Below are 57671 nucleotides of genomic sequence, written 5' to 3' on the forward strand. Positions count from 1 at the left end.
ATTTTTCAGTTTTGCCAGTTGTTAATTCAGCCCAGCGACTCATTGGAATGGTTACAAGTGATGACATCATTGAAATCATTCAAGAAGAAACCACTATGGATATGTATAAACTAGCTGGGATTTCATCAAAGGAAATTGATGATTCATATATTAAAAGAACGGTTATCCAAATTGTTAAATCCAGGATTTTTTGATTAATTATTTTGATGTTTGGTTCAACCTTATCACAATATATTATTGAATATTTCACCGATCTTATGCAAGGTGATTCCGCTTTTAAAGCCTTAGGCTTGAGTGTTTATGTAAGTACAATTGTTTCTATGATTCCCGTTATTTCAGGGTCGGCAGGAAATGCAGGTTCACAGTCAGCCACAACAATTGTTCGTGCTTTATGGTTAGATGAAATTGGCAACAAATCTGCATTTAAAAAGGTACTTACCAAAGAATTACTTGTTGGTGCTAGTGTTGGTTCAATTTTAATGCTCTTTAATTTTGCGCGTTTAATTTTATATTTTACAATCAAAGGTGAGTTGCTAGATGGCACCAAACCCGAAGGTGCAAGTTTGTCTAGTCGTGATTTTGTTTTAATTTTATCAGCGGCTTCATCTCTGAGTTTACTTACTGTAATAGTTTTTTCTAAAATTTTAGGGGCAACAATTCCACTTCTTGCCCAAAAATTCAAACGAGACCCAGCAGTAATGTCGGCTCCAGTACTTGCCACTTTAACAGATTCGGTCTCAACATTTATTTTCTTTGGTATTACCCTTATTGTTTTTTTACTAGTTTAAAATCATAAAAGAAAGGTTACAATTTATGAATTCTACTATTCAAGCTATTGGATGGCTCGCATCTTTTACAACTGCCATTTTGGGTATCCCAATGGTTGTAAACACCTACAAAAATAGAGAAATTAAATCTGCATCAATTATAAGTTGATGAATTTATTTTATAGGTGTATTTTTATATTTAATTGTTGGTTGACAATCAAAAACAGACCAAATTGTAATTACTGAATTATTTAACGGAATTATTACATTCTTATTTGTTATTTTGTTTAGTTTTTATTTAAAATCACGTAAAATTTCCAAGGAATTTAAGTTCGCAAACATAGTATTTTCACTAGCTATGATTACAACTATCATTGCTATTGTCATTTTACACTTTGCAGGCGTAACAATTACAATACCTGATGCAGGAGCTGAAGTTCTTTCTATTTTAGCTGCTTCATTTATAAATTTTGCATTTCTCCCACAAACCATTATAGTGATCAAACAAAAAAAATTGATTCACATGCCTTTTTTCTTTGTTCACGATTTAACACTTTTAAACATTTTATGACTTGTATTTTTAGGAGCAAACATTGACTTGCCTGGATTTAAGGCACTTCTTGCTCTTCAAGTTCTTGGACTTTTAATTAGTCTTGTTCAAGGTGTTTTCTACTATATACAAGTGTTTGACAAAAAATTAAATCCAAGTCGAAAGATCGTTTGAATTTAATTTTTTAAAAATAAAAACAAAAATTATTTTAAATTTTTTGTACGATATAAATAATCTTTAATAGCCAACACAACACCATCTTGGTCACAAGCACTGGTGTTGAGTTTGGCTATTTTTTTTACTTCTGGATGTGCATTGGCCATAGCATATGAGTAAGGAGTTAATTTTAACATTGAAATATCATTTGCTGAATCACCGATTGCCATTGCATTTTCAACTTCAAAGTCAAACATTTTGCAAACAAACTCAAGACCACTACCTTTTGAAACATTTTCAGGAGTGATTTCAATATTGATGCCACTAACAGCTACAGCTGAAATCTTAGGATTTTTTTGAATTATTTGGAAAGCTTGCTCTCTTTGTTCGTTTGTTCCAAAAAGTTCCATTTTAATAACATCATTTTGTGGCTGATCTACAAAAACAACATCATTTGTATCTAAAAGTGCAAAATTGTAAGAATCAGCAAATTCACTTTTTGGATTAAAACTAAAAAAAGTTGATGTGTTTCAAAAATTGCATTGCATATTTAACTCAGATGCAATTTTGAGAACAAATTCTTGCAACTCCTTTGTAAAAACACCTTTAGTGATATAGTGTTTATCTGCTTTAATATCACTTAGCAAGGCCCCGTTAGATGTTAAAACATAATTTACATTTAAATCAGCAGCAAGTTTTTTGATTCTAGATGCAAAACTATTGCCAGTATTTAGAATAACAATTGCGTTTAAGTTAGAAATTTGACTAATAAATTTAAGGGTTTCAGAACTTAATGTGAAATTTTTTCCATACAAAGTTCCATCAATATCTGTAAAAATTAATTTTTGCTTCATTTGGAGAAAAAATTATAACATTTTAAAGCTTCATTATGCATAAATTTTTTGCTAATTATTTTTATATTATTATAGTTAGACTTTTTTGCAAAACTCAATGTTTTTTTGAAAATAAAAATTAAAATGAAAAAAAAAAAAAAAAGAACTATAATTATTTTGAAATGAAAAAAATTACTAAATGAAATTTTAGTTTCAAAAAATTTGAAAAAACGGAACAGCGCCTAAGTTTTTTCTTAGTTGCTTTTTTTATAATTGCGTTTACATTAGCTATTTTATTCGACTCATCAAGATCGTTTTTTAATTTAGATTCTAAGCAACTTTATAATGTTTCTATTATATTCAATCCTATTGCTGATAATTTAAGGGAAGTTATTTCTACTAAAGTTGCTCGCTCTGTTATTCTATTATTTTTTAGTTTTGTATTTTTATACAAAGCTTATACTAGTTTCGCTAATTATAAACATAGTCTTTTTCTTCAAATTTTTGTTTATATATTTTTAGCATTATCACTTGCAAATATTGTCTTGTATTTTGTATATCTAAGCGCATCATGGCAAGCAATCTTTATATTTTCTTTGCAAATATTTGTGCTTCTTGCTCTAAATTTTGTTCATTGATGATTAATTAACAAGAAAAATCAGCAAATAAATTATGATTTTCGTAAGTTCTTTTGACTTAAAATTGTTAGTTACTTATCACAAACAATTTTATTTTTAGTTTTTGCTATTATATTTGGTGTTTTAGCACTTAAATATAAAACAGTAACTGTTGGAAATCCAATAACTGATTGATTGTACAAATTTGTTGCTCAAATAGGAACAACAACTAATTCAGCAATTTTAGTTGCCATTTTATCTACAATACTAATTTTAATAAGTGTAAGTTTTTCTACTCAAATTTACTTTTACAAAAACACATATTTAAAATTAAGCAAAACTACAACATCACTTTCATTTATAATTTTGCCAATTTTAACAACTTTTGTTTATCATATTTTTGTTGCTATTTTTACAAATCAAAATTTTGCACTATATTTAATATTTAATAGTAATTTCAACAACAATTATTTAAAAGTTGTAGGTGAACTAATTTTCTTTGTAATTTTTGCTAGTGCTTATTCGTTCTTATTTTTCTACAATAAACTTCGAAAATTTACAACTCATTATTCATTTACTATATTTATGTTGACCAACACTTTATTTGCAATTGTTTCATTTTTGTTCTTATTTAACTCAATAAGTGCAAAAGAAAATGTTTGAATTTGATTAATTAGTGCTAGTTTTGTTATTTATACTTATTTACTTTTTGCAATAAAAAACAATGAAATGACACAGTTTAGCAAGGCTATTGTTGGATTAGTTTTAGCATTGTATCTTGTTTTACAGATTTTCGGTCTTTGAAATTTTTATTTATACTCAAACAGTGTTGTTTCCATCAAAAGTAGTAGTAATAGAACTCTAAACTCAATTACTTTTATAGATTATAGTTGACAATTTTTTGCAATTTTTAGTGTGTTTACAACACTTTTAACAATCACAAATTTAGTTTATTTATTAGCCAAAAATATTTTTATTTGACAAGCTAAAACTAAACTTATAAAGGAGAGAAATGTTTAAGTTTACTTCAAAATTTAATTCAAAAAAAAGAAATCAAGTTAGCGTGCCTATTGATTTTACCAAAGAATATTCAGATTACTATGGCATTGTAAGCAAAGAGAAATTTATTAGTTTTGATGCAATTTCTAATTTAGCACTACTAGTATCATCTGAAGCTAGTGATTCAAAAGTTGTAGGAATTTATAAAGAAAAAGTTTTACAAGCTTACAAAAATCATCGAGAGTTGATTTTTAAAAACTTTATAATATCTTGATCTAAAACATCTCGTTTTGGAGTTACAAAATTAGTGCCAATAGTTATAGAGCAAGAATCTTCTAATATTATGGCTTCTAATTTTTTTGAAGATCAAGAAGATTCTGTGCTTAATAAATTTTTAAGCAATTTAAATAGTTTGATTTGAAAATATGTTACAGAAAAACAAGCTTTTGTTGAAGTAGCAGAAGGTATTATTGTTTTCGTGTCACCACAAACAAAAAAATTAAAAGTTGTCTTTAGTGAAATTAGTACTGGAGAAAAACAGTAAGTTATGAATTTAAATGAGAAAAAAGAAAAACTTATTAACTTAGCAAAGATTAATGAATTAGTCACTCTTAATCGTAACATTTCATTAATTGAGATTAACCAGCTACTAAAAACTATTCGTGAAAGATATGACTTTTTTCTCATTGGACAACTTTTTTTAAACCAATCAAATCAAGATAATCTATCATCAATAGTTTCACAAGCAATTAAAAAAATTACAAAAAAAAGCAATAAAACTTTATGAGTTTATCCAAGCAGTGAAGAAAAATACACTCAAAACTTTTTTGAACAAATTGAAAAAACTCTTTCAAGCAAGTTTAAAAAAGGTGACCAAATTATCACAATTGGAACACGAGCACTAAATTTTGCTAAGAAAAATGGTTATGAAGTAGTTGCAGAATTTGCACAAGAGAAAAATTTATTTTCAGTTGCACAAAAAATTGCTCATTTTATTGATTTTGGAATAAAAGATAAGCAATTTCAAGAAGTTAAATTTGCAATTTATTCAAACAAAATCCACAATTTTTTAGCAACAATTTATCCTTTAAATCAATTTAACTTTAATGTTGATATTCCAGCGAGTCATTTTGAAATAGTTAAAAACAAAGTTGCGAATTTTAAATTTTTTCCTAACTATGATGAATTTTGGCAAGCTCAATTAATTTCATATTTTGCAGCATCTGCGCATATTTTGCTTCTAGAATCACAATTTATTGTTTATAAAAACAAATTAATTCATGAAAATTCGTTGCTCAAAGAAATTGAAGAAAAAATGCAAAAACTGAAAACTACAATTTTAAAAATTGAGCGTGAGTTAGAAATTGAAGAGTTAAATCTCATCAAACCAAAAGCGAAAAGGATTTTTTAATTATGAAAGCACAACTTTGAAATTTAAATATCCTAACAAATGAACAAAAGCACGTTTATTTAAAAGGTTACAATGTCTTTTTAAATGTTGATCAAGAAAAGCAATTTAGTGAATTAAAAAAATTTAATGCTGTTAATCAAAAATTTTGCCTTCTTAAATTGGTTAAAGGAACTAAATCTTATTACATTTTTGCTCATAATAGTTTGATTTATAGTTTGGAAAAAGATGTGATGATTAGTTTAAGTGTCCCTTTAGAGTTTTACAAAAGCGATAAAAAAGCTTTTGCTGTTCACAAAGATGAATTTGTGGGTCAAAAACAAAGTTTATTGACTCAATTGCAAAATAAAGCAATTTTAGATTTAAATAAAAATTATGAATTATTTTCGAAATTTTATACAAGCAAATTAGTAAGTGATGAAATTAAATTAAAAGAGTTGTTTTCACTTGTAAAAACGGAGGTGCTATATGACTAAAAAATTTTTACTAGGCTTGTCAGTGCTACCAGTCACACTTGCACCCATAGCTTTTGTAGCTCAGGATCCAACACCACCTTCTAATCAAAATAGTTCAGGTTCAACCAATTCTCAACAAGGACAATCTGGGACTTCCAATACAGACGCAAATTCAAATCAACAAGCTAAAAAACCAGATCCAAAGCCAATTAATGAGAATGATTTAAAAAGCAACAAAGAGTGATGAGAACAAAATCGTGCTAAGTTGATTGATGGTTTCATTAATCAAGTCAAGAAAGACATTGACAACAAACTTGCATCTATTTTTTCAAAAACTCGCGATAATTTAGAACAACGTCTTTCGCAAAGTTTTTTTTGATTACAACTTAAACACTATTTTGATTCTAATCAAAAACAAATCGAACAAGATCCAATGGCTTTTGGGCTTAACATCTTAACTCCATATATTTATAGTAACAACATCAACCTAAAACAAGGAGATGTTAAATTTGGTAAAGATGACTTTAATGGAATTGAATGAGGACAAGCAGATCACAGTGATTATAGTAAAATTCCAAATGTTAAAGTTGATAATGTCAAAGATACTAAAAACACATTAAAAGGGGAAGAATTTCAAGAAAGAATCAAGAATTATTTTGCCCAATTGAGTTCAGGATATCAAACTTATTTGTTTAAAGAAGACGAATTTCCTAAGTACAAAGAAAACTTTACATTAAAATTAAACACTACAGGAAAAGAAGCAAATACAATTTTAGAGTCTCAACCAAAAGGTAAACCAGGAATTTCAAGTTGATTTGATTGAATCAAAAATTACTTTGAAAAACAATCGCTACTTTTAGACCTTTCTCTAAATCAATTGCCAAATCCAAGTAGCTCACAGAGTCCACAAATTCAAATTGATAGTGCTTTAAAAGATGTTGATTTAAACGTTCCACCACAAACTAGTCAAAAACCTGAATTTGAAATTCGAATTGCACCGGATTTAAGTCCAATTTTGCATTGAGATTTAATTAAACAATCACCACAAAGTGTTGTTAATATGTTTAATTCGGCAAATGATACACAAAAACAAAAGATGTTTTTCTTTTTAAATCCAATTCACTCTCGCTTTAAATATAAAGTTGAAAGTTTGCAAGTTGATAACAATAAGTTAAAAGCAAGTGTAAAAATCACTGACAATGTTGAAAAATCTAAACCAAATTCAACTCCTGAAAAATATGAGAAAAAATATTCAATTGGTGTTTATGATGATTTTTTACCAACAGATTCACTAGCAACTAAAGCCATTCTAACTAGAAATTTGTGAATTTCTAATCAAGGTGTTTCAAAAGTTGTTGATGATTTTTTTAGTAGTGTTAATGTTCAAGGTGATTTTAAATTTGATGACATTAAAAATTATTCAGTAGTGTCACAAAATTTAATTTATAATTTCTTTTATTTAATTACAAAAGTGTTTTATAATCAAACATTTTTAGATGCTCAAAAGTCACTAGTTCGTAATTATATTTCAGGTCCTGATTCACGCTTATTTGCCGCTAGTCAATCACAATTTATTGATTTTTTACAAAAATCAGTTATTGATAGCAACAAAGCTCTTGAATATTATTCATTAATTTATTACACTCAATTATTAAGTGTGCATCAAGCACTAGCGGCAACAGTTGCTAAAACCAACAACACTAATGGAAACAAAGACCAAAACAAACAGGTTCAAGATGCTTTGAAAAAACTAGCAATTTCAAAATCAGAAGTTGATAGAATGTTTGGACAGGCTAGAGAACAAAATTTATTATTACGCCAAACTATTCACAAAATTAATCCAAATTTAATTAGTCATTTTTCAGAAGTTGTGAATTATGGTCAAAAACTCAATCAAGCCAGTCAGTTATTAGGACAAATTGCATTTTTTAATAAAAATACACAACAAAATAGTGGTAATCAAAATTCTAAAACCAAAGGTGACTTGCAAGTTCAAAGTTTTACAGCTATGCTAAACAAATACAATAGCGAGCAAAGTCAAAACTACAATAAAAATATAGTAATTTACGCTGTTGTTGCTGCAATAATTGCAGCATTAGCAGCTACTGTAGTAGCTTCGCGTAGTTTTATTTTAAAAAGGAGTAAAAAATAATGATTAAAGTTGCATCGATTCTTGACTATGTCTTACTTGCCAAAGGTGAATACCAATGACAAGAACAACAATTTTTTAGTATTAAAGGTAAAGAGGAAATTAAAGCTGTAGTTATTCAAGCTAGTCAAAATCAAGCTTATTTACTTTTTAACAACCAAAAAGGTAAAGTTGAAGTTGGTGATGAGCTTGTTGAAATTAAAAATTTCGACCTTGTTAGAACAGCTAATGATTTTTTTGGCAAAATTGTTGATTTTGCAGGAACAATTATTGAGCCAGCAAACCAACATCCATTTAATTTTGGTCCAAACCAATCATCAGCTTTTGCAACAGCGGCTTCAATTTTAGATCGTGAAAATCTTGACCGCCAACTTTACACTGGAATTTTAGCAATCGATCTTTTCACACCAATTGGTTTTGGTCAACGTGAATTAATTGTTGGAGATCGTCAAACTGGAAAAACTCATATTGGATTAAATGCTATTATTAACCAACGTGGAACTAACACAAAATGCATCTATGTTTCAGTGGGTCAAAAGAGACAAAATTTAAATTTTGTCTATAAAACATTAACAGAACACAAGGCTATGGATAATACAATTATTTTCCACGCACCTTCAACTAGTCCATTTGAACAATATTTAATTCCTTACTTTGCAATGGCACATGCAGAAAATCTCAGTTATGAAAATGATGTGTTAATTGTCTTTGATGATCTTTCCAAACATGCCAGTGTCTATCGTGAAGTTGCACTTCTTACCAATCAACCAATTGGTAAGGAAGCTTTCCCAAGTGATATCTTCTATGCTCACTCTAAGTTATTAGAGCGTTCAGGTTGCTTTGTTGGTCGCAAATCTATTACAGCTTTACCAATTTTACAAACTGTTGATGATGATATTACAGCCTTAATTTCATCAAATGTAATTTCAATTACAGATGGGCAAGTTATCACATCTAGTGCTTTATTTGCTGAAGGTAAAATTCCAGCTATCAACATTGGACTATCTGTTTCACGTACAGGTTCATCTGTGCAAGCCAAAAATATTCGTAGTATTTCTAAAGAAATTAACTCACTATATTACAACTACTTAAAACAAATTAAGCTTTCAAAACTTGACTATGATCTTAACAAAGAAACTTCAGATTTATTATTCAAAGGAAGCCAAATTGAGAAATTTTTAATTCAAAAAGGACACAGTTTTTATTCACAAAAAATTGTTCTTTTTGGAATTAAAATTATTTCTTGAGGATTACTCAAAAACGTTGTTGAACCTTCAAAAGTTGTTGATTTTATTTACTCATTTGTTGAAAATGACCAATTGGCTGCAACAATTTTTAAAAAATATGTTGACAACCAACATGTTGATGACAAACTTGCACGAAGCTATTTTGCCACAGCTGTAAATGAATTTTTAAAAGCTAATGGTGCCAAAGAACAATTAGAAATTGAAACACCTATGCCATTTATTGATAATTTTACAAAATCAATAGTTAGTGCTAAAGGAGATAAATAATGACACTGAATGGAATTGTTACCCAAATTTGAACTAATGTTGTTGAAGTTCGTTTTAATGATTATAGCAATAAAATCCAACTTGAACAACGTCTTGAAATGCACAACAAACAAACTATTTTGGTTGTTAAAAAGATTTTAGACCATGGTCTTGTTCGAGCAATTGTAATTTATAAAGATAAAGCAATTTCTGTTGGTGAAGAAGTTGAAAATACTTTAGAATTTTTACAGGTTCCAGTAGGTTTTAGTGCTAAAAATCAAGTGTTCAACATTTTAGGTAAAAGTTTGAACACAAGTGGACTAAGAATGGAAACTGTAAACATAAATTCCACAATTAGTCTAAGTAAGACTAAATTTGATCATACACCAAAATTGCTTGAAACTGGAATTAAAGCTCTTGACTTTTTTGTACCAATTTTTGAAGGGTTTAAAATTGGAATTTTTGGTGGAGCCGGAGTTGGTAAAACAGTGCTAATGAAGGAAATTATCTTCAACGTTTCCAAACAAAAAGAAAAAGTTTCTTCTATTTTTGTTGGTTCAGGTGAACGTAGTCGTGAAGGTCTTGAACTTTATCAAGAACTTAAAGAATCTAATTTGATGGAAAAATCAACAATGTTTGTTGCACAAATGAACGAAACTCCTGGAGCTCGTTCAATGATTGTACCAATGGGTGTGACTTGTGCTGAATATGCTCGTGACCATAACAAAGAAGATGTTTTATTATTCATTGATAACATTTACCGTTTTATTCAAGCAACTAACGAAGTTGCTTCTGCACTTGAAAAAAATATTTCAATCGGTGGTTACCACGCAACTTTAGATAGTGATGTCTCATTTATCCAAGACAGATTATTCCAAAATCAAAATGGTTCTATCACTTCTTTCCAAACTGTTTTCTTACCAATGGATGACCTTTCTGATCCAGCTGCTATTTCATTATTTAGTCACTTAGATAGTTCATTTGTGCTTTCTCGTGACAAAATGGCTCGTAACATTTTCCCAGCTTTTGACCCACTTTTATCAACATCTAATGCTGTAAGTGCAACTATTATTGGTGAAGAGCACTTTAATGCTATCATTGCAGCTAAAAGTATTATGAAGAAATACAAAGACCTAGAAGATGTTATTTTAATTTTAGGGTTTAATGAGCTTGATCATGAAAGTAAAACCATTGTTCGAAAAGCTCTTCAACTCGAAAACTTCTTTACTCAAAACTTCTTTATGGCTGAAGCTTATACTAAAGAATCAGGGGTTTATGTTCCACTTGCAAAGACTATTGATTCTGTTAAAAGAATTATTGCTGGTGAATTTTTAGACATTTCTCCTGAAAAATTTGCTTTCATTGGAAGTGTTGATGATCTTGTAGAAACTAGTGAAAACAACTAATTAAAGTGAAATTAAAAAAGACTTTTGAAAGCAAAAGTCTTTTTTTTGTTCTTTTTTAAAAAAATAATTTATTAAAGTAAAATCAATAAAACTATTGAGTAAAGAAAAGTTAGCATATGTTATAATTTAATATTATCAAGTATTACAAATTTGTCAAACATTTTAGTTGTAGATTATAGCAAAATATAACTGTTTCATACTTGATAGTAAGATTTAATCAAATGAGGAGATAAAATGATTTTTGATAAACTTGAAAATTTACACAAATATAAAAGCATTAACAAGCATCTACCAGAGTTAATTAATTTTTTGGAAACAACAAACCTTAGTGAATTGCCACTTGGTAAGGTTGAAATTAATGGCAATAATTTATTTGCCTTAAATATAGATGCTTTGTCATTTGATGATGAAAATGCTATGTATGAATATCATAAACAATATGCTGACTTACATATTCAATTAGAACCAAAAGAACACTATTTCTTTGATTTTAAAGAAAATTTAAAAAATGTGATTAGTGAATTTGATAGTGAAAAAGATGTTGCTTTTTATAAAAAAGATAGCATTAGAAACATAGTTCGTCCAAGAGTTGGTGAGTTTGTGTTTTTCTTTCCAGGTGAGGCTCACTTACCTAAATTTACTCATGAACAAAAAAATATTCGTAAGTTAATTTTTAAACTAAAAGTGGAAAATTAATAGAGAAAGTTTTTAATAAAAAATTCTTAAAATTAAATAAAAAAGTTCAAAAAGTGTTTAAATACTTTCTGAACTTTTTTATTTTTTTGCTTAATATGCTATGAAAACATAGAGTTTTTAAGCATTTTGTTTTGCTTTTATATAAAGATTATCAAGACGCACTTTAGAAGATTTGTTATCTTTAAATTGGAAAAATCAATTAGGGTCTAGTGCTTGATTTTTAATAAATAAATCATCGATAGAACTTGTATAATCTCGATTTTTATATCCTTTAAAATCAGGATCTTCATTTGAAGTTTTAGATCCATCTGTGTTGACAAGATAAATTGGTCTAGATTGTGTAACTTGAACTCCTGTCTCTTTAAGAGTAGTTAATGCTCAAGTTATTTTACCATTTGTTTCGGTTTTGTATCTGTCGATTCTTTTAGGAGCAATTCTCAATCTATTGTCGCTTAATATATATTTAGAGTTTAAAAAGCTTTTAGCCCAAACTTTTTTCCCGTCTTTAATTTCATAACGAACTGGATAGGCTTCAATATGAACATGTGGGTTTCAACCACCATTATTTGTGCTTTCTCCAATTGTTGCAAAATTAAAGTTTTTATCTTCAAGTTTAGGATGTAATGGATCGATATCACTAACTACAGTTGCATTTCTTTTACCAACATTAGTTTGTTCTAGTTTGCCTAACAGTTTTAAATTGTTATTGTCTAAATGGATGAAAAAGAAAACAATTGCATCAATATTTCTTAAATATTTATCTTTAATTTTTTGATCAATATTTAAATCTTTAACATCTGTTTGAAGAGCAATGATTGTTCCAATACCTTCAGCCAAACCTTGTGATGGCAAGTAGTAAGCACCTAAAATTTTAGATTTAGCAAATGTTTTCAAACTAGTTCCAGCTGGTACTAAAACATCTTCACCATAGTGAACTGCAGAACTTAAATTGTTTGATGTATAAAAAGTTCTAAATTCTTTATAACCTCCTGAAGTGACAGGTGAATTAGCACTTATATTAATATTATTTTGAATTTCACCAATGTTTCTTCTTTGTAATTCAGGCACATAAAGTGCAGCATTTCAAGGCGAGTCAATCTGACTAGTTGAGAGTTTGTCACTTGGACTAAAGAGTTCCACAAATTTTGGCACTCCAATACGAGTGGAGAAGTCAAATTCAGCAAATTTATTGCTTTTGGATTTGACATGCACAGATGCATTTGCTGATTTTTGAGCTTGATTTCCTTTTAAGCTAGTGATTGTAGTTTGGATATCATTGTTATCATCAAAGTTTGTTTGAAAATCAAAAATTTGAGCATGTGCTCAATCATAGTTGTAAAAGCTTAGCCCACCTTTTAAACTAGCAACGAAATTATTTGCAATAATTTGTTCAATTTCTTGCTGGTTTGGTGCTGCAAAACCTTGAATTTTGTACTCTTTTTTGGTTGAATAAGCTGTATCGGCCTTGTCGCCAGTTACAGTAACTATTGTTAAAATTAATGTGTTTAAATCATTGCTTATTCTAACATCGCTCAAGTAATATTTACTACTTGAGTTTGCGGGAACCATAGCACTGAGTAAATCGATTTGAGAAATCAAATGGTCTAAATATTTGGTTCGTTCAATACTTTGTTCACCACTGCCTTCAGTTTCTTTTGAAACTAGGTTTTCATAGGCTTGATAAATTGATGTTTTGTCTTTATTTTTATAGTTAATACTTGTTAAAAACTTTGTGGCATCAATATTGGCTTGTCTTTGTAAATTTGGTGCAAAACCTTTAATTTGTTTGACAATTGTAATTAATGTTTCACGACTATAAGGATTGGAAGATTTATCAGGATTATAATATCTAATCTCAATAGGAACGTCTAAAATTCTTGAATCATCATTATTTTCATGAATTTGGGAGTAAATAATTTGATAATAAAAATTATTGATATCCAAACCTAAAATTTTGGCTTTTTCAAGCATTTTGGTTTTATCAATACTTAATTTGATGAACCGATTGGCCAATTTATTTTGTTTAAAGTTTTTGATTGTAACTTTTGGTTGGTCGAGTTCAATTTTGGAGTGTTCACTGGTCAAGTGAATTTCCTTGTTATTTTCACCAATTTGATACAATTCATTAATGTGTTCTTTTGCAAAATCATCATTAATATTAATGATTTTTGAATCAGCATTTTGAATTTGAAAAGGTACTTTTGCAAATGAAATTTCAATTAGTTTATCAAATTGATTTGACATAAATTGATTCATTGCAAATTGTGATTGATAAATCGAATAATAAGGATTACTTTGATTAAGACTTAATTTGTTTGAAGTGCTGTTAAAAACAGAACTTGTATTTTGAGCGACACTACAAGCAACTATAAGCGGAGTTGTTGCAAGTAGTATTGAACTAACTGTTCAAAATTTAAAATGTTTTTTGAGCATAGCTCTTCTTTCTATAAATTAAAAGTTAAATTAGATGAGTTAGCAGCGCCTAGCAATGTCAAACTAATTATTGTCGGAACACTAATTAAAATACCAACATCTATTAGTAATTCTTTGTAAAAATTTTGAATAATTAGTTTATTTTTTTGCAAGACAAAAGCTAAAAATGTTGCAATCACTTTTGTTCATAGATTAAAAGTGACAAAACCAAGATTTGAAGTAAAAATAAAGAAAAATAGCATTAAAACAAATAAAACTATTAAATGGTCAAATTCATTTAAATTAGCACTAAAAGGAATTCTTGGAACTATTAATAAAATAAGTGTAAGCAAAGAATTGAAAAATAACTCTTTTCATAAATATGGTTGTGTTTTTAAATTTTTAGTAGGTAAAATTAAAACAATAAAATTATTTTCTTGTTTTTGAATTTTAGCAACAAGTCAGCAATAAAAATAAAAACAAGCAAAACCTAAAATAGAACCTAAAATTTGTGCTGTAAAAATGTAGAAATAACCTTGATACAAAATAGAACCATTAAAAGCTTTAGTTAAACCTTTAATAATTGATTCGAAAATCACAATTTGTGGAATTAAAAAAGGTTTAATATCCGAATTTGAAATAAAACCTGAAAGAGCAAGCCCGATTAAAAAAGCACTAAAAAAAGATAATGTAAATAGCAATGCATTTGTAAAAATGTTTTGTTTTTTAAAAGTTTGTAAAATTTGTTTACTTGCAAAATAAAAAAATACTAATAGTAAACAATCTATAAGTTCAATAAAAAATACATTTGTGTTTCAAAATGTAGATAACATTTCAAATTTGGTCATAATTAATTACCAATATTTTCTAAAATTTGCTTAAAAATTAGTTTATCGCAACTCTTAAAATTTTATCAAAATTTTGTTTAGAAATGTTATAGATTGGCCAAAAATAGTTATTAATGCTAAAAAGTCATTATTTTTTTCAATTATGTTTGTTTTAAATTAAAATTATCATTATAAATTATTATATCGAGGTATTTATGACTACAACTAGACGTTTTTCTGTTCCAATTAAGTGTGCAAGCTGTAATGTAACATTTGAAAAACTTTTTTCAAAATATGAAGATTTACAATGATTTGCAAATGTTAGTGAGAAAATTTTAAAAATTGTTGCAGATGAAGAAAAATATTCAGATGAATTTATCGAAGAACTACTTAAATCTGTGGGTTATGTAGCTGAAAGAATAGACTAATGAACAAAACTGATGCTTATCAAAAATTTAAGATAATAACTGAAAGCATAATTTTTCTTTTTGTATTTATAGTTTTTATTTTAGAACAAACTCTCTTTTCCAACACTCATGGAAGTGGTAATAATCATGAAAGTGGCAATAATAATGTTAATAGTACATTTTTAGTGCTTATTTCATTGCTATTTGCTTTTGCAATTTTAGTGATTTTTTTAGAGCGAAAATACTTTTTTAGCTATAAAAATTTACTAAAAGGGATTTTTACAATGGACTTGCTAATTGCAATTGCTGGCCATTTTTCATTTTTGTATTCTGCAATTGCATTTATCATTAAAGCTAGTCAAGGTAAAGAAGTTCATATGGAATTTTTTGAGATTTCAATTGTATTATTTTTATTTTTCAACGTTGGTAGATACATTGAAACCAAACTTCAAAAAAATTCCAATTCTGGACTTAAAGAATTGCTAAAATTAAAAAATAAAAATTCATTCATTATGGTCAATGGCACAAAAACTGAAATTCCAACTTTTAAAATAAAGCCTGGAGATCTTGTTTTTGTTGCCAAAGGTGAATCAGTTCCAGTTGATGGAACTCTTCAATCAAACTTGGCAGTTTTAGACTACTCATCAATCAACGGAGAACCACTGCCAATTAGTTTTGACCAAGGTCAAGAAATTCTTTCTGGAAGCATCAACACAGGCGAAGCTATAATTATTTTAGCTACTAAAAATTCTGCTAATTCATTTTTAATGCAAACAATTAATAGGTTAGAAACCATTTTTGAACAACCTTCTAAAATTGAAAAAATTTCTTCAAAAATTGTTTCAGTTTTTACTCCTAGTGTTTTATTGTTATCTTTAACAATGTTTGTTGTTTGACTAATAATTGGATATACTTTAGGAACTGACAAAATTTATTCGATATTTAAAGGTCCAAAAGATAATCCTTTTGCAGCGGCAACCTATGTTGCCACAGCTGTTTTAGTAATTTCTTGTCCTTGTGCTTTCGGAATTGCAGCACCAATTGCTATTTATTCATCATCCATTTTGGCTTCAAAAAATAAAATTTTGTTTGGTAATGCTGGTGTTTATGAACAAGTATTACAAACAAAAACTATTGTTTTTGATAAAACAGGAACACTTACCAAAGGACAACCAGCAGTTGAAAATTTTCAAGGTGATTTATCTAATTTATCCTTAATTAAGCAACTTGCAATGGTTTCACAACATCCAATTTCTAAGGCTATTTCAAATTATATAGAAATAAATGTAGAACATTTGGACAATGTTGTTGAAACTCCGGGGCAAGGTTTATTTGTTGAATTGAATAATTCACAATATAGTTTAACATCTCTCGATTATGCTCAAAAAGCTGGTTTTGTTTTTGAAGAATTTGATTTTGACAAAGTTGGAAACTATACTGTTTTTGCTAAAGACTCTAAGATAGTTGGTGTGTTTTTAATTCAAGATCAGATTAAAGAAGATACAAAAAAGGTTATTACTAAATTGCGCGATTTGGGTTATGAACCAATTATTGCTTCAGGTGATAATGAACAAAATGTTTCTAAGGTGGCAGCTCAAGTTGGGATTGACAAATATTTTGCAAATCTAAAACCATTTGATAAAGAAAAATTAATAATTGACTTAAAAGATAATGGAGTAATTTTTGTTGGTGATGGAATTAATGATATTTTAGCAAGCAAACAAGCGACATTATCAATGTCTTTTGATAATGGTTCTAAGTTAAATAGTTCAATTGCTGATGTTACATTGTTAGAAACCAATCTTAGTTTAGTTTATAAAACAATTTCTATTATTAAAAAAACTAATCAATTAATTAAAATTAATTTTAGTTGGGCAATTGTTTTTAACTTAATTTTTATTCCACTTGCAGCAGCTGGAATTATTTTCCCAGTTATTGGAATGGTATTAATGTTTGTTTCTTCAACATTTTTAATTTTAAATACATTGTTTTTTAAAAAACGAAACGAAAAGTTTTTGCAAAAAAGTCTATAAATTTAAGTAATTAATATTAAAAAAAACAACCTAAATTTGGGTTGTTTTTTTTTTTTTTTTTTGCCGCTTTATTGTAAAATTTTGTAGGACAAAAATGAGACAAAAGCTTTGAGATTTCTCATTTTTATAAATTTAAAGTAATAAATTAATAAAAATCATCTTTAATAATTTTAAGGATTATTAAATTATGAAAAAAATGAAATATTTATTTTTTGACTTAGAATTTGCTAGTTCCATGGGCGGAGTTCATAGTATTTGTGAGTTTGGTTATGTAGTAGTTGACCAAAATTTTCAAATTTTAGAAAAAAATAATTTGATTATCAATCCTAATATTTCAAATGCTGAGTGAGACTATCGAGCATTGAGAACTTTGCTAACTAGAAAGAAAAATAAATATGAATATAGAGCGACTTTTGATAAATTTTATAGTCTCATTGCTAAAATAATACAAGATGCTGATATTGTTTTAGGTCATAGTTTAGACGGAGATGCTAAAGCACTTAATGATGATTGTATTAGATATAATTTGCCAAGTATTGATTTTGATTTTTATGATATTATGTATTTTTATCGAGATTTCAAGAATTCGAATCATAGAATATCCTTATCCAATATTTTAGAAGAACTGGAAGTAGAAGGTAATCCTAATTTTCATGATGCAGGAGCTGATGCTGAAAACACTATGCAAGCAGTTAAAGCAATTTTGAACAAATTAGAAATGAGTCTAGAAGATTTAATTTCACTTTCACCTAGTTCGAAAAATAGAAATGAAAATTTTATTATTTCAGGAATTGAAAAAAGCAATAAAAGAAATCAATGGATATGAGAGTTTCAAGATTTTTTTAAAAATGGCAAAGATGTAGCAATTGATGGAAAATGGCAAGAGTATTTACTTACAACTTTTATACAAACTTGTGAAAAATCTACATCTTCAAAACAAGTTTTAGATAATAAATCTATTTATTTATCCATAAATAAAGAAAAAATGAAATTAAGACCTATATTGAGTTTGGTTCAACTTACAGTTGATGCAGGAGCTAAAATAGTTTTAAACAAAAAAGAATGTGATATTTTAGTTAAAAATAATAGTGCTGATGACAGCGAACTTGACATTGAAAAACTAAACAAAGAAAGAACAAAACCTATAGAAATTATCAATTATGATGATTTTTATAAATTATTAGGTATTAGTTCAAGTATTTTAAAACAATCTCCATTAGTTAATTTTGATTGTCTTTGGAATGTGAAAGATTCAAAAATGTTTAGGAGACTACAACCTGCATTTAATATATTAAATCCCTCAAGATCAATTGTTTTTAATGATTTGCCAAAGAAAAAGAAAATAAAACAAATAAAAGATAATTTGGATTTAAATATTAAAAAAAAGAAATGGAATCAGCCTTAGAACTACTAAAAAAAATAATATAAAAAAACACGAATTAAGTTCGTGTTTTTTTAAAATAAAAATTAATTATTTTATTTCTTTGCCATCAATTTCAAATTTGCGACTTAGTGTTTTGCTTCCAGTTTCTGTAACTAAAACAACATCTTCAATTCGAACACCACCAAAACCTTCAATGTAAATTCCTGGTTCAACTGTGATCACCATTCCAGGTTCTAAAATAGTTTTGATATCTTTACCTACAACAGGAAGTTCGTGAATATCAATTCCAACTCCATGACCTGTTGAGTGAACAAATTTATCGCCATAACCTTTTTCTGCAATGTAGTCACGACAAGCTTTGTCAACTAGACATACCTCAATTCCAGGTTTAACAGTTTGACGTCCTTTTTGTGCAGCTTCTTGAACAATTTGGAAAATTTCCAATTTTTTTGGATCAAGACTTGCTTGTTGCTCAAATACAATTGTTCTTGTGATATCTGCGCAATAACCTTTATAAAGCGCTCCAAAGTCAATTTTTAGTAAATCATTTGAAATGATTTTAGACTCTCCAGCTCTGTGGTGAGGCATCGCTGAGTTTGCTCCAGTAGCTATGATGCTATCAAAAGATTCTTTATCAGCTCCCAATGTTTTCATTGTTGAATTTAAAATGATGTCAAATTCTTTTTCTTGCATCCCAGTTTTTAAACTAGGAATTGATTTTTCAAAGGCTTCTAATGAAATATCAACAGCTTTTTGAATTTTTGCAACTTCATCATCAGTTTTTAAAATTCTTCATTGATGAGCACTTAATTGTTCAAATTCAGCATCCTTAAATCAAGTTTTGATGCGACTGAATTCACCAATAGTTAAATACTCTTTTTCAAGCCCAATTTTTTTGTAGGAATCCGCTTTTGATTTTACAAATTCATTTAGATTCTCTTTATTGAGTAAGTGAATCTCTGCATTTTGTGCATTTTTTCTTGCAGCTTCAATGTAACGACTATCTACAAATAGGTGATTTTGATTTTTTTCAATAAACAAAATTCCATCAGAAGTGTTGATTTTGCTTACTCATAAACGAGTTTGGTAAGCAAAAGATATAACTACATCTAATTTATGTGTAGTGAAATCCTTGTCTAAATATTTACGATTCATTATTTTTTCTCTTTATGAGTAGTATGTTTGTTGCATTTTGGACAGTGTTTTGACATTTCGATTTTGTCAGGTGTATTTTTTTTATTTTTTTTGCTAATGTAATTTTCCATTTTGCAATCTTCGCATCTTAGGGTAAAACCATCTCTTGCCATAAATTCTCCTTTGAAATAAAGTTAAACATTTAAAGTGTAATTATACTATTTAAAGCATAAAAATAATAAGTTTTTTGTAAAAACTTGTTATTTTCTATAATTTTAGTTTAAAAAAATTATTTTTTTTAAAATTTCAAAAAAAAAAAAAAAAACAAAGCAAGTTTTAATTTGCTTTGTTTTTAAATTATATGTACATATTATTATAATAGAGATTTATCTCTAATTGATTGACCATTATTAATTATATCTTAGAATACAAACTTACTAAAGGAATTACAAACATTTAAAACGCAGTTTTTAGTCATTAACTAATAAGAAAGAGGGTTAGTATGGAAGACTTATTCAGAAAAATTCGATAACTTTTTGGTGCTCTCGACAAGACTTGAACTTGCACGCGTTTCCGCATTAGAACCTCAATCTAACGTGTATACCAATTTCACCACGAGAGCAAATGGCGGATCAGACAGGATTTGAACCTGCGCGGGCGGTAAAACCCCTAATACGTTTCCAACATATCCTCTTCAGCCTCTTGAGTACTGATCCACTAAATTATATAGTACAATATAAAAATTATAATATAAAACTTGTTTTATTTTCCAATTTTTTGAATTTTCATTGAAAAACATTACTATAAATTATATAATTTAACTATAATTTATAGGCATATTTCACCAGAATTATTTTTTAAAAATTTAAAAAACATTAAATATTAGTTAATTGATAGTGAATTTTGAGTTTTAATCTAAAAATCAATCAATAAAATTAAGGTTAATTTAAATTTTTAAAATTAAATTTTTTGGACTATCAAAAAGTCTTTTTCTATCTTGATAATCATAAAATTCTTTTAAATTTGATATTTTATGATATATAGTTATAAGAAAAATAAATTTTTGTAGTAAAATTTTAAAAAAAATTATTCACTTTTATAGGATTTTTTAATGACAAAAAAACAAAAACTTTTAACAGTAGGCCTAGCTGCTGCAGGAATTACAACTTTTGGACTAGTAGTAGGCCTAGCTAGTCAAGCTAATTACAATGGGCAAAACCCAAGAGCACGTGTTAATGCTGAACTTTCGCAAATCAAATCAGTTGCTTTCAAAAATGACTTTGCACCATTTACTAGTGACTATACCGCTTTAAAAAACAAGCTATTTGATGAAAATAGTAAATTAAAAACAGATGTTAATTTACTTGATGGGCTTGAGTTTATTTCGACTAATAATAGTGTTTTCAATATTCCAAATGGAATTAAGGTTGAAATTGAAAACTTTGAACCAGAAGATGCTCAAAGTCGTTTTAAATTACAGTTTCACTTAAGTCAACAAGTTCACAATAGAGTTGCAAACTCTAACTCATATATTGTTTATTTAAGTCAGTCAGATGCAATTAAAAATGCTTTAGTGCAATATTCAGATTTTGTTCGTAAGAGTTTTGATGAAATTAAACCAGTTGATTTAGGATATTTTAAAAACCAACCAACTACTAGTGGTGGACAAGTTGAAAAACCACTCTTTTTAACACAAGTTAGTGATTTTGTTGATGAAGTCAACAAATCTACAGATAACCAAGAAGTTCTTAAAACATTATCATCTCATTTAAATTTGAATCAAATTTTTGATGATATTAATAGTAAAGAAGCAACATTGCCTACCCAATTAGGAGACAAACCTTTTACTATTGAAGTAGTTAAAAATCCTGCAAATGAACAACAATGAGCAAGTTTGTCCACAGATAATCCAAATGCTTTTGATTTTTGAGTTAAAACTAGTTTTAGCTCAGATGCTCAAAAAGCACTTGAGTCATCAGCTTCTAAAAGTGATACTATTATTCAAAAAATTGAAGTTGGTAAAAATGCTAATTTCTTTTTAGATCCACAAAAAATTATGTCTCAAGTTGGAATTTACCAACTAAGTAGTCTTGATTTCTATCGTGATAGCAATCAAAGTAGTCCACGTACAGATATTTACTATGAACCTTTAAATAAGCAAGGTTTCCAAGCTAGTTTACCAATTAATTTTGCCAGTTCAAAAGTAGATTCATATAAATATGATGCTTTTACTTTTTTTAATGAATTACAAAAAATTAGCAACCAAGATGACATTAATAATGCCATTAACCGTTTATTAATTAAAGGTGTTAGATTAAATTTAGGTGAGTATCAAAATTTATCAGCCAAACTTGTTAAAAAATATTTTAGATATGATTTTTTAACTAAAAAAGGAAGTATCAAAATTGGATTTAACAATAGATTATACATTGACTTGCCAGTTAGAATTAGTTTGTTAGACTCAGTTGTTGGTAGAGATGGTTCAAAAGCAATTGCAAGTAAGGAAGTTAAATTTGATCTTGATAACTTTAAACCAGTTGATCAAACTGAATTTGATTCTTTGATTTCTGAAAACAAAGTTGGCAAAGGGAGTTCGCAAGATAAAGCTTTAACCAGTACTCGACTAGTTAGTGCCGATGAAATTACTACATTAGTTAAAGAGAAAAAATTTGACCAATTAAGACAACTAATTGCAAGTCCAAATGGATACAATTTAGATTTAAGCAAAGAAATACTTGATTTAGCAAGTGTGGATGCACTAAAAGCACCTACAATTGCAGATGTGCAAGCTGCACAATGACAACAAAATAAAAATGATTCTTATCAAGATCAAGGAATTTTTAGTTCAAATACAAGTATTTTCAAATCTCAAAATGAATTAGCAGCATTTTATCGTTCACTTTTAGAGCAAGGGCACTTGGGTGTAGTTAATGGATTGTATAAATTAGCAACTGCTGCTGGTTTAAAATTTAATAAAGGTCAGTTTGCAAATTTAGATAATTTAGGTTCATTATCACTTAGTGATTTAGACAAAATTAAAATTGAAAATAATAATTTTAATAAAGAAGACGATGAAGATAATAATTCTATTTTTCTATTTGATGTAAATGGTTATTTTAAAGATTATAGTACTTCATTTCCATTGTATTTGCCAACAAGTTTTAAACAAACAAGCACAGATTTTGAACAATATTTAGGTGTTGGGAATCAAAAATCCTATGATCAACTTACTTTTGCTGACTTAGATAATAGTGATGCAAATTACAAATTTAGATTATTGTCTTTCTTAAATACTTATCAATTCAAAAGAGCACAATTGATTGATACATCTAAATTAAGCAGTTCACAAAATAGTAGTTCACAGCAAGTTGTTTCAAGCACTTCAAGTTCTGAAACAAGTGATAATGATGATCCTATTTTTTCATCTGCTGGTCCAACAATTGAAGATAAAATTGCTCAAAGTGATTTTGTTCCTAATAATTTCCCATTCACACTTGCTAAGAAATTGGATGTAGAACAATTTTATAGTAAAAGTAGCACAACACCAGATCAACACAAAACTACTTACTTTTCCCTTGATGCAATTACTTCACTCAAAGATTTAGTGGTTGCTTTCTACTTGCAAGCAGCTGCAAATAGTGGATGATCAAATAAAACTAATTTTGGTTTCAAGGTTGATGTTGAATTTAAGCAAGTTCCTGTTACAAAATCACAAAATAGTCAAAATCAAACAGATAAAGAAATTATTGAATTAAAATATTGATACAAATTTGGTTTCCAAAAAGAAAATGGTGAATTTGTTGATGATATTCTAAAAACTAATGAGATTCCTTTATTTTTAGAAGCATCTAGTTATAATAATCAAAAATTTGAAGAAGTTTCAAATCTTGACTCAACAATTTTGAACCTTCCAACTCAATATACCAATTTAGTTTTTGGTGAAAATAAATTTAAATTATTAAAAGATACAATAGATGAAAAAAACAAACCAACTTCTGCCCCTTCTCCAACAAAACCAACAACTTCTAGCACAGACAAGTTTAAAACTTTCAAAGTATTAGCCGAAGGCTTGGCACCATATCTCAAATCATTAAATAGTAACTATGATTTTGAAATTGAGAAAGCAACTTTAAATTCAGATTCATCTGCAATTTTAACTGGAAAATTATATTTATCACAAACTGAACCAGTAGCTCAAGGTGAAGTTAATAAACAAGCTAAAGCAAAAACTACTACTAAAATACCTTCAAGAATTCCACTTGTAATCACAATTGTTAAAGATCCAAACAAACACGATTCAACTGATGGACTAAAAGACAAGTTGTGAGAAGATCACATTGTAGTTATTAAAGCAAGTTAATTAAAGGTTTTAAAAGGATAATTATGAAAAATACTTCATTAAAAAAGAAAATTATTATCGGTGCTAGCACACTTGGATTTGTTGCTTTAACAGTTGGACTAGGTGTTGGGATTTCAACTTCTAAAATTAATAGAGGTTATAGTTCGGAATTTGTAGTAAGTGATAAAGTCAAAGTTATTGGAGATTCTTATCCAGATTTAGCAACCGATTTAGCACAACTCAAAGCAAATCAAAGAGCAAATGGATTAACAGCTGCTGAAGTTTTGAATATGATTCAAAACACTAAATTTGCTTTTAATTTAAACTCACTAGTTGATTTTAGTAAGTTAGAACAAAAATATCCTAACTTATATTTCCAAGTTTCAGCACTTGCTAATACAGCAACAAGTGCTACTAGCATCACAAATGTTGCAGTGCTTGCTTTTGACAAGTCAACAGATAAACCTGTTAGCACAGGTTCTGCACCAACAACTATTTCAGGTTTTGCCAAAGAAAGTCAAAACATTAACCAAAGTGAAATTGCAACCGCTAGTTTATCTTTGGAAGGTTTGACCAGTTATGGTGATTTATTGCCTTCACAATTTAGTGTTTTAATTCAAAACATTTTTGCAACTCAATTAAACAAAATAGTTAATGCAAATAGAGCTGCTGAAGTTCAACAACCACAAGCCCAGGCATCTGCGACCACTTCTTCAAATGGGGCTAGTCAAACTTCAGATGCACAAGTGTCAACAACTTCAAGCAGTGAAGCTACAACCGACAAAACTACTACAACCCAAGAACAATCAACTGTTGCACAACCTATTAATTTAGATCAATCACAACTAGAAACTGTTTTTCAAAACGCTATAGCTCAAGTGGGAAATATTAGTTTTGAAACTGCTGGTAACAAACTTGTTTATTTACCTACCACAACTAAACTAATAGCGGTTAGAGAAGCGGGTAATAAAGGTTATATTAAAGTAAACTTTAATGATGCAGATGGAACTGCTAGTTTCCAAGCTCAAATTATTGATGCACAAAATCAAATTCAAAATATTACAGTTAATGTTCAAGGTTTAGCTTCAACTGCTCAAGTTGTAAGCAAATTTAAACAAGAATTTGCTAAAACCAGATTTTTTGAACTGAGTGCTCAAAAAAGAGCAGAATTATTAAATCAAGCAAAAGGTTTTTACCAATTAATTGGTCCTAAAGCTCATGAAGCTAACTTATTTAGTACTTGATTTGATCAAAAACAAACAAAATTTGGTGATTTTAATGTTACATTTAATGTTGAAGTTCCAGATCAAACAAGTACTTTAGATGCTAATGGTCAAGTTATGCTTGGAGCAAAACTAACTTATGACAAACCTATTAATATAAGTGCTGAAAATCTTAAATTTATTGACCTTCCAGGTGCAAAAAACATTGACGACCAGAATATTGGATCTCAAATTGGATTTGTAACTCCATCTTTAAAAGTTACAGATTTAACTAGCACTTTATTTGGTGATGCTAATCAAAAAGCATTTTATGACATTGCCGGTTCTAACCCAACACTAAAAATTAAAAGTAACAACTTTTCAACCATTTTTGCTAGTGATGTTAAACGTGTTACAAATAATTTAAGTGACTGAGCAAAATATACACTAGAACAAAAAAATAATATTATTAATTTTTTCAATAGTTTTGCAACCGATGTAAACAAAACTATAGTTACTAAAGTCAAATCAGAAACTCAAACAAGTCAACAAGATAAAGCTGTTAAACCAGTTGAAGTTAGTGAAACAACAACTGAACAAGCGAGTGTTCAACCACAGGCTACAGTTAAAACTGAAGCTGTTAAAGCTGGTGATTTTTTAGGACAAACTCTTGATGAATTATCATCTAAATTTGCTGATTTAAAGGTTGATGGTAACTTTGATGAGGCAAACTCAATGTTTAAATTAACCTTTACAAGTCAAAATGAAACTATCGGTCAAATTGAAATTAGCAATGTAAGTGCAGATAATGTTGCTTATCAACAAGCTAAAGAAGATGGAGTTGCTTACTTTTTAGATGCGGAACAGTCTTTAGTAAAACCTGCAGATAAGACAGTGGGTGACACTACTTTGTATTCATTAAATAACAATTTTGCAACTTTTAGTGATAAAAAAGAAGAAGTTGCTAAACCAGTTGCAACAAAAACAGAGGCAACAAAAACCGAAGCTACAAAAACCGAAGCAACAAAACCGGTTGCAACTAAAACAGAGGCTACCAAAACTGAAAAATCAGAAGAACAAACACCTAAATGAAAAGCGCCAGAGAAACTACCTAACTACCTAACTAAAAATGGTTTACTTTTAAATAATGCACTTAAATATCAAGGTAAAGATGATGAAGATGCAACTACACTAAAAGATGGTGTGATTTATCTTGCATTCCAACCAACTAAAGACTTAGAAAATGGTAAAAAATATAATTTATTATTAGGGAAGGTTGGTGATAAATCAAATGGTACTGTTAGTGTGTTTATTCAGAAATTAAATGGAAGTGAAGAAAGTGAAAGCGCACCTGAGGAACAACAAGTAGCGCAACAAACTGCAACAGAAACTAAAGACTTATCTAATTCATTTATTATTGGAATTGAGTATAAAAATGTTAAAGATGAAAGCACAACTAACACACAAACACCTTCCCAAGGAAATGGTGGTGGAACCCAAGGGCAAACTACCACTGGTAAAACTATTGAACTTTTAGCATTAGTTGCATCTAATAAATTTAGTAATGAACAAGCAAATCAAAAAATCTTAATTAAGAGAGTTGATACTAGTGGAGGTGGTGTAACAAATAACAATTCTAATGATCAAATTAGTTTACAAGATATAAATGCAGATACAGCTCCACAACCGCAACAAGGTCATGGTGGTGCTGGGCAACAAAACACCGGCGCTTCTAACAAAAGAGGAATTAGCGCTACATCTAAAGGTAAATTTGATGAACAGTTCCAAACATTCTTAGAAGATGCTAGCTCACCATTTTTATTAGAAATTGTTGTTAAAAAAGATGAAAGTATTAAATTTACCTTAATACCAAGAACTGCAACAAATAATGGTGATTCATACATAAGTCAAACTATTAATTTTAACTTAAGTCAAGATGCTAAAGGTTCTCAAGGAGCAAAACAAGTTAAAGTAGCACCTGCAGGAGCTGCAGTTCAAACCCAAGCCCCAACTCCATCAGATAAAACTCTTGCAGAAAGAGGTCTTGACTTCTACCAAATTGGTGATACTAAAGCAAGCAAAGATGATGACAAAGGAACAATTATTTTCAAGTCATTTGCAGTATTCAAAAGTGATGAGCTTGCAAAAGATGATAAGAAAATAATGAAATTACGTCAAAGTTTTGTTAAACAATATTTAAGTTTTAAATAATTTTATTTAACTATTTTATAACTAGGACACCAAAGTGGTGCCCTAGTTTATTTTTAAAAGTTTTATTTAAAAAAAGGCAAATGTATCCAAATAGCTTTATGGTACAATTTTGAATTAATTATGAAATTTCAATTTAAAAAGTTTAAAAATATCTTAAAAAAAGAAGAAGATTCAGCTAATAAGTTGAATGAATTTTCACCTAAAGTTGAAGAAAAACAATCTGAAATTCAAATAGAAGAAATAGAAACAATTGAAAAACCAAACAACCATTTTAAAGCCAATTTAAATTTTTTACTCTCAGATGATAATGAACCACAATCTAAAGTTCATCAAGATTTGAATAAAGTAAATAATATAATTGCGCCACCAACACAAACAATTATTGAAGCAAAAACTATAGATAAGCCAGTAGATCAATCTTCTCCGAAAGAAGAACCTGTGAAAAAAAATAAATTTATTTTTTGACCTAAAAAGAAAACAACTAGTGAATTAGAAGGTTTGGGAATTCCTAAGGAAGAACGTCAATTAGTTGAGGATCTTTCACAAATTCAGTCCATTGAAGCACTAACTGAATTTAATGAAAAAATGGATTATCGTAGCAAAATTAATGTTTGAAGCAACAATTTCAAAGTTTTAAATAAAGATATTTTGTCAAATCTTGAAAGTGTCAAAAGTAATGACAAAAATAATCCAATTGAAACATTTTGAAACAAAATGTCTATTCTTGCCCAATCCATTTATAAAACTATTGTTATTCTTTTAGTTTCATTAATTTGATTTTTATTTTGAGCAGCTACAGGTGGGTTTGATAAATATAGTGTTTGGCAATATAGTGTTTATATTTTATCCCTTACATTATTTTTATTTTTTGTTGAGTTGATGATTTATATAAATAATGTGCAAAATAAAGGTCATTCTGATAGACTTGTGCGTTATTATGTGAATAATGGAATTATTACTTTAATTAATTATGCAGTTCGAATTTTGTTTTTATTTACGCCGCTTTTTGTGCAATCATTTATTCAAGTGAGTGCAAATGATTCAAATAGCTATAAGTTAGTTGGAATTTTATCTGTGGCGACAAGTGCACCTTCATTATCTTTATTTTTTGCATCTATTTTTTATGTACCAGTACACTGAAATAAAATTTACAAAAAAATTATTGTTTCTACAGGTATTTTGCATATTTTTTCACACCTATACTTGCTTAAAAATTACAAGCATAAACAAACTGATTTAGTTTATAAACGTTTACGTGATAATTGAATTAGATTACACAAAACATATGGAAAACCACTTGGAATTGGCTATCATCCAGAATTCATTAAAACTATTACTTTTATGAAAAATAATCCTGATTTAAGTAATGAAGAGCAAAAACGTTTAATTGAAAGAGTAAAAAACATAATTCAACAAGACTTACATTTAAAAAAATAGAAAAGTAGTTTAAGTGGCGAAAAAAAATGATTGACCTTGCCGGTGCTGGCGGTCTAACTTGAGGCTTTTATATAAAAGTGGTTTTAAAATTGTAGAACCATTGAAAATTGACTTTCAGCCACTTTGACTTATAATAAAAATTTTAAAACTAGTGTAGATTTTGAGTGAATTAAAGAAGGTATTGAAGAAAGTAAAACTCTAAGCTTAAAAACACTAGAAATATTAAAGAAAAAAATTTTAGAACGCCTTTTTCCAAAAAAATAAAAAATATTTTTGAATTAAAAATTGTTTATAAACAAAATTTGCACAAAATCTAAATAATATTACAATTTTTAACTTACAAATATTATTAGATAAATTAAAACCCCTATATAAATAAAGGGGTTTTGTTAAATTTACAATATTTTGTCTTGTTTTTTAAAACTACAAAAAGTAAACTTTTAGATTTTTCTAGCTTTTATTTGACCTTGTTCTCAACTAATTATAAAATGAGTTTTTGGTACAATTTGCTTACTTACAATCTGCTTTGCCACTCAAGTTTCGATTTCTTTTTTAATAAATCTTTTAATTGGTCTAGCTCCATAATTTTGGTCAAAACCATGATTTAAAATTCAAGTGTTAATGGAATTATCAAAATCTATTTTATAGTCAGATTCTTCTAATCTGCTATTTAAATCATCTAGTTCGAGGTTGATAATTTGAGACACAGCATTATCATTTAATTTATTAAATGGAATAATTTCATCAATTCTATTGATAAATTCAGGTTTTAAAAACTTGAGCAATTCACTTTTAAGTTGCTCATCATCTAGTTGCTCACCAGATAGAATCTTGTTAGCAACTAGGTTTGAAGTCATAATAATGACTGTGTTTTTAAAGTTGATATTACGACCTTTAGCATCAGTTAGACTTCCATTGTCCAAGATTTGCAACAAAATGTTGACAACATCTGGGTGTGCTTTTTCGATTTCATCAAAAAGCACAATTGAATAAGGATTTTGTCTTACTTTTTCAGTGAGCATTCCACCTTGCTCAAAGCCGATATAACCTGGAGGAGCACCAATTAACTTAGCAATGCTATGTGGTTCCATAAATTCAGACATATCAAGTCGAATAATTTGATTTTTATTATCAAATAAATTAAGTGCTAATGACCTTGCTAGTTCAGTTTTTCCAACTCCAGTTGGTCCGAGAAATAAGAAGGAACCTATAGGGCGACTTTGATCACTAATGTTGGCCTTAAATCGCAAAATAGCTTGTGAAACAAGGGCGATGGCCTCATCTTGACCTTTGACTCTGGATTTTAAATTATCTTCAAGATTTAAAAGCTTGTCAGTGCTAGTTTCCATCAGTTTATCAACTGGAACTTTGCTGATTTTAGCCACGACCTTGGCAATTGCAAGTTCATTTACAATATTTTCTTGATTGCTCTCTTGTTTAAAACTAGCTAATTTAGATTCCAAATCAGGCAAGACTTGATACTTAATTTTAGAAGCGGCTTCATAATTGCCATCTGACATTAGTGAGTTTAATTTGCTTTTTTGTTCTTCAATTTCACTTTGATATTTGGCAATTAAACTAGCTTGATTTTTTTGGCTAATTCATTTTTGTTCTTCTTGTTTTTGTTGTGATTCAAGACTTTGAATTTGTTTATTAAGTGTTGCTAATTTTTCAACTTTGCCTTCTTTTTCTAAGGCGATTTTCTCAACTTTGAGATAACCAAGTTGTTGGATAATTTTTTCTAATTTTTCAGGTTGATAGTTGAGTTCAACCTTTAAATTAGCAGCCGCTTCATCAATTAAGTCAATAGCCTTGTCGGGCAAAAATCTATCACTAATGTACCTGTCTGATAAACGCGATGCTGCAACAAGGGCTCCATCGCTAATTTTAACTTGGTGAAAAGTTTCAAACCGGTCTTTGATGCCTCGCAAAATAGTGATTGTATCTTCAACATTTGGTTCGTGCACATCAACTTTTTGCATCCTGCGTTCAAGAGCAGCATCTTTTTCGATGTAAAGTCGATATTCATTGATAGTTGTTGCACCAATGAGTTTGATTTGGCCACGAGCCATCATTGGTTTTAAAATGTTGGCAAAGTCCATAGCATCACCACCCGATGAGCCAGTACCAACTAGTAAATGAATTTCATCGATGAAAATAATAATTTCATCTTGGTGCTCTTCAACTTCTGAAAGCACAGCTTTGATGCGCTTTTCAAATTCTCCTTTGAAAGATGCGCCAGCAATAATAGCTGTTAAATCCAGTTCAAAAATTTGTTTATTTTTTAAATCTTGAGGAACTTGTCCTTGCACAATTTTGAGGGCCATACCTTCAACAATAGCAGTTTTTCCAACTCCTGGCTCACCTACCAAAACCGGATTATTTTTGGTTTTTCGTGACAAAATTTTAATAATTCGGCGAATTTCTTCATCTCTATTAATAACAGGATCAAGTTTGTTTTGTTTAGCTAAAAGTGTTAAATTTCTAGCATATTTATTTAAATTTTCTAATTTGGTCATTTTTAGTTTTTCCTTATTTTAATTTGTATGACCAAATTATAACATATTTTTGGCACTTAAAGCCATATATTGCCAAAAAATATTAATAATTTTTATCATTTTAACTATAATATAATGTAAAATATTCTATTATGAAAAAAATTATTATTGGTAACTGGAAAATGAACAAAACGTTTTCTGAAACTAGTGAATTTATTGAAAAATTAAAAGAACTTTATATGGAAAATTGAACTAAAATACTAGATATTGATTTTGCAATTGCAGCTCCTTATATTTATTTATTTGGATTTTCATCAAGTGGGGGCAATATTCAATGAGCTGCGCAAGACGTATCTATGTATGACAATGGGGCTAAAACTGGAGAAATTAGTGCTCAAATGTTAAAAGATATGAGCGTTAAATACACCATTGTGGGGCACTCAGAACGTCGTGAATTTTTTAACGAAACTGATGAAATTGTTAATCAAAAAGTTAAACAACTTTTAAAAGAAGGAATTCCACCAGTTGTTTGTATTGGCGAAACTTTAGAGCAATTTGAAAAGGGACAAACTGAAGAAGTTCTAACTAGTCAAATTCAAAAATCACTTGAAGGAGTTGATTTTTACAATGTTATTATAGCTTATGAACCAATTTGAGCGATTGGAACTGGCAAAAGCGCAACTCCTGAGCAAGCTCAAAAAGTTTGCAAATTTATTAAAGAAATTACAAACAATCAGGCAAGAGTGCTTTATGGTGGTTCTGTAAATCCAAGCAATATTGCTGAACTTATGGCACAAGAATCTATTGATGGGGCTCTTGTTGGTGGTGCCTCTTTAGATGTTAATACATTTTTAAAAATATTAACAATGAATAAATAGTGAAAAAAACTATTTATTTTGACTAAATTTTTCATTTTTCATTTAAAATTATCTTTTTTATTTATTACTTGGTTTTAATAGTTTCTCGGATTATTGCTAGGTTATAAATTCATAATTTATTATTAAATATTAAGGAGAAAAAAATGATTAGTAAAGAAAAAAAACAAGAACTAATCAAAAAATTTGGTGGTTCAGAAAAAAATACCGGTGATGCTAGAGTGCAAATTGCACTTTTAACTATGGACATTGAATCACTAAAAGAACACTTTGCTGTTAACAAAAAAGATAAACACTCAATGCGCGGCTTTATTGCTAAAGTTAACAAACGTAAAAAAATGCTTGCTTACTTAAAAGAAAAAGACTTCGCTGCTTACAAAGCAACTATTGAAGCTTTAAATATTCGTAAGTAGTCTTAAATTTGAAACTTGTTTTCAATTATTCAAAGCACATTTATTGTGCTTTTTCTTTTGCCAAAACCAAAAGGCAAAGTTTATTTTTTAAATCTAGTAAGTTTTATGATTTTAAAAAACTATTGATAAAAAGTCAGTTTATGTGATAAAATAGCAATATTTTCTAGGAGCAAATTATGATTAATGTAAATGAATTCAAGCCAGGAATCACCTTTCAAGATGAAGGTCAACTTTTTGTGGTTTTGGAATCTCAACACTCAAAACAAGGTCGTGGTCAAGCCAATGTTAAAGCCAAAGTTAAAAACTTAAAAACTGGTGCAACTGTTGTAAAAACTTACACAGGTGGTCAGTTTGTTAAAAAAGCTCACATTGATAAATCTAGTGCATCTTTTTTATACAACGATGGTAATGACATTGTTTTGATGAATGATGAAACTTTTGAACAATTTAGCATTTCTGTGCAAAAAGTTGAATGAGAATTAAACTTTTTGGTTGAAGGTGCTAAAGTTCAAATTCGTAAATTTGGAGAAGAAATTCTTGATATTGAACTTCCAGCAAAAGTTGAGTTAACTGTTACTCAAGCTTTTGATGCTGTTAAAGGAAACACATCATCAAATCCATCTAAAAAAATTACAGTTGAAACTGGTTATGAATTAGATGCGCCCCTATTTATTAAAGAAGGTGAAAAAATTATTATTTCCACTGAAACTGGTAAATATGTTTCAAGAGGAAATTAATTTTAAATTAAAAATAAATAAGGTTCAAAAAACCTTTCGAAATAATTAAATTATAGTATAATTAATAGTTGCCATTAAAACAATAACCTTGTAACTTGGTCAGGATAGAAATATAGCAGCCACATCGAGAAGTATTGTGTTTAGTGGTTTTTTTATATATTAAAATTTATTATACTTTGAAATTTGCTATGAAAAAAAACCACAAAAAAAATAAATGTACTTGCAAATCCCAACAATTAAATAAACACAATATACTTTCTTGTTTAAAAAACAAGTTCACAAATCAAATGAATAATGAACTTTTTCATTTTAAACAAGAATATATCACATTAGCAAACATTTGGAAAATTAAACCCATTTCAATTTTGATGATGTTTATTTCAGCAGCACTATTTACTTTAGGGATTAACTTTTTCTTAGGAATTGTTGAAACAATTCCAACAGGCTTGTCAGCCATTCCTAAATTAATTTTAATTTTAGTCTATCAAAAAACTGGCAAAAACCTTGAATGATTATTTTCTATAATTTTTTTAGGCCTTAATATTCCTTTAATTATCTGACTTTGGCTTAGATCGACAAATAAAAGTTTTGTTTATTTGACTACTTTTTGAATGATTTTTCAAATTTTTTGAAACCAAATTTTTTCGCTTGATACTCCGTTGAAAGAATTTCTAAAAAATAATATTATTTTTACAATTCCATCTGGTAATAAAGTTAATTCAGGAACACTTCAGACTATTTACTATACAGTTATTGGTGGAACACTTGCTGGAACAGCAATTGGAATTGCTTGAAAATTTGGTGGTTCAGGTGGTGGAACAGATTTAATCACTTATTATATTACAAGTAAACGTCGTCGCCCAATTGGCAAATTTATGTTTATTACTTCAATTAGTTTTGCTTTATTTTCATTAATTATGTTGTATATTATTGAGCCAAAGGCTGTTAATATGCAACTTTTGGGTCTCAAAACAACTGCAGTTTTTATTTATTCGACAATGTCAACTTTAATAGTTAATAGAATTTATCCAAAATTTGGAAAAATTCTATTAAAAGTTTACACTAACAAACCTGATGAAATTGTTAGCCATTTAAAATCTATTAATTATTGGCACTCATACAATATTTGAGAAGGTAAATCAGGTTATACTGGCCAAAAACAGTGAAGAGTTGAAACTGTGATTTTTGTAATTGAGAAAAAAGTTATTTTAGAGGAAATAGCAAAGGTAGATTCCCAATTTTGGTTTTCTACTCAAAAAATTCATGATACAACAGATCGAATTGATGCAACCAAATTAAATTAAAAAAATAGCCATAAAAAACAAACAAAATTAAAACAAAATGTTATAATTTTTTTCAATTTAGTTTTGGCTGAGATAAAGATTAAAAAAGTAGCTTTCTATTTTTTAAAAGCTACTATTTTTGTTATAATTAATAATGCTAGAAGGTATTTACTCTAGCAAAGATAGGATTAATCTTTACATTATGGAAAAACAAAATTTTTTACTTAAATTTGCATCCAAAAATGTTAAAGTTCAATCCCTAACATTTAGTAAAGGGGTTATTCTTTGAGCATTATTGGCTTTTGCATATCTCATTTTTGTTATGAATTGAGGTTTTGCATCAGCTGGATTAAATGGTAAAGCAGGGCTTCAGGTTAATGGATATCTTGGATATCTAGGTCATTTCTTCCCAGATGCTAGTGATGCACCATCTTCTGTTGTAAACCGGGCCGTTGACTGAGGGATTACCATTGGACGGGCTATTGGTTCAATTTTAGTTGGATGGTTAATTGTTAAAGTTTCTCATAAATATGCAGTTATTATTTCATTAGTGTTTATGCTTTTTGGAATTGCTGCTCCTTATTCACCATCATATGCAGGATTCATTATTTTACGTACAATCTTGGCCATTGGTGGAACAATGCAAATTGTTTTACTTCAACCAGTTGTTGCAAGATATATGAATCAAAGACAAAAAGCATTATTTTCTAAATTATCACCATTTTTCTATCCAATCGGAACAATAATTACTTTATTACCTTTTGTAGTAGGTGAGAAAATTAAAGTTGAGATTCAAGGACAATGACAAACAATTTTCTTAGTAATTAGTTTATTAACACTAATTCCATTAATTGGTTATATTATTTTAGGTGCAAAATTTGACTTGTACCCAGATGCAATTGCAGCTCGTCAAACAGCTGAACCATTATCTTTATTTAAATTTTTCAAACAAAAAGATACATGAGTGTGAGCACTACTTTATGGTTCATGACTAATTGCAGTTGTCTTCCCATTTGCACTTTCTAAACCTTTATTTCATAGATTTATAGGGGATACAACAAATTCATATGAAGAACAAATTAATGTTTTCATAATTGTATTTTTAGCAGGAATGTTTGTTGGACCATTTACAGTGGGACTAATATCTCAATACCAACTAAAACGTCGTGCTTTTATTGCAGGTGTTATAGGTTTTGGTGTTCTAATGTACATATTAGCAACTATAACATTTATTAAAGGTGTTGCTACAGAAGTTCCAGGTCAATATGGAGGTTACTCAGCCTTATTCTTAATTCTAGGACTGGTTATGGGGACTTGTTTATGAGGAATTCAAGGAGTTCTTTTAAACTTGCCACATGAATATAAAGGTGCAAACCCAAGAAAAATTGGATATCAATTTGGTCTTATTTGAGGACTTGGTTATGCATTTTGAACTATTGCAAACATTATTACTGGATTAGTAAGTACTCCTCCTGGAGTTGATATTAAAACTGATGCTTCAGCATCTTCAAACTTTGCAACAGGAGCTTATGTACTAGTTATTATTTTCTCACTACTTGCAGTTGGAGCTATTTTCTTACTAAAAGAACCAAATCCAAGCTACCCAAGTTTAGCGAAAATATTGGTTCAAAGAAAATTCTCAGAAATTGTTAAAATTTCTAAATAATGAGTTAAAATTAAAGTTGTAATTATAAAAACAAAAGGAGATTTTATGAAATCTACAAAAATCATTTTAATTGGTGCAGGAAATGTTGGGACATCATTCTTGTACTCAGCTATTAACCAAGGATTAGCTAGCGAATATGGAATTATTGACTTAAGTCCAGAATTTGCTTATGGGCAAGCATTAGACTTAGAAGATGCTACACCTTCAGTTGTTCGTCCATATAGAATTTATCAAGCTGATTACAAAGATGCAGCAGATGCTGATTTTGTGGTAATCACTGCTGGTAGACCACAAAAACCAGGTGAAACTCGTCTTGAGTTAGTAAAAGACAACATTAAAATTATTAGCGAAATTGCTCAAAAAATTAAAGAATCTGGATTCAAAGGAATTACTGTTATTGCTTCAAACCCAGTTGACATTATTACACGTGCATATCGTGATGTTTCAGGATTTAGTGATGCAAAAGTTATTGGTTCTGGAACAGTTTTAGATACTGCTCGTCTTCAAGTTGAAATTGCTAAACGTGCAGGAGTAGCTCCTGAATCAGTTCATGCTTATGTAATGGGTGAACATGGAGATTCTTCATTTGTTGCTTATTCAAACATTCAAATTGCTGGAGAATGTATTTGTGGATTTTCAGCTCAAACTGGAATTCATGCTGACAACTATGAACAAGAATTAGAATACCCAATTTCACGTAAAGCATATGAAATTATTAACCGTAAAAGAGCAACATACTATGGAATTGGTGCAGCACTTGCAAACATTGTTAAAAATGTTGTAAATGACACCAAAAAAATCTTAGTAGTTGGAGCTAACCTACGTGGACAATACGGATTTAGTGGAGTTAATGTTGGTGTGCCAGTTGTATTAGGTCGTAATGGAATTGAAAAAATTGTTCAAATTACTTTAAATGACAAAGAAAAAGCTAAATTTGCAAAATCAGTTGAAATTATTGACACAATGTACAAAGATGCAACTGAAGGTCGTTAATTCTTTCTAATCAAATAACTTTAAATAAAAAAACCACATTTATGTGGTTTTTTTCATTTTTAAATTTTAACTGATTTCAATAATTAAATTAAAGTAAATATAAAATAAAAAGTTAATTTTATTTAGTTAAAATTAAAAAAAATTAATGAATAATATAAATAAATTATATTTTGTGTTAAAATTATTATCTTGTGAGTGGTCACGTAGCTCAGTAGGACAGAGCACGAGCCTTCTAAGCTTGTGGTCAGAGGTTCGAATCCTCTCGTGATCGCCATTTTTTTTTAAAAAAAATGCGATAATTAACCACTAAATAATGCTAAAATTATTTAAATATTCTAAATTAATAATGAGTTGGTTAAGATGACAAATGTGAGTGCTAAAGTGAAAAAAAATACATATTTATTTTTATTAGATTTGGATGGGACCGTTTTATCTGATTCGGCAACTGGTGAAATTCACCCAGACACACTCAAAGAAATTAAAAAAGCTAGAAGCGAAGGACATATTGTTTGTATTTTAACAGGTAGACCTTGGCGTTCAACCAAAGCTATTTATGAAAAATTAGAACTTGACACAATTGTGGCTAACTTAAATGGAGCTCATATTCACAATCCTTCAGATTATAGTTTTGTGCCAGAAATTAGTTATTTAAATTTAAATGATGTTTTATACATTTTAGGTGATAAGAAAATTAAATCTGAAATTAGCAACATTGCCCTCGAAGGACCCGGTTGAGCTAAGTTAAAAAAAGCTGATGAGCAACTTGAGCGTGTTTTTGGTTTTATTCACATTCCAGATTTAAAATACGGAATTAATTTAAATAAAATACCTTTAAGACCAACATGTTTGATAATGGATACCAAACCAACTACAAATGTTTCGGAATTCAAATCTTATCTAGAACGTAAATATGGAGATTTAGGTGAGTTTTCAGCTTGGTCAAAAGGTGAAGGCTATACTTATGTTTTTGATATGACAGCCATTGGAGTTAGCAAATCTAAAGCTGTATCAATGATAGCTCGTTATTACAAAATTGACTTGGATAACATTGTTTCTATTGGAGATAGTTATAATGATCTTGCAATGTTTCAAGTAGCAACAATTTCTGTGGCAATGGAAAATTCAACTAATGATATTAAAAAAGAAGCTACAGTGGCGCTTAAAAAAAGTAACAAAGAAGGTGGAGTTGGTTACTATATTAAAAAGTTTTTAAAAAATCCTGAAAAAGAAATTGAGCGTTCTAAAAATATTAAAAAATTACGTTCAGCAGTAACTTTTGAATTATAGTTTTTAGCTTTAAATATGAATACTATTCAAAAAATTGGAATTTATGGTGGGAGCTTCGATCCTTTTCACAAAGGACATCAAAGTGTTGCTCAAACTGCTATTGAGCAGTTAAATTTAGATGAGTTATATCTTGTGCCAGCTTGGCAAAATCCAACTAAAAAAAACTCACCTTTAGTAACTAGTGAGCATCGCCTTAAGATGCTAGATCTTGTTAAAACAAACAAAATTAAAGTTAGTGATTTTGAAATTAGAGCACAAAAAGTGAGTTATACAATAGATACTATCAATTATTTTGTAAAAAAATTTCCTAATGCTCAACTTTTTTTAATTATCGGTAGTGATAATTTAAAATTTTTTCACAAATGAAAAAATTATGAACAAATTTTAGAATTAGCTCAATTAGTTGTTTATCAACGTGACTATCGAATTTCTAAAAGTCATATTAATAAATACAAATTGATTAGTTTAATTGCAAAACCATTAAATTTTAATTCAACAGAAATTCGACAAGGTAATTTAAATCAATGTCCAGCAGAAATTTCTAGTTATATTGCTAAAAATTTTTTATATATTGATGTTATTTTAAAGTATCAAATTAATAATGGTGAGAGATTGAAACATTGTTATAACACTGCCAAAATGGCAGCGAGTTTAGCAAAAGCACACAATAGTGATGCTAAAATTGCTTATTATGCTGGTTTGTTACATGATATTACAAAAACTTGAGAACCAGAAAAACATAGATTATTTTTAGAAAATCACCACTTTGGTGATGTGAGTAAGTTGTTAAATTATCAATTACACCAACTTAGTGCTGCTCAATTTTTAAAAAGTAACTATCCACTTCCTTATCCAGAAATAGTGCGAGCCATTGAATGTCATACAAGTTTGTGTCACCAAATGAATTTACTTGATAAAATTGTTTATGTTTCTGACAAAATAGCAATTGGTCGCCGTTTTGAAGGTGTGCAACAACTTCGAAAATTAGCTCTAGAAGATATAGATGCTGTTTTTAAAATATTAGTCAAACAGTCCGCCCAATTACACAAAGAAGAAAAAAATAGTGATGAACAAAATGAACTATACAAAATTCATTCCTAATCAAATTGATATTGCAATTATTTTTGCTGATGAGTTAGAATTTGTGGAACCTCAATCTTTAAACTTGGAAATAATTGCTGATTTGTCTTGTGAGAATTTCAAACTTTTAAAGTTGAGATATAAAAATATTGTATTTTTGTATGGGCAAAGTCGAATAGGTTTACTAAATGCCACTAGTTTTTGCCAATATTTGATTGATAATTACAACATAAGTGTAATTATCAACTATGGAGCTGTGGGTTCTGTGGATTTACCAATCCATTCACAAGTTTATCCTTCTCACTTTTATTATCTAGATGCCAAAACTCCTTGATATCCAAATGGCCAAACTCCAGGTGAAGTTGCTTTTTATCAAAATAATCTTTGAGCCAAGGAACCAATTAATTTGGCTTCATCAAGTTCATTTGTAACTAATGTAAAACAACTTGATGGTTTTGAAAACATCAAAATTTTTGATATGGAGGCCTTTGCATTAGCAAAAATTGCTCACAATTTTTCCAAAAAATTTTATTGTCTTAAATATATCAGTGATAATTTAGGTAATAACGAAAATCTCAATGATGTCAATACCACCATCAAAGAAGGTGCTCGTTCAAGTTTTGAGCTAGTGATTAGCAAATTAGAAGAGATTGCAAATTCTCTTTAAATTAACTTTGCTTTGGCTTCACTTTTTGCTGAAAATATGGTAAAATTTCTAATTTATATTATTTATAATATAAATAGAAAGAACATATAAACGCTTGCAAAAGGAGAAGTATGTCAAATCAAAATTATGACGCTCAAGATATTCAAACACTTGAAGGTCTAGAGCCAGTTCGTAAGCGCCCAGGGATGTACATTGGTGGAACAGGAATCCAACCACTACACCATCTTATTTGAGAAATAGTAGATAATGCTGTTGATGAAGCGCTTGCTGGTTTTGCTAGCAAAATCAACATTACCATTACAAAAGATGGTTATGTTGAAGTTAGTGATAATGGACGGGGAATTCCAACAGGTATACATCCAAAACATGGTGTTTCAGCTGCAGAAGTTGTTTTAACAATTTTGCATGCTGGAGGAAAATTTGATAGCAATTCCTATAAAGTTTCAGGTGGTCTCCACGGGGTTGGGGCGTCTGTTGTTAATGCTCTTAGTTCACATTTGCAAGTTTGAATTAAACGAGATGGGAATTTGCACTTTCAAGAGTTTGTTAATGGAGGTCACAAAGTTGCCGACTTGACAGTAATTAAAAAACTTGATAATCCAAGTGAAACCGGCACCACTATTAAATTCAAACCTGATTTTACTATTATGGAGCAAAATGATTTTCGTTTTGATATTGTAGCTGATAGAATCAAACAAACAGCCTATCTTACAAAAGGGCTTGAATTTAATATTACTGATGAACGCACCGGGATGAACAAACAATTTTTGTTTGCAGGTGGGATTGTTGACTATGTTTCAGAACTAACCAAGGGTTATGACAAAGTACATCCAAAAATCATTTATGTTGAAGATGAAATTGTAGATAATGATAACCATGTTAAAGTAGAAGTTGCTCTTCAATATGTTTTACAAGATCGTTCAGAAGTTTTAGCTTATACAAACAACATTTACAATCGTGAAGGTGGAACTCACGAAATGGGATTGTTTGATGCACTAATAAGAATTATTAACACATATGCTCTTGAACACAAATTTATTCGTTCAGAAAATGAACGTTTTAGTAAAGATGATATCAAAGAAGGAATTTTTAGTGTTATTTCTATTAAACACAGTGATCCTATCTTTGAAGGTCAAACTAAAGGTAAACTTAACAATAAAGAAGTGCGTCAAGCAGTTAATCGTACTTTCAGTGAAGTATTTGAACGCTTTTTAGCTGAAAATCCTGAACAAGCTGGCAAAATTATTGAACGAACCATCATTTCACAAAAAGCACGTCGAGCTGCTGAATCAGCTCGCGAGGCTGTAAAACGTAAATCTCCTTTTGAAATTAGTTCTCTACCAGGAAAACTAGCAGATTGCAGTACTCGAAATGCACAATTAGCTGAATTGTATATTGTCGAGGGTAATTCTGCTGGTGGTAGTGCTAAAATGGGTCGTGACCGTCATTTTCAAGCCATCTTACCTTTGCGTGGAAAAGTAATTAATTCACAACGCTCTCAGTTTGATAAAGTTCTTAAAAATGAAGAGATTTTATCACTTATCACAGCTTTTGGAACAGGAATAGGCCCTGAATTCAATATCAATAAAATACGCTACCAAAAAATCATCATCATGACCGATGCTGATTCAGATGGTTCTCACATTAGAACCTTGCTTCTTACCTTTTTATATCGTTACTTTAGGCCTCTAATTGATTATGGACTAATTTATATTGCTCAACCTCCTTTGTATAAAATTAGTGCCAATAAAAAAATAGCTTATGCCTATAGTGACAAGCAAAAAGATGAAATTACAAACACTGAATTTGCAGGTCAAAAAACTACAATTCAACGTTATAAAGGTCTTGGTGAGATGAATCCAGAACAGTTGTGAGAAACCACAATGGATCCAGCAGTGCGAAAAATGTATCAAGTTCAAATTCATGATGCGATGTTAGCATCACAAGTGTTTGAAGAATTGATGGGCGATGAAGTTTCAGCTCGCAAACTGTTCATCGAGGAAAACGCACAATATGTTAAAAATCTTGATATTTAACTCTTCTTGTTTATAATTAAAAATTCTTGAAAAACATAAAAAATAAACAATAGATTAAAAAAAGGTTAGATATGAATCAAGCACAAGAAAGTATAGTTTCAAATACAATTTTATGAATAGTTGTTGTAATATTAATAATACTTGCAATTATTGTAATTTTTCTTATAATGTATATCAACTATACAAAAAAACAAATAAGAGAAGATTTAAATAAACAACAAAATACAAATGAAACCAACCTAACATATACAAATAGTAGATATTTAAATTCTAAAATAATTGGTGAAGAACTTGAACAATGGTTATATCGACAATATCAAATGATTAATTCAAATTTTGATGGAAAAGCATCAGATTATAGATTTGAACTCAAAAAAGATAATAAATCAATATTAAATGCAGATGAAACTAAAGGGACTAAAGCAGACTTTTTGTATGAAATAACCAATAACATTACTGGTGAGGTTGTAGAGAGTATTATAATTGAAGCTAAAACAGAAAACTCAATTAAGCAAGGTAATCAAAAAAATAAAAATTTTATTGAGAAACTAGAGTTAGATAGGCGTAAAAAAGGCGCTCGTTTTGCTATACTTGTTACAGAACTAGAACCTTCAGAAGATTTTTTAGTTCGAAGTGTTTCTGATAATGAAAACATCTTTATGTGTCGTCCATATTTTTTTACAGCATTTCTTAATATTTTAAAATCTCTTGTTTTACAAGAAATAAACCTAAAACAACAATTAATGAGTATTGAAAGAATTGATTTTCAAAAAGCTAATGAGATTTTAAATAACTTCAATATTTGGCGTAATGAAAAAATTTTAAAAGAAGCTGAAAATATTAAGAAAAAATTAGATCGTACTTTATCGCATTCTCAAAAAATTCAAGATATAGCTAGAAAACTAGAGCAAGAAGCAGAACAAATCGCTAAAAATACAAGAGAAATTCTAACACTGCATGCTAATAGGTTGATTAATAACATTAATGATTATCATATTGCTGAAAAAGTTATTAATGAAATTGAGCAATTGGGCAAGTAAAATTAAAATAATATTTATAACTTGCAGTTTGATTTTATTTAGTTTTCAAAGATGTTATAGTTAGTTGTTGGAGTTACAATTATACACAAATTTGCTTTTTTTGTTGCAAAAAAAAGCATTTTTTTATTTTTTGCCAAAAAATAAATTTATTTAGCTTTATTTTTTGGTTATTTACAAAGTTGCAAGCTTTTAAATTCCCTATAAAAACAACCGCTTTTTTGTTTTTGGGAAAAAAATATGAATTTGAGCAAGATTTTTTAGTAGTTTGTGAACTTGCAAACTTGAAATTTGCAAGTTCTAAATTAAAATGATAAGTATGACTGTTTAAGACTTAAATTAAAAATTTAAAATTTACTATTAAAAAAAGGATTTTTTAGTAAAATTTGTTAAAATATAGTCTTTTAAATGCAAGGAATTATAATTTATGAAAAATAAACAGATTATTACTCTTATCGGTACAACAGTTGCTGGAGTTTCTGTTTTTGGGTTGGCAGTTGGTCTTGCAACCACAGTGCGCTACAATTCAGAAGACCCTAAAAAAGCTGTTACAACATTTGCAAGTAGCGTTGCAAATGTTTCATTTAACACACAAGCATTCCCAATTGATGCCAATTATGAAAGCATCAAAAAACAACTTTTTAGCAAAGGTGGACCTGAAGCTGATAAAGGTGTTGATTTTAATAAAATCTTAACCTTTTATGAGCTTGCCAAAACTGAAGGCGAGCAAGCAACAAATGATGCAAGAGAGTTTGTTGCAATCAGCAATGGAACCAGTTTGGATCCTCACTTTGTTGTTGATAGTTTTACTTTTGATGATAAAAGTAAAACTTTTAAAGTTGATTATCATGTTGAACAAATACTCAAAAATAATCACAAGGTAATTTCTAAAAATTACACCAAAACTATTGCAATTGCACAGCGAATCAATTTCTTCCTTGCCGATGTTGTAGATGATGCCAAAGCTAGTTTTGGCAAATTAATTGCTAATACATTAGCTGATTTACAGGCAGCAACAGATAAAACTTTAGTAAAAATTCCTGAAATTTCACGAGCTGTTGACTTTCAAAATTATGTTAATCAAGCTGCAAATAGTCAACAAGCAATTGCTTCAATCAATGCTTACTTTAAAAACTTTAGTACAATTTTAACTAATTTTACAAATAGCAAGAAAAATGCATTGCCAGACAATGCACCAATTTATTCATTTGCTTTAGTTCGAAATGCCTTAACTGGTAATTATGTTGATGTTAATAGTCAAGGAATTGTGACATTTTACTTGCAAACTAGCTTGTCTCCAATTGCCAAACGTGATTTGACTAATATAGAAAACAAGAATTTAACTTATGTGGATGCCATTAGTATTGCTAAAGTTACTGATAGTCAAGTTGCAAGTTACTTTACAAGCGCACAAGACATTTTAGGCAATATTGATTTAACCTTTAATAAAACTGCCCGTCGCACCACTTTGGCAGCACAGAGCTCTGCTAGAGCAGCTGGAACTACTACAACTGTAAGCACAGCTACAACTGCTCAAACAAAAGAAATAAGTCAAACTACAGCTTTTGACTTTTTAAGTGAATTACAAAAAGGTTTACCTTTTGCAAGCACTTTAAAAGCACGCCAAGACTATATCAAACAATTAGTTAATTTATATACAAAAAATGGATTATCATTTGCATTTAATGGTGATTTAACAAACTTTTATAACGCTGGCGCTTTTGGTGAGGCAAACCAAGAAAGTCAAACTGGCTTATCCTATACTTTTTTAGATAAAGATATTGCTGTTGTGCCAACAAGCACTGGTGATTTTGCAGTATCATTGCCAGTTAAAATTGAACTAAAAAATAGTTTTTTTGGTGGAAGTGATGAAACTGTAGTTGCAAGCAAAGAGATTGCTTTTGAACTTACAGGTTTCAAAACTAATGCAAACATTAGTCAAGAACAACAAAATTTAGCATTTAAACCTGTTGCAAGTTCAACTGCAACTGCTAAAAAAATAGAACCAATAGTATTGCCAGAACAAGACAAAAGATTAGTTTATAATCTTGACCCATCACCTTATTCAAGATTTGTGTACAATCTTAATCCTTATTTGTCACAAGATATTAAGGACGGAATAAGTGGACAACAAGCAGCAAGCGCATCACAAGGTAGCACACTTGGAACAGGTGGTCAACAAGAACCAACTGCTGCCACAACTACTACACCTACTGATGATGATGAAAAGGGTCTCTCATATAAAGAAAAACAATTAGCAGAAACATTGCTTGCAAATGCTTGAGGACACTTTACAAAAAGTTCTGCTCCAGTTTTATTAGAAGAAATTAAGGCATTAGTTAGTGGCAACAAAAATGATGCACTTTACAAACTTTTTAGCAATCGTGCAGGTTATAGCTATGATTTTGGAACTACAAATGCTTATGTAAATGCTTGAACTAGTAAAACAAAATTCCCAACTCTTGAGCAAATTAGCAAATTTGCAAAAGATGAAACTGATTTTGCAAGTGAAAGTCACATTGGTTCATTGGATACAACAGACTTTTTTGCAAAACCAGCAGATGTTGCAGCCTTTTATGGGTATTTAGCAGAACAAGGACCTGCAAGAGTAGCTTCATACTTGTTACAACTAGCTCAGTCTTGAGGAGTTGTTGGTAAAGATGTTAATGTAGCTCAAAAAATCAAAGAATTTCAAGCTAATCCAGGAAATGTGTTTGCAAAAGCCTTTGCAATCAAAGGCAAAAATGCAGGTCAAGCTAGTGGGCAACCACAATCTCAGCAACCTGAAAGCAAAATTCTTTCATTTAATAAACAATATCTTGATCTTCACAACCAAGGTTTCTATTCTTCACTAGTTTTACCTAAAAAAGCAGAAGAAATTGTTAAAAAAGCGTTTGGATTAGAAAGCAATCCAGCACAAAATAGCAATGTTACTAAAAGTGATTCAGATATTTTAAAAGCACTTCAAAGTTCAAAAGATCAACTTGATTTAATTGATGGAAATCAATTTAGTGAAAGTGGTACAGATTTTGCTAAACATGCAAAAGATCAAAAAAATATTGATAGACCTGATGGTTCATCAACAACTAAAACAGGAACAACAACTACTACAAATTACCAAGGATTTAAAACTTTTGGTGATGTTTTAATTGCTTTCTATATTAAAGCATTGCAATTTAATAACTTTGCTCCATTTAGCGCAATTGATAGCAAACTTATTGCAAAACCTACTTTTACTAATTTTGTACAGTCAGTTAATGATGATGTAACAAAAAAATTGTTCGAATCTAAAATGTATGATGATGAAAAATATGCAGCCATCGACTACTATTACACTTTTGGATATGCAAATGATAAAGGTGAAATTGAAAAACCATTATTTGTTACTCCAACTAAAACCATTATCTTTAATGTATCAAGTGAAGAAACAACAACATCAGCAACAAAAGTATCTGAATTAGACAAAGCTATTGTATCTATTCCAATTTATTACCAAAATGCAACTGTAGATAACTTTGATAATCAGTTTTTTGCAAACAATAATACAGATACAAGTGCATCTGGAGCTTCTCAAGATTCAACTGAAAATATAAAATGAATTGATAACTCAGCAACACACACACTTGCAACTGTGTTAGGACAACAAGGTAAAGATTTAGAAAGTTATGTTGCTACACATTATCCTAATTATCAAATTATGATAAATCCTAAAGTAGAAACTGATAAATTTAATTCAAATAAAAAAGTTATTACTTTAGCATTGCAAGAAATTACTCCTGCAAGCACAGAAAGCAAACCTAGTGCGCAGGCAAGTATTGTAACTGGACAAACAGCAGCTGAAAATGCAAGTCAAACTGAAAGTTCAACAGCTAGTCAAGAAAGTCAAACAGCAGCTGAACCAGCCAAGGCAAAAACAATCACTCAAACCCTACCAATAACAAAAAATCAACAAAGTAGAAATAGTGATGATGACGACGATGACGACGATAGTGACGGTTCTGCAGGAACAAGTGACAAACACCAACAATCATCAGGGACAAAAGATACTGAAGCAAAAACTACTGAAGCACAACCAGAACCACAACCTAAACCAACCGCTCCTCAAATTCCAATCTCTTCTTTATACTACAAAATTTATGTATCTGTAAAACCTTCTCAATCAACCACTGAATAATAATAAGGAGTAAATTAATATGAAATTTCGAAATCCAAAAACAATAATGGCTCTTGGTTTTAGCATCACAGCGATTGCATCTACAGTTGTTGCTGTGCCTTTAGCACTAACCTATTTTAGTTATTCATATAATAGTCAACTAGATGCTCGTCAGTTGTCTAGCACTCCTGTTGAAGTAGTTTCAGGTGGGAAGTTCGATCAAGAACAATTTGACAAAGCAGTGCAAGATTTAAAAATCAAACCTATGTATGCACAAATGCAAGTTGATAATGCATTAAAACTTGACCAAAGTGGTCTTTATAGTTTTCATTTAGTAAATGCATTTGATTTTAGCACTATTGAAAATGCTGGTTTTAATGTTGAAATCGATTCTAGTGCTGCAACTATTGAAGACACCACTATTAAAAATGTGATTGTTAGAGCATATAACAACATTACAACATATACTAAAACTGTTGATCTTAAAGGTTTTGCAACACCTGTAACACTTTCAGTTGGAACAAGCAAAACCTTAGATTTTGAACCTGAAAAATCTACAATTACTTTTAGTAGCACTCGTTTTGTTTTGCCTTCTGAATTTGCTTTTATGCTTGAAGATAACTTCCAACGTAATTTTAGTAATAGTCGTGATTTGAACTCAGCATTTGCAAAAGCTTTGAGCCAAACTGGTGCTCAATTAAATATTCGTAATGATTTAAACTTGCCAACTATTTTGCCACAAGGCGAGTTATTGTTACCAACAGTAACAATTAATAATCAAGCTGCTCAAGCTCAAGCTGCTTTGGGACAACAACAATTAGATGCGCCAGTTTACAACTTGAGTTTTGCTAACTTTAGTGATCAAAATGGAACTTTAGCAATTAATTTAGAAATTGCTGACAAAGTGAGCCGAAATGTTAAAGCTCAATTTACATTAAATATTCAAAATCTTGCAACTTTAAAACAAGTTAATGATGCAATCAACCAATTGGTTGCTAAAAATGCTAGTCAATTCTTTACTATTAAACAAGATGTTGAATTTGCACTAAACAAAGATAAGCTAACATTAGCTCAAATGTTTGCAAATAACCAAATTAGTCCATCAGTGCTCGAGTCAATGAAACACAAAGGATATGCTAATTATTTAAAAGAGCAAGCTAAAGAAAAAGCTATTAAATCAGGAACTTTTAAACAACCAGCTCCTGTTGTAAAACCGGAAGATGAGGAAGTTGTTTCAAGAGCAAAATCTAAAGATGGTATTTTACCAATTTCACCAAATGAAAATAGTCTAAAAAATTCATCTCCAATTAATAGTCTTCAAAATTATTTTGAAGTCAAACAAGGTTCTATAACAAACGATGATCCACGTTTAGCTAATTATAGTTTTGATGTTTATAATGCTGGTTTTGATTTTAATGATCCAGAGCAAACAAAAGTTAAATTTAGTTTAAATGTGACTAAAGCACTAGATGTTCAGTCACCTTACTTGCAAAGTCTTGCACCACAAAGTGCAGATAGCAACACAAACCTTATTACCAACAATTACAATAGTCTTACAACAACTACTGTACCAACTAAAGGAACTGCTCCTTATTCATACAACATAACATACAATATTCCAGCTTCAGTTGAAGTGCCATTATATGAAATCAAAAGTGCTTCAACTTTAACTAGAGCTATTCCAGTTAGCCAATCTCATTCACTTATTTTAGCTAGTGATGCTTTTGCAATGGCTCAAGATTTAACTAGTTTGGCAAGCAAAAGTGAATATAGTTTAGATGAATTAAATCGAATTGTTTCAACTATATACCTATTTAATAAAGGTTACTTAATTTCAAGTACTGAAAAAACTAATTTAGTCAATCTTTATGCAAGTGGTAAAACTGTGGTAGCCAAATCTGCAATTACAGCAGATACTCAAGACTTGGGTGACCAAATTTGAAGATTAATTTCACAGGCTAATGATAATTTAAGAGCAAAAGTTGCTATGGTTGCTAAAGACAAAATTAGTTTTAGTTTAGTCAATAGTGACAATGTTGCTATTGAAACTATAGATGTAACTGGTTTTGGAGTTAAATCACCTGCCTTTGTAGCAGCTAATAAATATCGTGCTGATATATTCTTAGATGCTCGTTATGGAGGAATTGAAGACGACCATCAAGGTGGTCAATTCATTCGCGACTACACTAGAGGTGATTTGAAATTTAATTTAAATGGTAATACTGCTAGTCCTCAAGGAATTACTTTAGATAAAGCTATAAATTTTGAAAGTAATAGTTCAATTACCAAAGATGAAACAACAAACATCAAAGATGGAGCTGTCTTTTTAGCAGTTGATCTTAAAAATCTTGGACTTGACAAACATTACTTACTAACAAACAATGAAGGTAAAGGTTTGTTTATTCAAAGAATTCTAAAAGATGAAAACACAACCGGTTCTTCAACCAAACAACCATCTACTTCTACACCTAGCTTAAAAGTTTCATATATTTTGGGAATGGATTTAAACGAAAATGGTTCTTCTAGTGGAGCTAAAGGCAAAACATTGGCATTATTATTATCAGGGGAAATTGCTAAACAAGCAGAAGACATTGATACAAATAAAGGTCATAGTTACAACTACGATACAAGCGATGAAATTATTAAAAAGAATACATCACAAAGTTCGCAAACCTTAAATGAGGAAAATAATAAATATAATGTTTTTGTTCAATATCAAAAACAAAATGGATTTGATCAATATGCGCCTTTACAACCAAATTCAACTTTAGTTCTTCAAATTGTTAAAAGTGGTACAGGATTTGATATTGTTGCTCAAACTAGTGCAAGTGAAAACCCATCTGAATCAAAACTTGGTTCATTTGTGTTTTCAATCCAAGATAGTGGAAAAACTTTAAATTGAGCCAAAATTGGTAGTGAACCAACTAATAAATCTTTCAATGATGATAGATCAAAAGGGAAAGTTGTATTTAAAGGAATTGCAATTTTTGAAAACAACAAAGAACTTTGAAACTATGACAAAACACCAACAGTTAATGAAATTAGACAAGCATTTGTTGATGCCTTTATTTTAAACAAATAATATATCAATTAATTTAAAATAAAAAAAGTCAAGATTTTTCTTGACTTTTTTTAAAATATGTTATAATTCTTCGTGGCACTATTAGATATAGTGCCGGTATAAAAAATTTCTTATCTTATTAATTTGTAAAAATTTATAATTGTTTATAAAATTTATCATTGTTTTCTAAAAATAAAAAAGTTTATATTTATTAATTTATTTAAAAAATTTTCTTTCAAAATAGTCCATTTTATAATTATATTTGTTAGTTTTTAAAATAAATTTTTTAAGCTCATATCTTGTTATAAATAAAATGTAACATCTCCTTTATTTATTTTTATATTTATTTTTTTCTTTTATACATTGTATAAAAAACATATTTTTTAAACCAGAGCCCTCACAATCACTCTGGTTTTTATTATAAAATTATATTGATACTCTTTATACCTCTGAAAGTTATTGAAAAAACCTGTAAGTTATCTTGCAGGTTTTTTATTTACTTTAAGTTTTAAAAATTAGATGTATATTAAAACGAAAATATATAAACAATATTTTGCGAAAAACAATATTAACTTAATCAAAAATTATTTTTGGGTACTTTTTTTGCTTTTTTTTTTTTTTGCGGAGTATAATAATCGTACAAGAAGATTAACCAGATTTTCAAAAAAATATAACAAGGAACATTAATGAAAAAAAATCTAAAATATTTAATAATAGGAGCAACTGCATTAGCATCTACAGTTATTGTAGTAGCTCCTATTGCAGCAGCATCTAAATATATTTATCCAGGCGACCCTATTGCAAAAGTGGAAGCAGATGTTAAATCTATTAAAGCTGTAGAGTTTAAACAAGATACATATAAATATAACACAAGTTTTAATGACTTAAAACAATTGCTTTTTGATGGCAACAAAGTTAAAACTGATGCTATTAGTCATTTTAATTTCTTTACAAAAGAAGGTAATGATGAGTTCCAACTAGCAAGTTTTACAGATGCAAAACCTAAATTATTTGACATTGTTGCAAATGATAATAGTCAAAGTTTTGATGTTTATTTTGTCATTGAATCAACCAAACCAAATAGTTTGGGTAAATTAGTTGATTCATCAGTTGCAAAATCAACAGTTTCTTTTGGTTATAAGCCAGAATTTGATCTCACAAGTTTTGCTCATGAAGTTCGTCAAGGTTTTACAGGTGAAAATCCAACTAATCAAAATCAAGCAGCACTTACACCATTTACCATAAAAAACTTTAGTTCATCAGATACTGAGCAAATTACTGAACTAACTTCAGCGCAATCTTTTGTAAATGATTTAAATAGTTCTACATCTTCAGATGATGCAAAAACTAAATTAGGAAAATATTTTGATATTAAATCAATTTTTAGTAGTATTGATAGCAACAAAGACAACCAAATTGCAGGACAAACTTCAACAAAACGTTATGTTGTTAATCTAACTACCAATCCAAATACTAATAGCAAAGAGTGCGCCACTTTTAGTGCTGATGGTAAAAAAGTTTTAATTTACTTACAAACTCAATTTTCAGACGCTATGAAAAAAGACTTTGCAGGATTGCAAGGAATTGATGCAAAACACATTGATATTTTAGAAATTCCAGTTGAAAATGTATTTGCTAACTCATCTTTGGCTAGTCAATTTGATTTTCAACAACTCCAACAAAAAGATTACTATAAAACAGGTTCAAATGTTGCAAACCTTAAATTAGATTTAAGTCAAACCAATCCACTAGATTGAATTTTTGCATACAAATCAGGATTTTTTCCAAATAAAGCATACAAAAATAAATATGCACTTTCATTTATTAATGCAACATTAAATCAAGATTTAAGTCTTTACAATTTTAGTTGAGGGAAATTTAATAATCCAGCAAAGTCAAATAATGCAGAAGTTGCAAAAGATTTAGCAAAACTAACTTCAGAAGTTTCAGTTGATGGTGATACATTGCTTTTATCTTATGATCAAGCAAGCCAAAAAATAGTGGCAACCGCTGATGCAACCATCACAGTTAAAAGAGATGGGCAAGTTTTATTTAGCAAACCATTTGTTATTACTTTAAATGATTTTAATCAAACTAAAGATTCTCAACTTAAAGGATTGTTTGCAGATGAAAAAAGCAATCAAAATCAATTTTTCCGTAAAGATGAAAAATTAAACAGTGGTGTTTCTGAACAACTTAGTTATAATGCAGTAGATGATGCACTTAAATCTAAAAATCCAGATGATATCAAAAATGTTTTCGCAGATCCAAATGCATTAAATGTTCAGTTTTATACAGGAGAACGTTTGGAAGCTTTAACCAAAGAGTTCAAATTACCAACTGCTCAACAAATCAAACAAGACTTTTATACATCACCACAAAAATCAACACATAAATCTGATGAAGGTGTTTTTAATATTCAATCTAACTATTTACCAACAGATTTAAGTGTAACTCGTTATTATTTTGCATTAGCAAATCAAGGTCTTGATGTTGCTGCTAAACAATTTTTACAAATTTTAGAAGCAGCTAAACTTGTACAAAACAATAGCACCTTAGATGTTAATAAACCTATTTTTGAACAACTTAAAAATATTAAATTAACAAATCCTTTGGGAATTGATAAAGAAATGAAATTCTTCAGCATTAATCATGAGACACAAGAATATGGAGTTAATTCTTTCCAATCAGTTTTAGTTAATTCGAAAGATGATAGTGCATATAAACTCATTAAGAATTATCCAAATAGTGATGCACTAGTTTTACAAAATATTTTTGAAAAAGATACTGATAAATTATTAGATAACATTTATTTTGCAAAAACATCAGAACAAGATCAAATTGATAATAGCAAGTTTGTTAAATTTGAAAATGTTGCACAATTGTTAATTTCAATGTACAATAAAATTCAATTACTTTCAAGAGTAGGAATTGGATTTCCATTGTTACCTATTGCAAAAAATCTTCAATTTTCTTACGGAATTCAAGGACCAGAAGGTGGTTTGAAAGAACAAAAATCAGTTCAATTAGGAACATTGCAACCACCACAACCACCACAACCACCAGTTCAATTAGCTATCAATAACTTTACATATCAATATGAATTAAAGTTTATTGATGATAAAGGTAATAAACTTAAAGATTTATATCAAGGTGAAAAAGACGCTGAATTGTTGAAAAATATAAAATTAACAAGCAAAGTAGATAAAGATGTTGAGAAATTGAATAGTGTTGTTGAATCTATTCCACAAGTGTATAGAACTATTAGATTAAATAACAACATTTATTTCAAAGAAGTAAATAAATTATTTGATGGCATTACAGACACAAATACTGTTCAAAGAGAAACCTTAGATAAGTTAGGTTTAGTTTCACTTTATGATTATTTATTTAGAGTTGATCCAACAATTAAATTAACTATTGACAAGAAACTTAGCAAAGATATTATCGATCCATCAGGTCTTCGTTCATACAAAGCTGTTACATTATTTTTAATAAAAAATAATAAAAAATCAACAACTCCGCTAAGAATCTTTGTTTATTTAAGACAAGGTAGCAATTAAGTATTGGAATTAATTTAAGGAATAAATCATGATTAAAAAATTTTTCAATTGAAAAGGTGCGTTAGTTATTGGGGGAACTTCAGCAATTTTAATTGCTGCAATTGCTGCTCCAATAGTTGGTAAAAACGCAGTTATAGCAGATTATGATAAAAAAGTTAATCTTGCTAACAAAACTAAAGAAAAAGCTAATATTGTTTCCGGATCTACTAGTGATTTTGCATATAGCGACTTCGATTCACTTGTGAAAAATCTTACACTTAACAGTCAATACAAAGGTAAAATTAGTTCCAAATTAGCATTAGATTTACACAATGACAAATCATATAGTTTTGAACTAATCGATGCAGTTGACTTAAGTGCATTGAAGCAAAAAGATCCAGATATGCACTTTGAATTACGTACTGTTGCAGCAACTGAAGACAAAAATAACATTTCAGTTGCACAACCAGGCGTTATTAAAAACGTTTATGTTATTGGTATAAACACCAAAACTAAATCATATTTTAGATCTTTTGGTGATATTTCAGGATTTAGCACAAACAGTGATCAAAGTAATAACTTTCTTGTAAATTCAGATTTATCAAGCATTCAAGTTAAAAATGATTTAGAGTTTGACAACCATAGTCCATCTAACATTGCACTTGAGTTGCAAAAATTTTTCACAGATGAATTAACATCTAACTTATCAACTTCTGTTCCAGGAACAACATCAGCTAACGGAGTACGTGTATTAAGTGCAAATGAAGTTGTTGCAGTTTCTAGTCAAAGTGATAAAAATTCAAGAGCATTTTTATCAGCTTTGTCCAAAATTGGCGGACTAACTTTGAAAGATAGCCAAGGCAACTTAACTGTTATACCAGCTGGTTACAAACTCGAACCAGTTGTTGATCAAAACAACAAATTAAAATTCACAAATGTGGATGATATTGCAAAAACTCTTTCTATTGATGTGAACATTGTAGATTTAAATGGAGTGGCATATCCAGCCAAATTAAGTTTTACTAATTTAGGAACAATTAGTCAAGATACAAAAGATAAAATTCTTGCATCATTTTCAAAAAATTATTCATTGAAGTCAGGAATTGCTCAAGCTTTAAAAACTGCTGGAACTAACATTGCTCAAGTTGTTTATGGCGATTCATTGCCAGAGAAATTGGCAAGTTCACCAATTTTTAAAGATAATGCATCCAAAGTTAAAGATTTTGACTTTTGATTCCAAAAAACTGGTTCAAATACTAATAGTGAAAATGTTGATAATTTAAGTTCATTTAAGTTCAGCATTGATGAAACCAAACCTAGCGATGAACAAATTAAAACTGGTTCAATTAAATTAACACTTAATTTTGACCAACAACTAACAAATGAAAATGACATTCCACAAGGATTGAATATTGAAAATAGCACAAATCTAAAATCAGGAACTTCATTGATTTTAGACACTCGTGGCGAAGTTATTAGTCAAGAATTATCAACAGATGCAGATGCTAGTGCCCTTGAATCAGGCGCAATTGATTTACAAATTGGTCAAAAAGCACCCATTTTATTTGCTAATCATTTAGATGATGCCATTGCTGACTTTAACAATAACAACTTTAGTAAAGATGATGGCTATGCAGTTGAAAGATTAGCTCTTGTTTTAGATCAAAGTGGTAACGGACAAACCAAAGGTTCTAAAAATCAAACTTATGGTCAATATATCAAAGGTATTTTAACTACATTAGCAACCAATTTACCAGAGGGTGCGCAAATACAACTCAAAGGTCAATTTAATAAAGAAAAAAGTGATTACACAGTTTTAGTTGAAACAAAATCTGCTAGCCAAGTTCTTAATACATACTCATTTAAAATTAGTAATGTTAGTGCTCTAAATGAAGCCTATGATGTGGCAGCAAAATATGGAGCTGATGTATTTTTAGATGCTACTTTTGACAAATTAGTAAATAAAAACAAAAATGGCCAAATATCTTCATTACAAAATTATGATGCTAAATCACAACAATTTAGCAGTCGCAAAGATAACAATTTGTCCTATGGTATTGGTAGAAGTTTTTATATTGATAAAGATATTACTCCAACACTTAAAAATGGTTCATTATGAATTGCTTTTAAAGCAAGTCAACTTGAAGATGGTAAAAAAACTTATATTTTAGAATCAAGTAATAAAGAAAATGCTGTTAATTTATTTATTCAAAAAGTACCATCTGATGTTAAAAATGTTAAGACAGATGATGAAAAACATATTAAAAATACATATGTAATTGCTCTTGAGTACAAAAAAGCAAAAAATGATGGATCTGATAGTAAGGAAAAAACTGGAAATATAGTTGCACTATTTACAGCTCCTTATATAATTAGAAATAACAATACAACTTCTGATCCATCAGGAGGACAGAATGATATACACCCACCTTTCGAGTTGTATGAATCTGGTAAGGCACGTGCTTTTCAAACTGATTTCCAAACAGATAAAGCTGATTTTTATAACTATTATAGTGGTAATTTAAAAGGAACCGACTTTTTATCTAAAGACAAAGGCGATCCTACTTTATTACTAGAAATTAATATTTCTAATTATGAAAAAAGTAAAAATTATCGTGACTTAGATCAACCAGAATTACACCAAAAAGGGCACACTAGTACAGATAGTGGTTTGAAAGATGTATTTTTATCAACCATTCCAAGTACTATTAGTTTTACACTTTACTCATCAGCTGTAAATGAACCATTAAATAATCCTATTCGTTCTAGTTTAAGTTTAGCAAATAAAACATTGGATTTATTAGGCGCTTTAGGAAGCGCTTTAGGTGGTTTGGTTCCAGGAGCACCAGGAGCAATTCCGGGAGTTCCAGGAATTGGTGGAATAGGTGCAGCAACTGGACCAAAAGACACAGTCTTCATTACTCGTGGAATTGATTATGACACAATTCATGGAATTGCTAATGGAGATACTAATCACGACGACCACAACCATATAACCTTTAAGGCTATGGCAGTTTACAATGGTGATGCTGACTACAACCCAACTAGTGAGCCTAAAGTTCGTCGTGAAATTGCCAAAGCCTTCATTGATCAATATTTCAATGAAAAGAAATAATTGATTAACAATTAAACATTAAAATCAAAGATATTTTAAAATCCTTAAAAATTTTTTCATACACAATAATAAAAAAACACGAATTATTACATTCGTGTTTTTTATTGGTTGAATTTTTAAATAATCTATTAATTTATAGATCATTAGATTATCATTTTAATATTTATAAATTTAAAAAAATATTAAATATTTTTGTAAACCATATATAATATCTAGGCTCACAATAACTATTTAACAATTTATTTATTTTTATATTAAATACAAGAAAGGATAATTATGTCATTAACTAAAAGTAAAAAAACTAAATTAGTAA

General features: G+C 29.2%; 38 protein-coding genes, 3 tRNA genes and 1 other RNA gene (2 of these 42 only partly in view). 34 read left to right on the top strand and 8 right to left on the bottom strand.

Going from position 1 to position 57671, the window contains the following annotated elements; genetic code table 4:
- Positions 1 to 788 carry the 3' portion of a magnesium transporter gene (gene mgtE, locus MYB_RS01090; RefSeq protein WP_022935611.1) on the top strand. Its footprint begins 649 nt before the window's first position, so 788 of the gene's 1437 nt are visible here — the last part of the coding sequence; the start codon falls outside the window, past its left edge; its stop codon occupies positions 786 to 788.
- A 25-nt stretch (positions 789 to 813) separates the two neighbouring features.
- Positions 814 to 1497: a hypothetical protein gene (locus MYB_RS01095; RefSeq protein WP_022935610.1), complete on the top strand. Its 684-nt coding sequence runs from the start codon at positions 814 to 816 to the stop codon at positions 1495 to 1497.
- A 23-nt stretch (positions 1498 to 1520) separates the two neighbouring features.
- Here MYB_RS01095 and MYB_RS01100 read toward each other — a convergent pair whose 3' ends face one another.
- On the bottom strand, positions 1521 to 2327 hold the full coding sequence (locus tag MYB_RS01100; protein WP_022935609.1) for an HAD family hydrolase: 807 nt from the start codon (positions 2325 to 2327) through the stop codon (positions 1521 to 1523).
- Between the two features lie 161 nt (positions 2328 to 2488).
- Here MYB_RS01100 and MYB_RS01105 point away from each other — a divergent pair, with 161 nt between their 5' ends.
- The 8 genes from MYB_RS01105 to MYB_RS01140 all read left to right on the top strand — a co-directional run bounded on the left by MYB_RS01105 (position 2489) and on the right by MYB_RS01140 (position 11529).
- On the top strand, positions 2489 to 3943 hold the full coding sequence (locus MYB_RS01105; RefSeq protein WP_022935608.1) for an MSC_0624 family F1-like ATPase-associated membrane protein: 1455 nt from the start codon (positions 2489 to 2491) through the stop codon (positions 3941 to 3943).
- Entirely contained in the window at positions 3936 to 4466 is a 531-nt protein-coding gene (locus MYB_RS01110; protein WP_022935607.1) for a DUF2714 domain-containing protein, read from the top strand. The genes MYB_RS01105 and MYB_RS01110 overlap by 8 nt, the downstream gene beginning before the upstream one ends.
- A 3-nt stretch (positions 4467 to 4469) precedes the next feature.
- Positions 4470 to 5333 (top strand): MSC_0622 family F1-like ATPase gamma subunit, encoded by an 864-nt coding sequence (locus MYB_RS01115; RefSeq protein WP_022935606.1) that lies wholly within the window; start codon positions 4470 to 4472, stop codon positions 5331 to 5333.
- A gap of 2 nt (positions 5334 to 5335) precedes the next feature.
- Positions 5336 to 5806, top strand: a complete 471-nt coding sequence (locus MYB_RS01120) for an MSC_0621 family F1-like ATPase epsilon subunit (RefSeq protein ID WP_022935605.1) — start codon at positions 5336 to 5338, stop codon at positions 5804 to 5806.
- Positions 5799 to 7937, top strand: a complete 2139-nt coding sequence (locus MYB_RS01125) for an MSC_0620 family F1-like ATPase-associated subunit (RefSeq protein WP_022935604.1) — start codon at positions 5799 to 5801, stop codon at positions 7935 to 7937. The genes MYB_RS01120 and MYB_RS01125 overlap by 8 nt, the downstream gene beginning before the upstream one ends.
- Positions 7937 to 9448 (top strand): MSC_0619 family F1-like ATPase alpha subunit, encoded by a 1512-nt coding sequence (locus tag MYB_RS01130; RefSeq protein WP_022935603.1) that lies wholly within the window; start codon positions 7937 to 7939, stop codon positions 9446 to 9448. The genes MYB_RS01125 and MYB_RS01130 overlap by 1 nt, the downstream gene beginning before the upstream one ends.
- Positions 9448 to 10833 (top strand): MSC_0618 family F1-like ATPase beta subunit, encoded by a 1386-nt coding sequence (locus MYB_RS01135; protein WP_022935602.1) that lies wholly within the window; start codon positions 9448 to 9450, stop codon positions 10831 to 10833. The genes MYB_RS01130 and MYB_RS01135 overlap by 1 nt, the downstream gene beginning before the upstream one ends.
- 234 nt (positions 10834 to 11067) lie before the next feature.
- Positions 11068 to 11529 (top strand): NanQ anomerase/TabA/YiaL family protein, encoded by a 462-nt coding sequence (locus tag MYB_RS01140; RefSeq protein WP_022935601.1) that lies wholly within the window; start codon positions 11068 to 11070, stop codon positions 11527 to 11529.
- A gap of 117 nt (positions 11530 to 11646) precedes the next feature.
- On the opposite strand, the gene MYB_RS01145 is transcribed toward MYB_RS01140, so the two are convergent.
- Both MYB_RS01145 and MYB_RS01150 read right to left on the bottom strand, forming a co-directional pair.
- Positions 11647 to 13962: an MSC_0775 family lipoprotein gene (locus MYB_RS01145; RefSeq protein ID WP_022935600.1), complete on the bottom strand. Its 2316-nt coding sequence runs from the start codon at positions 13960 to 13962 to the stop codon at positions 11647 to 11649.
- Between the two features lie 11 nt (positions 13963 to 13973).
- Positions 13974 to 14789 carry an MAG4940 family membrane protein gene (locus MYB_RS01150; RefSeq protein ID WP_022935599.1) on the bottom strand — a complete coding sequence of 272 codons (816 nt, stop codon included), beginning with the start codon at positions 14787 to 14789 and terminating at the stop codon, positions 13974 to 13976.
- A 194-nt stretch (positions 14790 to 14983) separates the two neighbouring features.
- Between MYB_RS01150 and MYB_RS01155 the strand changes: the two genes are divergently transcribed.
- From MYB_RS01155 to MYB_RS01165, 3 genes are all read left to right on the top strand, one after another.
- Positions 14984 to 15196 (top strand): hypothetical protein, encoded by a 213-nt coding sequence (locus tag MYB_RS01155; protein ID WP_022935598.1) that lies wholly within the window; start codon positions 14984 to 14986, stop codon positions 15194 to 15196.
- Positions 15196 to 17208 carry a heavy metal translocating P-type ATPase gene (locus tag MYB_RS01160; RefSeq protein ID WP_022935597.1) on the top strand — a complete coding sequence of 671 codons (2013 nt, stop codon included), beginning with the start codon at positions 15196 to 15198 and terminating at the stop codon, positions 17206 to 17208. Before MYB_RS01155 ends, MYB_RS01160 begins: the two co-directional genes overlap by 1 nt.
- 187 nt (positions 17209 to 17395) lie before the next feature.
- Positions 17396 to 18613, top strand: coding sequence for a 3'-5' exonuclease family protein (locus MYB_RS01165; protein WP_022934975.1), 1218 nt, complete (start codon positions 17396 to 17398; stop codon positions 18611 to 18613).
- 66 nt (positions 18614 to 18679) lie between these two features.
- Here the strand turns inward: MYB_RS01165 and MYB_RS01170 are convergent, their stop codons facing one another.
- From MYB_RS01170 to MYB_RS01185, 4 genes are all read right to left on the bottom strand, one after another.
- On the bottom strand, positions 18680 to 19747 hold the full coding sequence (locus MYB_RS01170) for an aminopeptidase P family protein (protein ID WP_022934976.1): 1068 nt from the start codon (positions 19745 to 19747) through the stop codon (positions 18680 to 18682).
- Complete coding sequence (gene rpmG / locus MYB_RS01175) at positions 19747 to 19899, bottom strand: 50S ribosomal protein L33 (RefSeq protein WP_022934977.1); 153 nt, start codon at positions 19897 to 19899, stop codon at positions 19747 to 19749. The genes MYB_RS01170 and rpmG overlap by 1 nt, the downstream gene beginning before the upstream one ends.
- A gap of 364 nt (positions 19900 to 20263) precedes the next feature.
- Positions 20264 to 20348, bottom strand: a tRNA-Leu gene (locus MYB_RS01180).
- A 3-nt stretch (positions 20349 to 20351) separates the two neighbouring features.
- A tRNA-Ser gene (locus tag MYB_RS01185) sits at positions 20352 to 20442 on the bottom strand.
- Between the two features lie 395 nt (positions 20443 to 20837).
- Here MYB_RS01185 and MYB_RS01190 point away from each other — a divergent pair.
- The 3 genes from MYB_RS01190 (at position 20838) to MYB_RS01200 (ending at position 28915) form a co-directional block, all read left to right on the top strand.
- The gene (locus MYB_RS01190) at positions 20838 to 24086 is read left to right on the top strand and encodes a P97 family adhesin (RefSeq protein ID WP_022934978.1); all 3249 of its coding nucleotides are present in this window, start codon (positions 20838 to 20840) and stop codon (positions 24084 to 24086) included.
- Positions 24087 to 24109: 23 nt separating this feature from the next.
- Positions 24110 to 27478, top strand: a complete 3369-nt coding sequence (locus tag MYB_RS01195; protein WP_022934979.1) for a P110/LppT family adhesin N-terminal domain — start codon at positions 24110 to 24112, stop codon at positions 27476 to 27478.
- A gap of 120 nt (positions 27479 to 27598) precedes the next feature.
- Positions 27599 to 28915 carry a polysaccharide biosynthesis protein gene (locus tag MYB_RS01200; protein WP_022934980.1) on the top strand — a complete coding sequence of 439 codons (1317 nt, stop codon included), beginning with the start codon at positions 27599 to 27601 and terminating at the stop codon, positions 28913 to 28915.
- A 440-nt stretch (positions 28916 to 29355) separates the two neighbouring features.
- Here the strand turns inward: MYB_RS01200 and MYB_RS01205 are convergent, their stop codons facing one another.
- On the bottom strand, positions 29356 to 31434 hold the full coding sequence (locus MYB_RS01205; RefSeq protein ID WP_022934982.1) for an ATP-dependent Clp protease ATP-binding subunit: 2079 nt from the start codon (positions 31432 to 31434) through the stop codon (positions 29356 to 29358).
- 131 nt (positions 31435 to 31565) lie between these two features.
- On the opposite strand from MYB_RS01205, the gene tpiA reads away from it, so the two are divergent.
- The 18 genes from tpiA to MYB_RS01290 form a co-directional block, all read left to right on the top strand.
- A complete protein-coding gene (tpiA, locus tag MYB_RS01210; RefSeq protein WP_022934983.1) occupies positions 31566 to 32291 on the top strand; it encodes a triose-phosphate isomerase in 726 nt (241 codons plus the stop codon).
- 143 nt (positions 32292 to 32434) lie between these two features.
- Positions 32435 to 32701, top strand: coding sequence for a 30S ribosomal protein S15 (rpsO, locus tag MYB_RS01215; RefSeq protein ID WP_022934984.1), 267 nt, complete (start codon positions 32435 to 32437; stop codon positions 32699 to 32701).
- A gap of 176 nt (positions 32702 to 32877) precedes the next feature.
- A complete protein-coding gene (gene efp / locus MYB_RS01220; RefSeq protein WP_022934985.1) occupies positions 32878 to 33438 on the top strand; it encodes an elongation factor P in 561 nt (186 codons plus the stop codon).
- A gap of 63 nt (positions 33439 to 33501) precedes the next feature.
- Positions 33502 to 33598: signal recognition particle sRNA small type (gene ffs, locus MYB_RS03145), an RNA gene on the top strand.
- Between the two features lie 127 nt (positions 33599 to 33725).
- Positions 33726 to 34742, top strand: a complete 1017-nt coding sequence (locus MYB_RS01225) for a YitT family protein (RefSeq protein ID WP_236612629.1) — start codon at positions 33726 to 33728, stop codon at positions 34740 to 34742.
- A gap of 181 nt (positions 34743 to 34923) precedes the next feature.
- On the top strand, positions 34924 to 36387 hold the full coding sequence (locus MYB_RS01230) for a hexose phosphate transporter (protein ID WP_025279610.1): 1464 nt from the start codon (positions 34924 to 34926) through the stop codon (positions 36385 to 36387).
- A 45-nt stretch (positions 36388 to 36432) separates the two neighbouring features.
- Positions 36433 to 37380, top strand: coding sequence for an L-lactate dehydrogenase (locus MYB_RS01235; RefSeq protein WP_022934988.1), 948 nt, complete (start codon positions 36433 to 36435; stop codon positions 37378 to 37380).
- Positions 37381 to 37577: 197 nt separating this feature from the next.
- Positions 37578 to 37654 (top strand) — tRNA-Arg (locus MYB_RS01240).
- Between the two features lie 86 nt (positions 37655 to 37740).
- On the top strand, positions 37741 to 38667 hold the full coding sequence (locus MYB_RS01245) for a Cof-type HAD-IIB family hydrolase (protein ID WP_084626637.1): 927 nt from the start codon (positions 37741 to 37743) through the stop codon (positions 38665 to 38667).
- A gap of 15 nt (positions 38668 to 38682) precedes the next feature.
- On the top strand, positions 38683 to 39768 hold the full coding sequence (locus MYB_RS01250; RefSeq protein ID WP_022934989.1) for a nicotinate-nucleotide adenylyltransferase: 1086 nt from the start codon (positions 38683 to 38685) through the stop codon (positions 39766 to 39768).
- On the top strand, positions 39743 to 40414 hold the full coding sequence (locus MYB_RS01255) for a phosphorylase family protein (protein WP_144084174.1): 672 nt from the start codon (positions 39743 to 39745) through the stop codon (positions 40412 to 40414). The genes MYB_RS01250 and MYB_RS01255 overlap by 26 nt, the downstream gene beginning before the upstream one ends.
- A 110-nt stretch (positions 40415 to 40524) precedes the next feature.
- Entirely contained in the window at positions 40525 to 42450 is a 1926-nt protein-coding gene (locus tag MYB_RS01260; RefSeq protein WP_022934991.1) for a DNA topoisomerase subunit B, read from the top strand.
- 71 nt (positions 42451 to 42521) lie between these two features.
- Entirely contained in the window at positions 42522 to 43490 is a 969-nt protein-coding gene (locus MYB_RS01265) for a DUF2130 domain-containing protein (protein WP_022934992.1), read from the top strand.
- 424 nt (positions 43491 to 43914) lie between these two features.
- Positions 43915 to 47661, top strand: a complete 3747-nt coding sequence (locus MYB_RS01270) for a P97 family adhesin (protein ID WP_022934994.1) — start codon at positions 43915 to 43917, stop codon at positions 47659 to 47661.
- A gap of 19 nt (positions 47662 to 47680) precedes the next feature.
- Positions 47681 to 50722 (top strand): P110/LppT family adhesin N-terminal domain, encoded by a 3042-nt coding sequence (locus MYB_RS01275; RefSeq protein ID WP_022934995.1) that lies wholly within the window; start codon positions 47681 to 47683, stop codon positions 50720 to 50722.
- 665 nt (positions 50723 to 51387) lie between these two features.
- Entirely contained in the window at positions 51388 to 54264 is a 2877-nt protein-coding gene (locus MYB_RS01280; protein ID WP_022934996.1) for a P97 family adhesin, read from the top strand.
- A gap of 28 nt (positions 54265 to 54292) precedes the next feature.
- Positions 54293 to 57358, top strand: coding sequence for a P110/LppT family adhesin N-terminal domain (locus MYB_RS01285; RefSeq protein ID WP_022934997.1), 3066 nt, complete (start codon positions 54293 to 54295; stop codon positions 57356 to 57358).
- 276 nt (positions 57359 to 57634) lie between these two features.
- Positions 57635 to 57671 carry the 5' portion of a PTS ascorbate transporter subunit IIC gene (locus tag MYB_RS01290; protein ID WP_022934998.1) on the top strand. It continues 1709 nt past the right edge of the window, so 37 of the gene's 1746 nt are visible here — the first part of the coding sequence; its start codon is at positions 57635 to 57637; the stop codon falls past the right edge of the window.

The sequence above is a fragment of the Mesomycoplasma bovoculi M165/69 genome (assembly GCF_000524555.1).
GTDB classification, from domain to species: Bacteria; Bacillota_I; Bacilli_A; order Mycoplasmatales; family Metamycoplasmataceae; genus Mesomycoplasma; species Mesomycoplasma bovoculi.